At 72.7% G+C, this 56,851-nt stretch carries 51 protein-coding genes, 1 pseudogene and 1 riboswitch (1 of these 53 cut by a window edge); of the genes and pseudogenes, 32 read left to right on the top strand and 20 right to left on the bottom strand.

Annotated features, from left to right (window positions below):
• Positions 1-52: 52 nt before the first annotated feature.
• On the bottom strand, positions 53-2,317 hold the full coding sequence (locus tag ACFWNV_RS10990) for a helix-turn-helix domain-containing protein (protein WP_383943854.1): 2,265 nt from the start codon (positions 2,315-2,317) through the stop codon (positions 53-55).
• 119 nt (positions 2,318-2,436) lie between these two features.
• On the opposite strand from ACFWNV_RS10990, the gene ACFWNV_RS10995 reads away from it, so the two are divergent.
• The gene (locus ACFWNV_RS10995) at positions 2,437-4,194 is read left to right on the top strand and encodes a DUF6350 family protein (RefSeq protein ID WP_383943857.1); all 1,758 of its coding nucleotides are present in this window, start codon (positions 2,437-2,439) and stop codon (positions 4,192-4,194) included.
• A 9-nt stretch (positions 4,195-4,203) separates the two neighbouring features.
• Here the strand turns inward: ACFWNV_RS10995 and ACFWNV_RS11000 are convergent, their stop codons facing one another.
• The gene (locus tag ACFWNV_RS11000; RefSeq protein WP_383943860.1) at positions 4,204-4,899 is read right to left on the bottom strand and encodes a hypothetical protein; all 696 of its coding nucleotides are present in this window, start codon (positions 4,897-4,899) and stop codon (positions 4,204-4,206) included.
• 262 nt (positions 4,900-5,161) lie between these two features.
• On the opposite strand from ACFWNV_RS11000, the gene purN reads away from it, so the two are divergent.
• The 3 genes from purN to ACFWNV_RS11015 all read left to right on the top strand — a co-directional run bounded on the left by purN (position 5,162) and on the right by ACFWNV_RS11015 (position 8,479).
• Positions 5,162-5,785 carry a phosphoribosylglycinamide formyltransferase gene (purN, locus tag ACFWNV_RS11005; RefSeq protein ID WP_383943863.1) on the top strand — a complete coding sequence of 208 codons (624 nt, stop codon included), beginning with the start codon at positions 5,162-5,164 and terminating at the stop codon, positions 5,783-5,785.
• A gap of 32 nt (positions 5,786-5,817) precedes the next feature.
• Entirely contained in the window at positions 5,818-7,398 is a 1,581-nt protein-coding gene (purH, locus tag ACFWNV_RS11010) for a bifunctional phosphoribosylaminoimidazolecarboxamide formyltransferase/IMP cyclohydrolase (RefSeq protein ID WP_383943866.1), read from the top strand.
• Between the two features lie 190 nt (positions 7,399-7,588).
• On the top strand, positions 7,589-8,479 hold the full coding sequence (locus ACFWNV_RS11015) for a helix-turn-helix transcriptional regulator (protein ID WP_383943869.1): 891 nt from the start codon (positions 7,589-7,591) through the stop codon (positions 8,477-8,479).
• A 44-nt stretch (positions 8,480-8,523) separates the two neighbouring features.
• Here the strand turns inward: ACFWNV_RS11015 and ACFWNV_RS11020 are convergent, their stop codons facing one another.
• A complete protein-coding gene (locus tag ACFWNV_RS11020; protein ID WP_383943872.1) occupies positions 8,524-9,159 on the bottom strand; it encodes a hypothetical protein in 636 nt (211 codons plus the stop codon).
• Positions 9,160-9,520: 361 nt separating this feature from the next.
• Here ACFWNV_RS11020 and ACFWNV_RS11025 point away from each other — a divergent pair, with 361 nt between their 5' ends.
• From ACFWNV_RS11025 to ACFWNV_RS11055, 7 genes are all read left to right on the top strand, one after another.
• Positions 9,521-10,384: a bifunctional methylenetetrahydrofolate dehydrogenase/methenyltetrahydrofolate cyclohydrolase gene (locus ACFWNV_RS11025; RefSeq protein WP_383943875.1), complete on the top strand. Its 864-nt coding sequence runs from the start codon at positions 9,521-9,523 to the stop codon at positions 10,382-10,384.
• A complete protein-coding gene (locus ACFWNV_RS11030) occupies positions 10,374-10,964 on the top strand; it encodes a DUF3017 domain-containing protein (RefSeq protein WP_383943878.1) in 591 nt (196 codons plus the stop codon). The genes ACFWNV_RS11025 and ACFWNV_RS11030 overlap by 11 nt, the downstream gene beginning before the upstream one ends.
• 226 nt (positions 10,965-11,190) lie before the next feature.
• Positions 11,191-12,180 carry a malate dehydrogenase gene (locus ACFWNV_RS11035; RefSeq protein WP_383943881.1) on the top strand — a complete coding sequence of 330 codons (990 nt, stop codon included), beginning with the start codon at positions 11,191-11,193 and terminating at the stop codon, positions 12,178-12,180.
• Between the two features lie 135 nt (positions 12,181-12,315).
• Complete coding sequence (locus ACFWNV_RS11040) at positions 12,316-14,022, top strand: hypothetical protein (RefSeq protein WP_383943884.1); 1,707 nt, start codon at positions 12,316-12,318, stop codon at positions 14,020-14,022.
• A complete protein-coding gene (locus tag ACFWNV_RS11045; RefSeq protein ID WP_383943887.1) occupies positions 14,012-14,416 on the top strand; it encodes a hypothetical protein in 405 nt (134 codons plus the stop codon). Before ACFWNV_RS11040 ends, ACFWNV_RS11045 begins: the two co-directional genes overlap by 11 nt.
• Before the next feature lie 3 nt (positions 14,417-14,419).
• On the top strand, positions 14,420-15,613 hold the full coding sequence (locus ACFWNV_RS11050; protein ID WP_383943890.1) for a hypothetical protein: 1,194 nt from the start codon (positions 14,420-14,422) through the stop codon (positions 15,611-15,613).
• A 67-nt stretch (positions 15,614-15,680) separates the two neighbouring features.
• Positions 15,681-16,187 carry a hypothetical protein gene (locus ACFWNV_RS11055; RefSeq protein ID WP_383943893.1) on the top strand — a complete coding sequence of 169 codons (507 nt, stop codon included), beginning with the start codon at positions 15,681-15,683 and terminating at the stop codon, positions 16,185-16,187.
• Positions 16,188-16,218: 31 nt separating this feature from the next.
• Here ACFWNV_RS11055 and ACFWNV_RS11060 read toward each other — a convergent pair whose 3' ends face one another.
• Positions 16,219-16,707, bottom strand: coding sequence for a carboxymuconolactone decarboxylase family protein (locus ACFWNV_RS11060; protein ID WP_383943895.1), 489 nt, complete (start codon positions 16,705-16,707; stop codon positions 16,219-16,221).
• Positions 16,708-16,753: 46 nt separating this feature from the next.
• On the opposite strand from ACFWNV_RS11060, the gene ACFWNV_RS11065 reads away from it, so the two are divergent.
• The gene (locus ACFWNV_RS11065; protein ID WP_383943897.1) at positions 16,754-18,187 is read left to right on the top strand and encodes a PLP-dependent aminotransferase family protein; all 1,434 of its coding nucleotides are present in this window, start codon (positions 16,754-16,756) and stop codon (positions 18,185-18,187) included.
• 194 nt (positions 18,188-18,381) lie between these two features.
• Here ACFWNV_RS11065 and ACFWNV_RS11070 read toward each other — a convergent pair whose 3' ends face one another.
• Positions 18,382-19,221, bottom strand: a complete 840-nt coding sequence (locus tag ACFWNV_RS11070; RefSeq protein WP_383944038.1) for a hypothetical protein — start codon at positions 19,219-19,221, stop codon at positions 18,382-18,384.
• A 115-nt stretch (positions 19,222-19,336) separates the two neighbouring features.
• Here ACFWNV_RS11070 and ACFWNV_RS11075 point away from each other — a divergent pair, with 115 nt between their 5' ends.
• Positions 19,337-19,672 (top strand): hypothetical protein, encoded by a 336-nt coding sequence (locus ACFWNV_RS11075; protein WP_383943900.1) that lies wholly within the window; start codon positions 19,337-19,339, stop codon positions 19,670-19,672.
• Positions 19,673-19,678: 6 nt separating this feature from the next.
• Complete coding sequence (locus ACFWNV_RS11080) at positions 19,679-20,869, top strand: glutathionylspermidine synthase family protein (protein ID WP_383943903.1); 1,191 nt, start codon at positions 19,679-19,681, stop codon at positions 20,867-20,869.
• Positions 20,870-20,888: 19 nt separating this feature from the next.
• Here the strand turns inward: ACFWNV_RS11080 and rocD are convergent, their stop codons facing one another.
• A complete protein-coding gene (gene rocD / locus ACFWNV_RS11085; protein WP_383943906.1) occupies positions 20,889-22,094 on the bottom strand; it encodes an ornithine--oxo-acid transaminase in 1,206 nt (401 codons plus the stop codon).
• Between the two features lie 109 nt (positions 22,095-22,203).
• A riboswitch (ZMP/ZTP riboswitch) is annotated at positions 22,204-22,294 on the top strand.
• A 35-nt stretch (positions 22,295-22,329) separates the two neighbouring features.
• Between rocD and glyA the strand changes: the two genes are divergently transcribed.
• From glyA to ACFWNV_RS11105, 4 genes are all read left to right on the top strand, one after another.
• Entirely contained in the window at positions 22,330-23,610 is a 1,281-nt protein-coding gene (glyA, locus tag ACFWNV_RS11090; RefSeq protein WP_383943909.1) for a serine hydroxymethyltransferase, read from the top strand.
• Between the two features lie 619 nt (positions 23,611-24,229).
• On the top strand, positions 24,230-25,243 hold the full coding sequence (gene trpS / locus ACFWNV_RS11095) for a tryptophan--tRNA ligase (protein ID WP_383943912.1): 1,014 nt from the start codon (positions 24,230-24,232) through the stop codon (positions 25,241-25,243).
• Between the two features lie 140 nt (positions 25,244-25,383).
• Positions 25,384-26,007 carry a 2'-5' RNA ligase family protein gene (locus ACFWNV_RS11100; protein WP_383943915.1) on the top strand — a complete coding sequence of 208 codons (624 nt, stop codon included), beginning with the start codon at positions 25,384-25,386 and terminating at the stop codon, positions 26,005-26,007.
• A 145-nt stretch (positions 26,008-26,152) separates the two neighbouring features.
• Complete coding sequence (locus ACFWNV_RS11105) at positions 26,153-27,163, top strand: YhjD/YihY/BrkB family envelope integrity protein (protein ID WP_383943917.1); 1,011 nt, start codon at positions 26,153-26,155, stop codon at positions 27,161-27,163.
• On the opposite strand, the gene ACFWNV_RS11110 is transcribed toward ACFWNV_RS11105, so the two are convergent.
• A complete protein-coding gene (locus ACFWNV_RS11110) occupies positions 27,111-28,361 on the bottom strand; it encodes a D-alanyl-D-alanine carboxypeptidase family protein (protein ID WP_383943919.1) in 1,251 nt (416 codons plus the stop codon). The genes ACFWNV_RS11105 and ACFWNV_RS11110 overlap by 53 nt on opposite strands.
• Positions 28,362-28,482: 121 nt before the next feature.
• Here ACFWNV_RS11110 and ACFWNV_RS11115 point away from each other — a divergent pair, with 121 nt between their 5' ends.
• The 3 genes from ACFWNV_RS11115 (at position 28,483) to ACFWNV_RS11125 (ending at position 31,779) form a co-directional block, all read left to right on the top strand.
• Positions 28,483-28,743: an SCO4848 family membrane protein gene (locus tag ACFWNV_RS11115; RefSeq protein ID WP_383943922.1), complete on the top strand. Its 261-nt coding sequence runs from the start codon at positions 28,483-28,485 to the stop codon at positions 28,741-28,743.
• Entirely contained in the window at positions 28,740-30,089 is a 1,350-nt protein-coding gene (locus ACFWNV_RS11120) for a metallophosphoesterase (protein WP_383943926.1), read from the top strand. Before ACFWNV_RS11115 ends, ACFWNV_RS11120 begins: the two co-directional genes overlap by 4 nt.
• Before the next feature lie 133 nt (positions 30,090-30,222).
• Positions 30,223-31,779 carry an ABC transporter substrate-binding protein gene (locus ACFWNV_RS11125; protein WP_383944041.1) on the top strand — a complete coding sequence of 519 codons (1,557 nt, stop codon included), beginning with the start codon at positions 30,223-30,225 and terminating at the stop codon, positions 31,777-31,779.
• A gap of 33 nt (positions 31,780-31,812) precedes the next feature.
• On the opposite strand, the gene ACFWNV_RS11130 is transcribed toward ACFWNV_RS11125, so the two are convergent.
• From ACFWNV_RS11130 to ACFWNV_RS11175, 10 genes are all read right to left on the bottom strand, one after another.
• Positions 31,813-32,574, bottom strand: coding sequence for a TetR/AcrR family transcriptional regulator (locus ACFWNV_RS11130; RefSeq protein ID WP_383943930.1), 762 nt, complete (start codon positions 32,572-32,574; stop codon positions 31,813-31,815).
• A 10-nt stretch (positions 32,575-32,584) separates the two neighbouring features.
• Complete coding sequence (locus tag ACFWNV_RS11135) at positions 32,585-33,004, bottom strand: thiol-disulfide oxidoreductase DCC family protein (protein WP_383943933.1); 420 nt, start codon at positions 33,002-33,004, stop codon at positions 32,585-32,587.
• 5 nt (positions 33,005-33,009) lie between these two features.
• Positions 33,010-33,414 carry a hypothetical protein gene (locus ACFWNV_RS11140; protein WP_383943936.1) on the bottom strand — a complete coding sequence of 135 codons (405 nt, stop codon included), beginning with the start codon at positions 33,412-33,414 and terminating at the stop codon, positions 33,010-33,012.
• 114 nt (positions 33,415-33,528) lie between these two features.
• The gene (locus ACFWNV_RS11145) at positions 33,529-34,287 is read right to left on the bottom strand and encodes an alpha/beta fold hydrolase (protein WP_383943939.1); all 759 of its coding nucleotides are present in this window, start codon (positions 34,285-34,287) and stop codon (positions 33,529-33,531) included.
• A 72-nt stretch (positions 34,288-34,359) separates the two neighbouring features.
• Entirely contained in the window at positions 34,360-34,884 is a 525-nt protein-coding gene (locus ACFWNV_RS11150; RefSeq protein WP_383943943.1) for a hypothetical protein, read from the bottom strand.
• Between the two features lie 201 nt (positions 34,885-35,085).
• The gene (locus tag ACFWNV_RS11155) at positions 35,086-35,853 is read right to left on the bottom strand and encodes a succinate dehydrogenase iron-sulfur subunit (protein WP_266880718.1); all 768 of its coding nucleotides are present in this window, start codon (positions 35,851-35,853) and stop codon (positions 35,086-35,088) included.
• Complete coding sequence (sdhA, locus tag ACFWNV_RS11160; protein ID WP_383943947.1) at positions 35,853-37,607, bottom strand: succinate dehydrogenase flavoprotein subunit; 1,755 nt, start codon at positions 37,605-37,607, stop codon at positions 35,853-35,855. Before sdhA ends, ACFWNV_RS11155 begins: the two co-directional genes overlap by 1 nt.
• 23 nt (positions 37,608-37,630) lie before the next feature.
• On the bottom strand, positions 37,631-38,113 hold the full coding sequence (locus tag ACFWNV_RS11165; protein ID WP_250744034.1) for a succinate dehydrogenase hydrophobic membrane anchor subunit: 483 nt from the start codon (positions 38,111-38,113) through the stop codon (positions 37,631-37,633).
• Between the two features lie 5 nt (positions 38,114-38,118).
• Positions 38,119-38,499, bottom strand: a complete 381-nt coding sequence (gene sdhC / locus ACFWNV_RS11170; RefSeq protein ID WP_266880720.1) for a succinate dehydrogenase, cytochrome b556 subunit — start codon at positions 38,497-38,499, stop codon at positions 38,119-38,121.
• A 152-nt stretch (positions 38,500-38,651) separates the two neighbouring features.
• Positions 38,652-39,362, bottom strand: a complete 711-nt coding sequence (locus ACFWNV_RS11175) for a 2-oxo-4-hydroxy-4-carboxy-5-ureidoimidazoline decarboxylase (protein ID WP_383943951.1) — start codon at positions 39,360-39,362, stop codon at positions 38,652-38,654.
• Positions 39,363-39,747: 385 nt separating this feature from the next.
• Between ACFWNV_RS11175 and ACFWNV_RS11180 the strand changes: the two genes are divergently transcribed.
• The gene (locus tag ACFWNV_RS11180) at positions 39,748-40,536 is read left to right on the top strand and encodes an RNA polymerase sigma factor (RefSeq protein WP_383944044.1); all 789 of its coding nucleotides are present in this window, start codon (positions 39,748-39,750) and stop codon (positions 40,534-40,536) included.
• Complete coding sequence (locus tag ACFWNV_RS11185; RefSeq protein WP_383943955.1) at positions 40,536-41,579, top strand: hypothetical protein; 1,044 nt, start codon at positions 40,536-40,538, stop codon at positions 41,577-41,579. The genes ACFWNV_RS11180 and ACFWNV_RS11185 overlap by 1 nt, the downstream gene beginning before the upstream one ends.
• Positions 41,580-41,848: 269 nt before the next feature.
• On the opposite strand, the gene ACFWNV_RS11190 is transcribed toward ACFWNV_RS11185, so the two are convergent.
• Complete coding sequence (locus tag ACFWNV_RS11190; RefSeq protein ID WP_383943959.1) at positions 41,849-42,727, bottom strand: peptidoglycan-binding protein; 879 nt, start codon at positions 42,725-42,727, stop codon at positions 41,849-41,851.
• Between the two features lie 167 nt (positions 42,728-42,894).
• Here ACFWNV_RS11190 and ACFWNV_RS11195 point away from each other — a divergent pair, with 167 nt between their 5' ends.
• The gene (locus tag ACFWNV_RS11195; RefSeq protein ID WP_383943962.1) at positions 42,895-44,478 is read left to right on the top strand and encodes a methylmalonyl-CoA mutase; all 1,584 of its coding nucleotides are present in this window, start codon (positions 42,895-42,897) and stop codon (positions 44,476-44,478) included.
• 79 nt (positions 44,479-44,557) lie between these two features.
• On the top strand, positions 44,558-45,232 hold the full coding sequence (leuE, locus tag ACFWNV_RS11200; protein WP_383943964.1) for a leucine efflux protein LeuE: 675 nt from the start codon (positions 44,558-44,560) through the stop codon (positions 45,230-45,232).
• An 80-nt stretch (positions 45,233-45,312) separates the two neighbouring features.
• On the opposite strand, the gene ACFWNV_RS11205 is transcribed toward leuE, so the two are convergent.
• Positions 45,313-46,689, bottom strand: a complete 1,377-nt coding sequence (locus ACFWNV_RS11205; protein WP_383943967.1) for a polysialyltransferase family glycosyltransferase — start codon at positions 46,687-46,689, stop codon at positions 45,313-45,315.
• Positions 46,686-47,702: a glycosyltransferase family 2 protein gene (locus ACFWNV_RS11210; protein WP_383943970.1), complete on the bottom strand. Its 1,017-nt coding sequence runs from the start codon at positions 47,700-47,702 to the stop codon at positions 46,686-46,688. Before ACFWNV_RS11210 ends, ACFWNV_RS11205 begins: the two co-directional genes overlap by 4 nt.
• Before the next feature lie 176 nt (positions 47,703-47,878).
• Between ACFWNV_RS11210 and ACFWNV_RS11215 the strand changes: the two genes are divergently transcribed.
• The 7 genes and pseudogenes from ACFWNV_RS11215 to ACFWNV_RS11245 form a co-directional block, all read left to right on the top strand.
• Entirely contained in the window at positions 47,879-49,270 is a 1,392-nt protein-coding gene (locus tag ACFWNV_RS11215) for a DUF6716 putative glycosyltransferase (RefSeq protein WP_383943973.1), read from the top strand.
• A gap of 275 nt (positions 49,271-49,545) precedes the next feature.
• Positions 49,546-49,899 (top strand): annotated as a pseudogene (locus tag ACFWNV_RS11220) (cytidylyltransferase domain-containing protein); the annotation flags it as partial.
• Between the two features lie 474 nt (positions 49,900-50,373).
• Positions 50,374-51,282, top strand: coding sequence for an N-acetylneuraminate synthase family protein (locus ACFWNV_RS11225; protein WP_383944047.1), 909 nt, complete (start codon positions 50,374-50,376; stop codon positions 51,280-51,282).
• Between the two features lie 224 nt (positions 51,283-51,506).
• The gene (locus ACFWNV_RS11230) at positions 51,507-52,658 is read left to right on the top strand and encodes a hypothetical protein (protein ID WP_383943976.1); all 1,152 of its coding nucleotides are present in this window, start codon (positions 51,507-51,509) and stop codon (positions 52,656-52,658) included.
• A gap of 149 nt (positions 52,659-52,807) precedes the next feature.
• Complete coding sequence (locus ACFWNV_RS11235; RefSeq protein ID WP_383944050.1) at positions 52,808-54,076, top strand: amidohydrolase; 1,269 nt, start codon at positions 52,808-52,810, stop codon at positions 54,074-54,076.
• 218 nt (positions 54,077-54,294) lie between these two features.
• The gene (locus ACFWNV_RS11240) at positions 54,295-55,353 is read left to right on the top strand and encodes a BMP family protein (RefSeq protein WP_383943979.1); all 1,059 of its coding nucleotides are present in this window, start codon (positions 54,295-54,297) and stop codon (positions 55,351-55,353) included.
• A gap of 164 nt (positions 55,354-55,517) precedes the next feature.
• Positions 55,518-56,851 carry the 5' portion of an ABC transporter ATP-binding protein gene (locus ACFWNV_RS11245; protein WP_383944053.1) on the top strand. The gene runs 400 nt beyond the window's last position, so the window shows 1,334 of its 1,734 coding nt (coding positions 1-1,334); the start codon lies at positions 55,518-55,520; its stop codon lies beyond the right edge, outside the window.

Raw genomic sequence — 56,851 nt, forward strand, 5'->3', positions numbered from 1 at the left:
CACCCCTCACAGGGTGCGGGCCACGCCCGTTTCCGTACGCGGGGGACGCCCGCTATTCGAGGCTCGGCCCGATCCGGGAGGGGCCGGCCGACGGGTCGGACAGCAGCTTGTCGTGGAGCTGCCGGCCCTCGTCCGTGAGCTGCTGCGGGCCGCTGTGCGGGGGTACGCCCGACACGCTCGCGCCGGGGGCGCGCGGAGGCTCGTACTCGGTGGGGGCGGTCACCCAGGTGTAGGCCGTCGCCGCCGCGATGACGGCCGTCACCCCGACCACCGCACGCGTCCACAGCCGGTTGCGGTGCTCGCCGGCCACCCGTACGGCGGCTGCCACGCGCGGCTCCAGCGGGCCGGCGGGCCGCAGCGCGCCGAGCCGTTCGCGCAGCACCGCGGACTGCTTCGCGGGCGCTACGCCGTCCAGTTCGGGGAGCTGGTCGGCGAGGTCGGCGTGCGCGTTGACGAGCCGGCTGCCCGCGGTGGGCGTGGACGCCTCGGTCTCCGCGGCGGTGTCCGGGAGGTCGAGCCCGACGCCGTCGTAGAGCAGTACGGTGCGGCGGTGGGCCGGGGGCAGCGCGAGCATCGCGTCCAGGAGGACGCGGTCCGCGGGGTCGGCCGGGGGCTTGTCGGGGTGCCGGTGGGACCGGCGGAACCGGTGCCACGGGGAGAGCGCGTACTCGTAAGTCGCCGAGCGCACCCACCCGACCGGATCGGGGTCGGTGGCGACCTCGGGCCAGCGCTCCCACGCCTGCTGGAAGGCGCGCTCCACGGCCTCGCAGGAGAGGGTGCGGCGGCCGGTGAGGAGGTAGGCCTGGCGGGCCAGGGCGGGGGCGGTGCGCTCGTAGAGGGCGTCGAAGGCGGCCGACGGCGTGGCCGTCGTGGCCGGGGCGTCCTCGCCGACGTCCGGGCCGGGGGCGTCCTGGGGGGCGGTACCGGCCTGCGCCGGCGGGCTGCCCGGCGTGCCGGGGTCCGCCCCGGGTCCGGCCGGTGCGGTGGCCTGGCCGGCCGGCGCCGGGTCCGGTGCGGTGCCCGTCGCGCGGTCCGCTCCCGAGCCCGATGCGGTGTCCGATGCGGTGTCAGGCCCGGCGGCCTTCCCGGCCGCTGACGCGGGGTCCGGGCCGGAGCCCGGCCCGGTGCCGCTCGTCCGGGTGGCGGCTTCGGCGTCCGCTCCGGCGGGCTGCGGGTGCGCCGGGCCCGTGCCGGTGTTCCGCGCGGCGGCCTTCCCCGAGCGCGGCTCGGACTGCGCCCCGGTGCCCGAGCCGGTGTCAGCGGCTGCGTCCTTGGCGGCACCGGTGTCCGGGGGGAGGGGGCTGCCGGGGCGCAGGGCCGAGCGGCCCCCGCCGCCTCCGCCGTGGTTGCCGCTCGCGGCGGCTCCGGCTCTGGCGGGGGACTTGGCCTCGTGCCGGGGCATCCCGACGGGGGGCTTCGCGGCCCGCTTGACGGCTGCCTTGGGCCGGGTCTGCGCACCGACGGGCCGGGTGAGCCCGCGCATCATGCGCAGCCCGAAGCGGCCCTCGGGGGCTTCGGAGGTGTCGGAGGACTCGGCGCCTTCGGCGCCTTCGGCGGCCTCGGCGGCCTCGGCGGCTGACGCCGCGTCTGCATCCGCCGGAGCGCGTCCGGTTGCCACCCCAGCGTCCGGCGCATTGCCCGCAGCCGATGCCGCGTCGGTGTCGGAGTCCGCGTCCGCGTCCGCCCCGGCGGGTCCGGATGCGGTGGCCGCGCCGCCCTGCGGCGCAGCGGCGCCGTTGGCCCGGGCGGGCGAACCCGTGGCGGCGGCGGCGCTGCCGCCCCGGCTCTGCGCGGGGTCGGAGCCGGTGCGGGGCGTACCCGAGGCGGTGGCGGCGTTGTCTTCCCGGCCCCGGTCGGTGCCCGGGCCCGTCCCGTGCTGCCCGGTCCTGTCGGGCGTGCCCGAGGCGGTGCCGGGGCTGTCGCCCCGGTCCCGGTCGGTGCCCGGGCCCGTCCCGGCCCGCCCGGGCGCACCCGGGGCGTCCGCGGGGCTGTCGCCCCGGCCGCGGCCCCGGTCGGTGTCCGGGCCCGTCCCGTGCTGCCCCGGCCGGTCCGGGGAGGCCGAGCCGTCGGTTCGGGACGTGGGGCCCGAGGGGGTGGAGGCGGCGGACTCGTCTGCCGAGAGGCGGGTCAGGAGCTTGGAGTAGGCCTCCAGCTTGCGGCCCCGGGGGTGGGTGCGCCCGGTCTCCCAGGAGCGGACGGTGTTCGAGGTGACGCCCACTGCCGCCGCGACCTCTTCGTGCGTCAGGTCGGCCGCTTCGCGCAGGCGCCGGCGTTCCTTCGGGGTGGGGAGGCCCAGCTCCGTGACGCTTTGTGTCATGCCACACTCCCCGCGACCCGGACGCCCTGACCGAAAAAGTACATAAACGTATATTGAGCGACACCACGGTCATTCGCCTGTTACCCGCCCATAGCGCGTGTCGTTGGCACCATGGCGGGGTGACCCAAGTGACCGAACGCGGGACCTCGTTGCCCACGCCCCCAAGGGCCCCCGTACGGCGCCGTTCACCGGCGGCCGCCGCGTGTGTCGTGGGTGGCGCCGTCGCCGCAGTGCTGGGGCTCGGTTTTCTCGCCGTGCTCGTCATCGTGCTGTGGATCAGCTCCCCCTACCCCGACAGCGGCCCCGGGGGCGCCCTGCACCTCGCCGCGGGCCTCTGGCTGCTCGCCCACGGGACCGACCTCGTCCGCTACGAGACCCTCTCCGGGGTGCCCGCCCCCGTCGGCCTGACCCCGTTGCTGCTGGTGGCCCTGCCCGCCCTGCTCATCCGGCGGGCCGCCCGGCTGGGCAGCGCCGCGCAGGAGGACCGGGGCGCGGAGCCGCTGCCCGCGGGCGTGGTGTTCTCCGCCGTGCTCTGCGGCTACCTCGGGGTCGGCGCCCTGGCCGTGGTGTACGCCGCCGCCGGGCCGATGCCCGCCGACCCGCTCAGCGCCGCCTGGCACCTCCCGGTCGTCGCCGCCCTCGCCGCCGCCGGCGGGGTCTGGGAGTCCCGGGGGCGGCCGCTCGGGCAGCTGCCCGGCCGGCTCACCCGGCCCCGCTACGCCCTCGCGCTGCGGGCCGGCGCCGCCGGGGTGCTGGTGCTCCTCGGCGGCGGAGCCCTGCTGGTCGGTGCCTCGCTGGCCTGGCACGGGTCGCAGGTGCAGGGCTCGTTCGCGGCGCTGACCGGGGTCTGGTCGGGCCGCTTCGCGGTGCTGCTGCTGGCCCTCGCGCTGATCCCGAACGCCGTCGTCTGGGGTGCCTCCTACGCGCTCGGCCCCGGCTTCGCGCTGGGCACCGGAGCCGCCGCGACCCCGCTCGGCTTCGCCGGCTCGCCCGCGCTGCCGGGCTTCCCGCTGCTCGCGGCGCTGCCCGGGGCGGGGACCGGCACGCCGCTGACCTGGGCCGTCGGCGCGGTACCGGTGGTGGCCGGGCTGGCGGTGGGCTGGTTCGCGGTACGCCGGGCCCGTGAGGTCTCGTACGGGGAGACCGCGCTCACGGCGGCCCTGGGCGCCCTGGTGTGCGCCCTGGCGACGGCCGCGCTCGCCGCGGCCTCGGCGGGGCCCCTCGGCTCCCGGGAGCTGGCCGCCTTCGGCCCCGTGTGGTGGCAGGCGGGCGGGGCGGCCCTGGGCTGGACCCTGGTCCTGGCGGTCCCGCTGGCCGTCACCGTGCACGCCTGGCGGAACCGGCCCGCGAAGGGCCTGGCCGGTGGTGAGGGCTCCGGGGACGCCTGGCACGACAGCGGCGTACGCGAGGTCCGCTGGGCGGCCCTGCGCCGTGCGGCGGGCACGCTGATCCCGGACTTCTCCGGTACGCCGACGGGGCCGGAGGGTGACGTGCCGCCCCCGGCCCGGGAGGAAGGGGCCCGGCCGGTGTCCGCACCGCCGAAGCGCCCCGTGCTGGTCATGCCCGGCCTCAAGCTGGACCTGACCCCGATCCCGATCCCCGCGCTGCCCGCGGAGCCGCCCCCGGAGACGGCGCTCGCACCCGCGCTCGCGCCCGTACCCGGGGCGCTCGCGGAGGCCGGAGCGCCCCTTCCGGCGCCCCCTGCGCCGCTCGTGCCGCCGGTGGGCGGAGCCCGCGTACTGACGCGCCGGAAGCCCCCGACGGGCACGACGGCGGAGCCGCAGCCGCCGCAGCAGCAGTCGGAAGCGGACCCCGTACAGGCCCAACCGGCCGAACCGGCCGCACTCCCCGGCCCGGAGGCCGCCCGGACCGACTAGCCCGACCGGCTACCGCTGGACCTCGAGCATCTTCCCGATGAAGTTGTCCGGCAGCAGGTCGTTGCACTGCAGCTCGGCCGCCTTGGTGAGGGCGTCCTGCTTGCAGACGTAGAAGTCCTTGTACGTGAGCTGCACCGCGTACGAGGACACCGCGAGCAGGATCGCCAGCGAAGCGGTCACCAGGCCGCTCACCGCCGCCGTCCGCTGGGGCCGGGCGGCGGCGCCCAGCGCCGACAGTCCGCCCTTGGCCGCACCGGCAGCCGCGGCGGCACCGGCGTCCGGAGCCGTACCCGGCCCCCGGCCCGTAACCGTGCCCACGTCCGCCGCCGAGGCCCCCGCGGTGCGCGGAGCGGGCTGCTCCCCGTCCCCGGACGGCTTCACCGGGACCCCGCGCAGTGCGCTGATGCCCCAGTACAGGGCGAGCGCGCCCAGCAGCAGCCCCATCGAGGGGATGCCGAAGACCCCGAAGAAGAAGCCCCACATGCCGGCCAGCAGCGCGTACCGCGCCCGCCGCTGGATCGGGTCCGTGGGGTCCCAGCGCGCCGGTCCCGTCCCGGGGTCCGCACCCGGTCCCGACCCTGGCTTCTGCGGGTCGCCGTCGTCACCGCCGGCGCGCGGCTCCCAGAGCTGGTCGGGCCGGCCTTCCGGGGGCGCCGCGAAGGGGTTGTCGTCGGTGGGGCGGTCGGGCTGGGGGCGGTCCGGCATCGGGTGTGTTTCATCCCCTGTGTCGTGGACGCCGCTGGGACGTCCGAGGCCTGTTTACGGCGTGTACGCCAGACGCTACCGCCCACCCGTCCCCCCGTCCCTCGGGGGCCGTCCCGTGTGCCGGTATCGTTGCAGGCGGTCGGTGGCTTCGTAGGGTCCCCCGTATCTCGGGTACCCGAAGTTTCATGCGATCGCACAAGACGAACGACGCGCCCCCGCTTCACTCCGGGAGGCGCCCCCGCTCGACGAGAAAGGGCCTCCCATGGCCGCCTCCCGCCTGGTCGTGCTGGTCTCCGGATCCGGCACCAACCTCCAGGCCCTGCTCGACGCCATCGACGCCCACCCCGGCGGACCCGAGGGCTTCGGCGCCGAAGTCGTCGCCGTGGGAGCCGACCGCGAGAACATCGCCGGCCTGGAGCGCGCCGAGAAGGCCGGGATCCCCACCTTCGTGTGCCCGGTCAAGGCGTACCCGAGCCGCGCGGAGTGGGACGCCGCCCTGACGGAGGCCACCGACGCGCACGCGCCGGACCTCGTGGTCTCGGCGGGGTTCATGAAGATCGTCGGGCCGGAGTTCATCGGCCGCTTCGGCGGCCGGTTCGTCAACACGCACCCCGCCCTCCTCCCGGCCTTCCCGGGCGCCCACGGCGTACGGGACGCCCTCGCCTACGGCGCGAAGGTCACCGGCTGCACCGTCCACTTCGTGGACGCGGGCGTGGACACCGGTCCGATCATCGCCCAGGGTGTGGTCGAGGTCAGGGACGAAGAGGACGAAGCCGCTCTCCATGAGCGGATCAAGGAAGTCGAGCGCGAGCTGCTCGTCGACGTCGTGGGGCGCCTGGCCCGGCACGGCTACCGCATCGAGGGACGAAAGGTAACAATCCAGTGACCGCCGCAGAGGCCGCAGGGACCGTAGAGACCGTGACCGCAGAGGGCGAGGACCTCGCCGCGTCGAAGCGCCCGATCCGGCGCGCGCTCATCAGCGTGTACGACAAGACGGGACTGGAAGAGCTGGCCCGCGGTCTGCACGAGGCGGGTGTCGCGCTCGTCTCGACCGGCTCCACCGCCTCGAAGATCGCCGCCGCCGGGGTGCCCGTCACCAAGGTCGAGGAGCTGACCGGTTTCCCCGAGTGCCTGGACGGCCGGGTCAAGACCCTGCACCCGCGCGTGCACGCCGGCATCCTCGCCGACCTGCGCCTGGAGGACCACCGCAACCAGCTCGCCGAGCTGGGCGTCGAGCCCTTCGACCTGGTGATCGTCAACCTCTACCCGTTCCTCGCGACCGTCCGGTCGGGCGCGACCCCGGACGAGTGCGTGGAGCAGATCGACATCGGCGGCCCCTCGATGGTCCGCGCCGCCGCCAAGAACCACCCCTCGGTGGCCGTGGTCACCAGCCCGGCGCGCTACGACGCCGTGCTCGCCGCCGCCCAGGGCGGCGGTTTCGACCTCACCGCCCGCAAGCGGCTCGCGGCCGAGGCCTTCCAGCACACCGCCGCGTACGACGTGGCCGTGGCCTCCTGGTTCACGAACGCGTACGCCCCCGAGCCGGAGGCCGTACTGCCCGAGTTCCTGGCCGGCGCCTGGGAGCGCAAGTCCACCCTCCGCTACGGCGAGAACCCGCACCAGGCGGCCGCGCTGTACACGGACGGGCAGCCGGGCGGGCTCGCCAACGCCGAGCAGCTGCACGGCAAGGAGATGTCCTACAACAACTACGTGGACACCGACGCGGCCCGCCGCGCCGCCTACGACCACGAAGAGCCCTGCGTCGCGATCATCAAGCACGCCAACCCGTGCGGCATCGCGGTGGGCAAGGACGTAGCCGAGGCCCACCGCAAGGCGCACGCCTGCGACACGGCCTCAGCCTTCGGCGGGGTCATCGCCGTCAACCGCCCGGTGAGCGTCGAGCTCGCCGAGCAGGTCGCCGAGATCTTCACCGAGGTCATCGTCGCCCCCGACTTCGAGCCGGGCGCCGTCGAGGTCCTCGCGAAGAAGAAGAACATCCGCGTCCTGAAGGTGGCGGGCACCCCGCACCAGCCGGCCGAGCTGAAGCCGATCTCCGGCGGCGTGCTGCTCCAGCAGAGCGACCTCGTCCAGGCCGAGGGCGACGACCCGGCGAACTGGACGCTGGCCACCGGCGAGGCACTCTCCGCCGACGAGCTCGCCGACCTCGCCTTCGCGTGGAAGGCCTGCCGGGCCGTCAAGTCCAACGCGATCCTGCTCGCCAAGGATGGCGCCTCGGTCGGCGTCGGCATGGGCCAGGTCAACCGCGTGGACTCCGCGAAGCTGGCCGTCGAGCGGGCGGGCGCCGAGCGCGCGCAGGGCTCGTACGCCGCCTCCGACGCCTTCTTCCCCTTCGCGGACGGGCTGGAGATCCTGACGGCCGCCGGCATCAAGGCCGTGGTCCAGCCGGGCGGTTCGATGCGCGACGAGCTGGTCATCGAGGCCGCGAAGGCGGCGGGCGTGACGATGTACCTCACCGGGACCCGGCACTTCTTCCACTGAGCCTGACGGCTGACGCCTGACGCCTGACGCCTGACGCCTGACGTACACGGCGAAGGCCGCGCCCCGCACTCCTGCGGGTCGCGGCCTTCGCCGCGTGTGCGGCCGCGCCCGTCACGCCGCCCCCTCACGCAGGCCGTGGCACGGCCATTGGTCTAATGACCGCAGGGGCAGAACCAACGGGGGAGGGGCCGTGGCGCAGTCGGACCAGGGGAACGGCAAGAGCGAGCTGGGGGAGTTCCTGCGCTCCCGCAGGGCCCGGCTGCGGCCCGAGGACGTGGAGCTGCGGACCTTCGGCGAGCGCCGCCGGGTACCGGGCCTGCGCCGGGAGGAGCTCGCCCGGCTCGCGGGCGTGAGCGTCGACTACTACGTGCGCTTCGAGCAGGGCCGCGCCGCCAACGTCTCGGACGCCGTGGTGGGAGCCGTGGCCACCGCGCTGAGGCTGGACGAGACCGAGACGGGCCACCTCCACCGCCTCGTGCGCACGGCGTCCGGAGCCTCCCGCGCGACGGCCGCTCCGGCCGTGCAGCGGGTGCGGCCGGGCCTGCTCCAGCTGCTGGGGTCGATGCCCGGCACGCCCGCCTTCATCGTGGGCCGCCGCACCGACGTCCTGGCCTGGAACCCGCTGTTCGCCACGCTGATCACCGATTTCTCGGCGGTACCGGAGGAGCAGCGCAACAAGGCCTGGCTGGTGTTCCTGCACGAGGAGACGCGCGGCCGTTTCGTGAACTGGGAGACCAAGGCCCGCGATCTGGTCGGCTACCTCCGGCTGGACCGAGGCCGGCATCCGCAGGATCCGGTCTTCGCCCGGCTGGTGGCCGAACTCTCGGAACGCAGCGCCGAGTTCAGGCGCCTGTGGGAGCTCCAGGAGGTGCGGGAGAAGACGCACGGCGGCTACCACCTGCGCCATCCGGAGGCCGGGGAGTTCACCCTCGCCTACGAGAGCCTCAGCCTGCCCGACGACCCCGACCAGACCCTGATCATGTACACCGCCGAGCCCGGCTCCCCCTCGGAGGCGGCCCTGCGGATCCTCGCCGCGAAGACGCCGGATCCGGGCGCCGTGCTCACCGGTGCGCGGCCGTAGGGGCCCCTGAGGGCTGCGGCGCACACCGGTGACCCGGCCGTGGGTCAGTACTGCGGGCGGCGGAAGTACTCGCCGGCGGCCGAGTTGGCCAGGCCGATGAGGATCCACAGGCCCAGGCCGAGGGAGATCAGGCCGGGGACGACCGAGAGCAGCAGGGGGGCGCCGCCGGACTCGTGCATGCCGCTGAGCGTCACGAGGTTGATGATCAGGCCGGCCAGGGCGAAGAAGGTCTGGATCGAGCCGTAGATGATGCCGGAGACCCGGACGCCGCCGCGGCCCTTGCCCAGCTTGGCGGCGGTCAGGATCGGCCACAGCGCGAAGCCGAGGAGGACGATGCCGCCGAAGACGAAGCCGATGCCCAGGGCGGCGGCCGCGTCGCCCGACGAGGAGCTGCCGGAGTCGAACTCGGAGGCGAACACGCCGCCGATGACGGCGAGGGCCAGGCCACCGAGGGCCGTGAGGATGCCGAGGATGAAGAGGATGACCCGGGCCCCCTTGACCCCGCCCGGCATCGGCATCGGCGAGCCCGGGTAGCCGGGGACGCCGGGGTAGGCCTGCTGCGGGTAGGCGTAGCCGCCCTGGGCCGGGATGCCCTGGGGGGCCTGCGGGGGGTAGCCGTAGGCGGGCTGGCCGCCCTGCGGCTGCTGCCCGTACGGGTTGTTCGGGTCGCCGAAGCTCATCTGGGGTGTTCCTCCGTGGAAGTGCGGGGACGCACGGCACGCGCGGAGGAGTCGCTGCAAATCGTGCGGCCCGCCCCCCGGCACTGCCCGCGGCACTACTTTCCCCGCATCGTCGTCGGGCCGGACCGGGCTTGTCCAGCGGGGACGCCCTCCACCCGGCACTTGTTGTGCAAGTGCAACGAATGCGGGACGAATGCGGGACGAAGGAGGTGCGAGGGCGGGGCGAGGGCGGGCGGAGGCGGGACGAAGGCGGGGCGGAGGCGGGACGAGAGCGGGACGAAGGCGGGGCGGAGGCCGGACGAAGGCGGGGCGAAGGGGCCGCGACTGGATCCGCGGGCGCTCCATCCGGGAGGATGGGTCCATGACTGCCCAGATTCTCGACGGCAAGGCCACCGCAGCCGCGATCAAGTCCGAACTGACCGCCCGCGTGGCGGCGCTCAAGGCCCGGGGCATCACCCCCGGCCTCGGCACCCTGCTGGTCGGCGACGACCCGGGCAGCCGCTGGTACGTCAACGGCAAGCACAAGGACTGCGCCGAGGTCGGCATCGCCTCGATCCAGCGCGAACTGCCCGCGACCGCCTCCCAGGAGGACATCGAGGAGGTCGTGCGGGAGCTGAACGCCAACCCGGAGTGCACCGGCTACATCGTGCAACTCCCGCTCCCCAAGGGCATCGACACCAACCGCGTCCTGGAGCTCATGGACCCGGCGAAGGACGCCGACGGCCTGCACCCGATGTCGCTCGGCAGGCTGGTCCTGAACGAGCCGGGCCCGCTGCCGTGCACCCCGTACGGCATCGTCCAGCTGCTGCGCCACCACGAGGTCGAGATCAACGGCGCGCACGTGGTCGTCCTCGGCCGCGGGATCACCGTCGGCCGGTCCATCGGCCTGCTGCTCACCCGCAAGTCCGAGAACGCGACCGTGACCCTGTGCCACACCGGTACCCGCGACCTGTCCGGGCTGCTGCGCCAGGCGGACATCATCGTCGCGGCGGCCGGCGTGCCGCACCTGGTCAAGCCGGAGGACGTGAAGCCGGGCGCGGCCGTGCTCGACGTCGGCGTCAGCCGCGACGAGAACGGCAAGATCGTCGGGGACGTGCACCCCGGGGTCGCGGACGTGGCCGGCTGGATCTCCCCGAACCCGGGCGGTGTCGGCCCGATGACCCGGGCGCAGCTGCTCGTCAACGTGGTCGAGGCCGCCGAGCGGGCGGTTCCCCGTGCCGGCTGAGCGGGAGCGGGAGCGGGAGCCGGAGCCCGGCACCGTCCCCGGCACCGCCCCCGAACCAGTCCAGGCCCCCGCTCCCGCCGCAGCCGCCGCCTCCGCGGCCTCCCGCCCGGTGCCGAGCTGGGCCAGGAAGGGCGAAGCCGACGGCGGGCGGACCCCGGGGCCCGGGGCCGAGGACACCGAGGAGCAGGACGGGGCCAGGTCGCGCCGCTTCCCCTCCGTCACCCTGGACACCGCGCGTCCCGAGGGCGGCGGCCGGGCCGCACCCGGCGACGCTCCGGCTCCGGCCCGGCAGTGGCCGATGCTGGCCGTCCTCGCGGCGACGGCGGCCGGACTGCTGCTCACCGCGATGGGCCACCCGCGCGGCGGCTGCCTGCTGATCGGGATCGCGATGATCGCGGGTTCGGTGATGCGCCGGCTGCTGCCCTCCGTGGGCATGCTCGCGGTGCGGTCCCGCTTCACGGACATGGTCACGTACGGCCTGCTGGGCGTGGCGATCACGCTGCTCGCACTGGTCATGGAGCCCGGGCCGTGGCTGAACCTCCCCTTCCTGGAGACCGCGGTCCGTTTCACGGTCCGCTAGTTCCGGTAGTCCCGGTAGTTCCGGTCAGGGCACCAGGCCCTCGGGAGCCCCCGCCGGACGCCCCGTGTGCCCCGCGCCACACGGGGCGGGGGATTGGGGTGCTCCTGGGTCGGATAGCCTGACGGCGGATGTCTCTTCACGTCAAGATTTACTGGGCCACGGAGCGGCGTCCTCCCAGCACATGGGGCAGGGACGCCCCACCGCCAGCTGTCTAACGGAGAAGGCCATGACCCGCACTCCCGTGAATGTCACCGTCACCGGCGCCGCCGGCCAGATCGGCTACGCGCTGCTCTTCCGCATCGCCTCCGGCCACCTGCTCGGCGCGGACGTGCCGGTCAAGCTCCGTCTTCTGGAGATTCCCCAGGGCATGAAGGCCGCCCAGGGCACCGCCATGGAGCTCGACGACTGCGCCTTCCCGCTGCTCGCCGGCATCGACATCTTCGACGACCCGAACAAGGGCTTCGAGGGTGCCAACGTCGCGCTGCTGGTCGGCGCCCGCCCGCGCACCGCCGGTATGGAGCGCGGTGACCTGCTCTCCGCCAACGGCGGCATCTTCAAGCCGCAGGGCAAGGCCATCAACGACCACGCCGCGGACGACATCAAGGTCCTCGTCGTGGGCAACCCGGCCAACACCAACGCGCTCATCGCGCAGGCCGCCGCCCCGGACGTACCGGCCGAGCGCTTCACCGCGATGACCCGCCTGGACCACAACCGCGCGATCTCGCAGCTGGCCGCCAAGACCGGCGCCGCCGTCTCCGACATCAAGCGCCTGACCATCTGGGGCAACCACTCGGCGACCCAGTACCCGGACATCTTCCACGCGGAGATCGCCGGCAAGAACGCCGCCGAGCTGGTCAACGACCAGGCCTGGCTGTCGGACGCGTTCATCCCGACCGTCGCCAAGCGCGGCGCGGCGATCATCGAGGCCCGCGGCGCGTCCTCGGCCGCCTCGGCCGCCAACGCCGCCATCGACCACGTGCACACCTGGGTCAACGGCACCGCCGCGGGCGACTGGACCTCCATGGGCATCCCGTCGGACGGCTCCTACGGCGTCCCGGAGGGCATCATCTCCTCCTTCCCGGTCACCACCAAGGACGGCCGCTACGAGATCGTCCAGGGCCTGGACATCAACGAGTTCTCCCGTGCGCGCATCGACGCGTCCGTGCAGGAGCTCGTCGAGGAGCGCGACGCGGTGCGCGAGCTCGGCCTGATCTGATCGGTTCCGTACGGCCCGGCCGCGCAGGCCCCCGTACGAGCGGTACGAACACCGAAGCGCCCCGGCCAAACCTGGCCGGGGCGTTTGGCGTGAATCTTTCTGTCGCCGCTTGGAGGGGAACCCTAGGGTCGGTCGGTGACCGAGAACGCGATTCCCCAGCAGTCCGGCGGCAGTTGGGCCGGTCCCTCCGCGGGCCGCCCCCCGGTGCACCCCTCCCTCAGCGAGGCCGGCCGCTTCCTGTGTGCGGGGACGTACCTCGACGCCGGGTACCGCGACCGGGTCATCGACGAGCTGTACGTCCACGAGGAACGGATCGTCGCCCCCTCCTACGGCTACGACGCCTCCCGGGTCCTCGCCCACGCGCTGCGCGCCCGCCGCGCCGAACTCGGCTGGGCCGCCGGAGTGCTCGGAGCCTGGTTCGTCGGCTCCCTGCTCACGGGCGGCGTCCTCGCCGTGCTGATCGCGCCCTTCCTGCTGCTGAGCCTCGCCGACTGGCTGCGCGCCCGGAACGTCCCGGTGCTGCGCTTCCTGTCCGTGATCCTGCGGATCTACGTCTGGTGGGCGCTGGCCGTCCTCCTGCTCGTGCTCGGCGTCGGCGGGTTCGCACTGTTCGGCGTCATGGACGCGGTGGGCGGGAGCGGCGCCCTGCCGTTCGCCCCGACGGGCGGGGAGGTCGAGGGCACGGCCGTCCTGTGGTGGCTGCCGGTGGTCTTCGCCGGGGTGGTCACCGTCGTGGGGCTCCAGCGCGGACACGTCTTCCGCACCATCGCCACCGAACTCGCCGATCGCCGCTACGCCGACCACGCGAACGACCCGGCCGAAGCGGCCGACGGGGCCCGCTTCCAGCGGGTCCGCCAGCGCATCAGGGCCGAGCAGCACGCGCCGATGATCATGTACGACGTCAACGACCCGTTCTGCGGGGCGGGTGATCCCTTCCGGCCCTGGCAGCTGTCCGTGGAACTGCGCCCGCGCGAGGACCTCGGCCCCGACCGCAAGCCCGTCCCGGTCACCAACTCCCACATCCTGGCGCGGATCGTGCCGCTGCTGGAAGCCCTGCGGGTGCCCTCCCCGCACGGTTCCCCGGAGCAGGCCGCCGCGGTGGGCGACCGGCTGCGCGAACTGGTCCTGGACGAGTGCGTGTTCCTGCCCGCGGGCGGGCTGCCGCACCGGGACACCGCACAGGTGGTGCACGGCCAGTTCGGCGAGCAGCGGGCCGCCGCCATCGAGGAGGGCGGCGAGCGCCGCCGGCACTTCCTGCGCGTGCGGGTGGGCGGCTGGGACGAGAACCTCGTCGTCACCGTCTTCGTACGGGTCCACACGCAGGGCGGGATGATGATGCTGGAGGTGGCCCCGCACGTGCTGCTGCCCGTCCGGACCGACTTCCACAACGCGGACGCGGACGCCCAGCGCTACCGCAACAACAACGGGTTCGGCAAGGCCGTCTGGGCCCTGCGCAACACCCCCGGCTCCCTCGTGGCCTCCGCCGCCACGCTGGGCCGCGGCCTGGCGAGCTGGTGGCGGATCGTCACCGGCGGCCACGGAGGGGCCCGGCCCGAGGGGCCGCGGGTGTCGGTGCGCGACCTGGCCTCCGAGGACAACGGCTCGCTGTTCCACCTGATGGACCTCGACCGCTTCCTGAAGACCATCCAGGACCGGGTCGTCGGGGGCGTCGTCGTCGCGCTGCACGAAGCGGGCTGGCACACCGAGGAGTTCGCGCAGCGCGCGGTCAACGTCGCCGAGGGCGGGGTGTTCATCCAGTCGGTGAACCACAGCGCCTTCAGCGTCGGCGGCAGCAACAACACCAACAGCACCAAGATCAAGAGGAGTACCGGTGGCAGTTGAAGACGGCGTTACGGGTACGGGTACGGGCGCGGCCGGGCAGGAGCCCGCGGTCCGCATCGGCGAGGTGGCGGGCAGCGCGTTCAGCATCGGCGGCAGCAGCAACACCAACACCGTGCACCACGGGGGAGCGGGGGCGGACACCGTCGGGCCGCAGGCCCTCCTCGACGCCGTACTGGAGCTGCGCGCGGCCCTCGTACGGCTGCCGCGCGGTGCGGACAGGGCGGCGCTCGACGCCGAACTCGACGGGGTCGCGGAGGGACTGGAAGGGGCCGAGGAGATCCGGCCCGGCCTGGTCCCCCGGCTCCGCGGGGCCCTGGAGCGGTGGGCTCCGCTGGTGGACTCGGTCAGCGCAGCCACCGCGCTGGCCGGGCTCCTGACCTCCCTGGGAGGCTGACCCGTGCCCCCGCAGAACGCCCCCCGCTGGGACCCCGCCACCCAGCGCTGGGTCACGGACCCCGCGGCGCCGGTCCCCACCCCGCCGCCCGCGAACCCGGCCCCGACCCCGGGCCCGCCCGCGCAGCCGGCTCCGCCGCCGGGGTACGAACCGGCCCCGGGGCCGCCTCCGGCGCCCGCACCTGGCCCGGCGGCCCCGCCGTCGGGGTACGAACCCGTCCCGGGTCCGCCTCCGGCGCCCGGCTCTGCCCCGGGACACGATCCGGGCGCGGCATCCGGTTCCGATTCCGGTCCGGCTCCGGGCTACGACCCGGCCTCAGGCCCTGCTCCGGCCCCCGCCCCCGCCCCCGGCTACGAACCGGCCCCACAGCCTGGTCCTGGGGAGTACGGCCCGAGCGGGTACGGCCCGGCGGCGTCCGAGCAGGACGCGTACCGCTACCCGTACCCCACCTATCCGCACCCGCAGCCCGTACAGCCGGCGTACCCCGTACCGCCCCCGCCCCCGCCCCCGCGGGCCGCCGGACGGTGGCTGACGCCGACCACGGCGGCCGTCGCGGTGGCCGCGCTCGCGATCGGCGCCGCCGCCGTGTGGTTCGTGGCGCGGGACACCGGCGAGCAGCCCCCGCAGGCGGGGCCGACGGCCTCCGTCCCCGTATCGGGCGGCGAGGGGTCACCTACCCCCTCGGCCACCGACTCCCCGTCGCCGACGGGCAGCGGCAGCCCGACCCCCACGCCGAGCCCGAGCCCGAGCGCCGGCGATACCGCCCACGAGACCGTGCGCGACGCGAAGGGGTTCACCGTCGCCGTGCCCGCCGGGTGGCTCCGCGAGGAAGCCGCCTCGGGGGTCTTCTACCGCTCTCCCGACCGCACCGCCCTGATCCAGGTCTTCCAGGTGAGCGAGCCCGAACTGACCCCGCTCGCCGCGGTCCAGGGCGCCTCCACCTACCTGCGCGCCCAGACCACCGGCTACCAGGAGATCCGGGTCGGACCGGCGCCGGGCGCCCCCGAGGGCGGCGAGCTGGTCTACGAGTACGACAGCGCGGAATCGCACGGCCGGCGCCGCGGCGTGGAACGGGTCTTCGTCGCCGCGGACGACAAGAAGTGGGCCGTCCTGACGGCCGGCCCCGCGGCCGACTGGACACTCACCCAGGCCCACCACAAAGCCGCCCTGACCGCCTTCCGCCCCACGGGCGGCTGACGGGGGGACCACCGGGCCACCGGGACCGGCAGGGCGGCTCCCGGTGCACGGCTCGCATACTGGACCGATGAGTCCGATCTCCGCCGGCCATCGGTTCCGGGACCCGCGCAGCACGACGTACGACTTCCTCGCGTCGGTCCTCGTGCGCTGTCCCGGCTGTGACAAGGTCGCGCACGTCGTGGCGGGTCCGGAGCCGGTCGGAGGGCACGGCCGGGACCTCTTCGCGCCGAGGCGCCTCGTCTGCCGGAACTGCGGGACGGCGAAGGTCCGGAGCGGTGGAGGCCCGGCCCTGTACCGGGGCCGGGGCGGGCCGGCCACGGACCCGTACTTCGGTGCTCGGCTGTGGCTGCAGGCCGAGACCCGGCACGGCTGGGTATGGGCCTACGGTCCGGAACACCTGGAGCTGATCCGGCGGTTCGTGCGGGCGCCCCTGCGCGAGGGGATCCCCCGGCACGACCACGGTCGGAAGGCGACCGTGGTGGCCCGCCTGCCCGCGTGGATGCAGCGGGCCGGGAACCGGGACGAGGTGCTGCGGGCCATCGCCCGCATCCACGCCTCACTGCACCGCTCCTGACCGGGGAACACTCCTCAGGGGGCGGGAACCATCACTTGTACATTCCCGGGGTGTAGTGCCCCGGGGTCAGGCGGGTGGTGACGCCGATGCGGTTCCAGACGTTGATCGCGGCGATCAGAGCGATCACCTGGGCCAGCTCCTTCTCCTCGAACTGCTTCGCGGCCCGCTCGTAGACCTCGTCGGGAACGAAACCGTCGGTCAGGACGGTCACGGCCTCCGTCAGCTCGATCGCGGCGAGCTCCTTCTCCGTGTAGAAGTGCCGCGACTCCTCCCAGGCGCCGAGCAGCAGCAGCCGCTCCACGTCCTCGCCCGCAGCGAGGGCGTCCTTGGAGTGCATGTCGATGCAGAACGCGCAGTGGTTGATCTGCGAGGCGCGCAGTTTGACGAGCTCGACCAGCGCCGGGTCCAAGCCCTTGGCGGCGGCCGCGTCCAGGGCCACGGCGGCCTTGTAGAACTCCGGGGCGAGCTTCGCGAGCTGCATGCGGGGGGTGTGTTCGGGTGCCTTCTCCGTGTGGGTCATGGCATCAGCCTAGGAGTCGGGCGGCCCACGTATATGGTCCATATCCATGACGGAATCGTGGGCCACTTTCGGCGCCGACCTGCATCTGGAACCGGTCCCCGGACGCGGTGTCCGCGCCGGGCTGACCGAGGCGCTGCGCGAAGCCGCGCGCAGCGGGCGGCTGGCCCCGGGGACCCGGCTGCCCTCCTCGCGGTCCCTCGCGGCGGACCTCGGGATCGCCCGCAACACCGTCGCCGAGGCCTACGCCGAGCTCGTCGCCGAAGGCTGGCTGACCGCACGCCGGGGCTCCGGGACCCGGGTCGCGGAGCGGGCCCGGGTCGGCGGCGGCGGCGGTGGTGCCGGTGCCGGTGCCGGGGCGAGGCGTCCCGCGGCGGCCGTGCCCGTACGGCGCCCCGTGCGCGCGCAGCCCTCGTACAGCCTGCAGCCCGGTTCCCCCGACCTGGGCGGCTTCCCGCGCACCGCCTGGCTCGCGGCGGCCCGGCGGGCGCTGACGGCGGCCCCGAACGAGGCCTTCGGGTACGCGGACCCGCGCGGCCGGGTGGAGCTGCGCGAGGCGCTCGCCGGATACCTGGCGCGGGCCCGCGGGGTGTACGCGGACCCCGAGCGCATCGTGCTGTGCGCGGGCTTCGGCCAAGGCCTGCTGCTGCTCGCGCGGCTGCTGCGGGCACGGCGGATCAGGGAGATCGCGGTGGAGGGGTACGGGCTGGACGTGCACCGGGAGCTGCTGACCGGCTCCGGGCTGCGCACGCGGCCGCTGGCCGTGGACGGGGCCGGGGCCCGCACCACCGAGCTGGCCGGCTGCGGCGCGGGGGCGGTCCTGCTCACGCCGGCGCACCAGTTCCCGACGGGCGCCGCGCTGACGCCCGGGCGGCGGGCGGCGGCGGTGGACTGGGCCCGGTCCACGGGCGGGCTGATCCTGGAGGACGACTACGACGGGGAGTTCCGCTACGACCGCCAGCCCGTCGGCGCGCTCCAGGGACTGGACCCGGACCGGGTGGTGTACCTGGGCACGGCGAGCAAATCCCTGGCGCCGGGGCTGCGCATGGGCTGGATGGTGGTGCCCGGGCCGCTGATGGAGGAGGTGCTCGCGGTGAAGGGCCGGACCGACTGGAGCTCCAGCGCGCTGGACCAGCTGACGCTCGCGGAGTTCATCCGGTCGGGGGCGTACGACCGGCACGTGCGGGAGATGCGGCTGCGCTATCGGCGGCGCCGCGACGAGCTGGTGGCGGCAGTCGGGGAGCGGGCGGCGGTCTCCGGCATCGCGGCGGGGCTGCACGCCGTCCTGGATCTGCCGCCGGGCGGGGAGCGGGCCGCGCTGCGGTCGGCCGCCTGGCAGGATCTGGGGCTGCAGCCGCTGTCCTTCTTCCGGCATCCGGAGGCGGTGATGGCTCCGCGGGAGGCGCTGGTCGTGGGCTTCGGGACGCCGTCCCAGAGTGAGTGGGCGCCCACGCTGACGGCGCTGGTGGCATCCCTGCCGTGACGGGTGCCCTGCGGGGCTGTCCCCTACCCGCCCTTCCACCGTTCCCCGGGCTCCGCCCGGACCCGGTCCTCAAACGCCGGACGGGCTGGATTGTGCGACCGCCGGTGGTCTGGGAAATTCAGCCCCTCCGGCGTTTGAGGAGCGGGGCCTGGGGCGGAGCCCCAGGAGCGCCGGGCTGCGCCCGGGCCCCGCCCTCAAGTGGCGGGCGGCCGGATCGGTTCCGCCGGGGGTTCGCCGAAGCGGGCCAGGGCGATGGAGCCGGCCACGGCTACCGCGAAGCCCGCGACCGCCAGCCAGGTCAGGCCCTCGCGGGTGCGGTCGCCCAGCCAGGCCACGCCCACCGCCGCCGGGCCGATCGTCTCGCCCAGCACCATCCCGGCGGTCGCCGCCGTCACCGAGCCCCGCGACAGCGCCGAGGTGAGCAGCAGGAACGCGGAGCCGCCGCCGAGCAGCAGCGCGTAGAACGCCGGGTTCGACAGGGCGGAGAGGGAGATGTCGTCGATGAGCCGGACCGCCACCTCCACCACCCCGAAGCCCGTCCCGGCGGCCAGACCCAGCGTCATTGCCCGGCTGCGGTCCGGCAGTCCTCCCGCCACGGCCCCGACCACCAGCACCAGCCCGGCCACCGCCAGCAGCCCCAGTTTCAGCGCCAGCGTGCCCTGCCCCGAGCCCTCCTCCCCGGAGGCCAGCCCGAGCATCACCAGCCCCGCGCACACCACGGCGACCGCGCCCCACTCCGTCCCGCTCAGCCGCACCTTCAGCAGTCGCGCCGCGACCACCGCGGTCACCGCGAGGCTGGCGGCGAGGGCCGCGCCCACCGCGTAGATCGGGATGTGCCGCAGGGCGATGATCTGGAGGACGAAGCCGACCCCGTCCAGCCCCAGTCCGGCGAGATAGCGCCACTGGCGCAGTGCCCGCAGGAGGAGGGCGGTGTCGACGCCGGAGCCCGTTCCCGGCTCCGCGGCCCGGGCCGCCACGGCCTGCAGGACCGACGCCGTGCCGAAGCAGACCGCCGCACCGAGCGCGCAAATCATCCCAATGAGCACGAACCGACTCTAGGTCACGGATCCCGCGTCGGCCGGATTCCGTCGGCCGGGGCGGCCGTTCTAGTCTGTCCGCAGCCGGCCACCCAGGGGGAGCGAACAGTCCATGGACAGCAGCAGTAGCAGCAGCAAGAGCAGTAGCGGCACCGATGCCACCCGCGCCAAGCGCCGCATGCGCTCCGGCACCGTCGCCCTCGGCGGCATGGGCCTGCTCGCCGCGGCCCTGGTGGCCTGCGGGAGTAGCAACGAGCCCGACAAGCGCTGCGCGGACCGCGCCACCATGGAGAAGCTGAACTCCAAGGAGTGCAAGAGCGGCGGCCGCGGCGCGTACTACTACGGCGGCAGCGTCGCGAAGAACAAGGTCAGCGGCGGCAGCTTCGACAAGTCCGCCGTCACCCGCGGCGGCATCGGCGGCAGCCACAAGAGCTCCTCGGGCGGCTGATCCAGGGTGAAGCGCCACACCATCGAGCCCCGCCCCGACTGGCAGAAGACCGTCGAGGAGCAGGGGCTGATCTACCCCCTGACCCGCTACCCCGACGATTCGCTGCGCCCCTACTGGGACGAGAGCGCGTACTACTCCTTCACCCTCCCCGAGGTCGAGGCGCTGGAGAACGTCGTCGAGGAACTGCACGCCATGTGCCTGGCGGCGGCCCAGCACATCGTCGACGAGGACCGCTTCGCCGACCTCGGCATCACCGACCCGAAGCTCGCCGCGCTGATCGCCGAGTCCTGGCGGCGCCGCGCCGAACAGCCCTCGCTGTACGGCCGCTTCGACCTGCGCTACGACGGCGCCGGCGGCCCCGCCAAGATGCTGGAGTACAACGCCGACACCCCCACCTCCCTCGTGGAGGCGGCCAGCCCGCAGTGGTTCTGGATGGAGGAACGGTTCCCCGGCGCCGACCAGTGGAACTCCCTGCACGAGCGGCTCGTCGACGCCTGGCGCCGCCAGGCGGAGCTGCTGCCGGCCGGCCCGCTGCACTTCGCGCACTCCGAGACCGACGAGCTCGGCGAGGACCTGATGACGGTCGCCTACCTCCAGGAGACCGCCGAGCAGGCCGGCATCGAGACCCGTGAGCTGTCGGTGGAGCAGATCGGCTGGGACAGCCTGTCCGGCCGGTTCGTGGACGAGAAGCTCGGCTTCATCCGCGCGGTCTTCAAGCTGTACCCGTGGGAGTGGCTGGCCACCGACGAGTTCGCCCCGCAGGTCCTCGGCACGTACGACCACGGCGGCGGCTCCGGCACCACCGCCTGGATCGAGCCCCTGTGGAAGATGCTGCTCTCCAACAAGGCACTGCTGGCGGTCCTGTGGGAGCTCTTCCCGGAGCACCCGAACCTGCTGCCCGCCTACCTGGACGGCCCGCGCGAACTCGCCACGACCACCGGCTACGCGGCGAAGCCGCTGCTCGGCCGCGAGGGCGCGGGCGTCACCCTGCACCCGGTCGGTGGCGAGCCCTTCGCACCGGAGGAGGACGAGACCTACGTCTTCCAGGGCCTCGCCCCGCTGCCCGACTTCGACGGCAACCGGGTGGTGCTCGGCGCGTGGGTCGTCGAGGACGAGTCGGCGGGCCTCGGCATCCGCGAATCGGCGGGGCCGGTCACGGACGAGTACGCCCGCTTCCTGCCCCACGTCATCCTCTAGATCCTCCCGTGGTCGCCCGCTAGGCGCCGAGGACCGACCTGAGCTGGTCCAGCCCCCAGTCCAGGTCCTCCTTGGAGATCACCAGCGGCGGTGCGATCCGGATGGTCGACCCGTGGGTGTCCTTGACGAGCACCCCGAGCCCCATCAGCTTCTCGGAGATCTCCCGGCCGGTGCCGCGCGCCGGGTCGATGTCCACGCCCGCCCACAGCCCGCGGCCCCGTACGGCGGTCACCGCACCGCCGCCGACCAGCAGGTTCAGCTCCCGGTGCAGGTGGTCGCCGAGCTCGGTGGCGCGCTGCTGGTACTCGCCGGTGCGCAGCATCGCGATGACCTCCAGGGCCACGGCGCAGGCCAGCGGGTTGCCGCCGAAGGTGGAGCCGTGCTCGCCCGGCCTGAACACGCCGAGCACGTCGCGGTCGGCCACCACCGCCGACACGGGCACGACCCCGCCGCCCAGTGCCTTGCCGAGGATGTACACGTCGGGGACGACCCCCTCGTGCTCGCACGCGAAGGTCCGGCCGGTGCGGCCCAGGCCCGACTGGATCTCGTCGGCCATGAACAGGACGTTCCGCTCGCGCGTCAGTTCCCGTACGCCCTTCAGGTATCCGGCGGGCGGCACGAGCACCCCGGCCTCGCCCTGGATCGGCTCCAGGAGCACGGCGACGGTGTTGGAGGTGACGGCGGCGGCGAGCGCGGTGAGGTCCCCGTACGGGACGATCTCGAAGCCCGGGGTGTACGGGCCGAAGTGGTCGCGGGCCTCGTGGTCGGTGGAGAACGACACGATGGTCGTCGTCCGGCCGTGGAAGTTGTCGGCCGCCACCACGATCTTGGCGTGCCCGTCCGGTACGCCCTTGACCTCGTACCCCCACTTGCGGGCGGTCTTCACCGCCGTCTCCACGGCCTCCGCCCCGGTGTTCATGGGCAGGACGGCCTCCTTCCCGCACAGCGCCGCGAGCTCGGTACAGAAGTCCGCGAAGCGGTCGTGGTGGAAGGCGCGGGAGGTCAGCGTGACCCGCTCCAGCTGGGCGCGGGCGGCGTCGAGCAGGCGGCGGTTGCCGTGGCCGAAGTTCAGGGCGGAGTAACCCGCGAGCATGTCGAGGTAGCGGCGCCCCTCCACGTCGGTCATCCACGCGCCCTCCGCGGTGGCCACGACGACGGGCAGGGGGTGGTAGTTGTGCGCGCTGTGCGCGTCGGCGGAGCGGATGGCATCAGCAGTTGTCGACACGGGGTCTCCGATCGTCCGTCAAGCCGGTGACGAGGGTGGCGTCATTGTCCATCCTCGCTCGAATACCGGACGGAGAAACCTCATCCGCGGCGCGCCCGCTAAGGTGTCGGACACGCACGGCGACTGGCGCACGGAGAACCAACTCCGGGGGAGCCGTGCGCGCACGACCGCACACAGGGCCGCTCGCCTGGGCCTCGCGGGGACGAGATCCGACATCGACCCCGGAGGAACCGCCATGAGCGCGAACCACCACCCGTACCGCCACCCCGCCCTGCTCGCGACCGACCCCGAGCTGGCTTCCTTCGTCGCCGCCGAGGAAACCCTCCAGGCGCAGACCCTGCGCCTCATCCCGAGCGAGAACTACGTGTCCTCGGCCGTGCTGGAGGCCTCCGGCACCGTGCTGCAGAACAAGTACAGCGAGGGCTACCCGGGCCGCCGGTACTACGAGGGCCAGCAGAACATCGACCGCATCGAGGCGCTGGCCGTCGAGCGGGCCAAGGGCCTCTTCGGCGTCGACCACGCCAACGTCCAGCCGTACTCCGGCTCGCCCGCCAACCTCGCCGTCTACCTCGCCTTCGCCAAGCCCGGCGACACGGTGATGGGCATGGCACTGCCGATGGGCGGGCACCTGACGCACGGCTGGGGAGTCTCGGCGACGGGCTCCTGGTTCCGCGGCGTGCAGTACGGGGTCCGGGCGGAGACGGGTCTCATCGACTACGACGCCGTACGGGACCTCGCGCTCGCGGAGCGGCCCAAGCTGATCTTCTGCGGCGGTACCGCGCTCCCGCGCACGATCGACTTCGAGGCCTTCGCGTCGATCGCCAAGGAGGCGGGCTCGGTGCTCGTCGCCGACGTGGCGCACATCGCCGGCCTCATCGCGGGCGGCGCCCACCCCTCCCCGGCGGGCCACGTGGACGTGATCTCCACGACCACCCACAAGACCCTGCGCGGACCGCGCGGCGCGATGCTGATGTGCCGCGAGGAGCACGCGAAGGCCATCGACAAGGCGGTCTTCCCGGGCCTCCAGGGCGGCCCGCACAACCAGACGACGGCCGGTATCGCCGTGGCCCTCCACGAGGCGGCGCAGCCCTCCTTCGTGTCGTACGCGCACGCGGTCGTGGCCAACGCGAAGGCGCTGGCCGCGGCGCTGCTGGAGCGGGGCTTCGACCTCGTCTCGGGCGGTACCGACAACCACCTGATCCTGATCGACCTCACCGGGAAGTCGGTGTCCGGCAAGATCGCGGCGAAGGCGCTGGACCGGGCCGGGATCGTCGTGAACTACAACACGGTGCCGTTCGACCCGCGCAAGCCGTTCGACCCGTCGGGGATCCGCATCGGTACGCCGTCGCTGACGTCGCGGGGCCTTGGGGTCGAGCACATGCCGGTGGTCGCCGACTGGATCTCGGATGCGGTGTCCGCGGCTGCCGTCGGCGATGAGGCGGCCCTCGGCAAGATCCGCTCCGCGGTGGCCGACCTCATGTCCGCCTTCCCGGCCCCGGGCCTCCCCGTAGCCTGACCCGCCCGGGCGGGGGCCGCTCCGTGCGGGGCAGCCCCGGCTCCGACCCTTACCGCTGCGCGGGCGAGGCCCCAGCGGCACCCTTTGCCGCTGCGCGGGGCGGAGTTCCCCTACCCGCCCTTCGCCCGTTCCCCGGGCTGCGCCCGGACCCCCTGGGGCTCCGCCCCAGACCCCGCGCCTCAAACGCCGGCGAGGCTGGATATGGCCGGCCTCCGGCGTGCACGTACAGGCTGACGCCGGCGGAAAATCAGCCCCTCCGGCGTTTGAGGAGCGGGGGTCCGGGGGCTGGCCCCCGTGCAGCGGCGCCGCAGGGGCTCGACCACGTCCGGTGAATCCAGCCCCGCCGGCGTTTGAGGCGCGGGTGTGGGCGGCGCCCACGAAGCCCCGCGCAGCGGTGTTCCGCTCCGGCCCCGGGCTCCGCGCCGCCCGCTCCGCGCGTCCTGAGCTGCGCAGCGGCCTCCGGGTCCGAGGACGGAAAGCGGTCGCTCGGCCGAGGCAAGATCCGGACGGGGCGCTACCGGGCGGTACGCGGGCGGGGGCCGGGCGAGGGGGGTGCGACCCGCCGGGTTCCGGCCAGTGGCGGGGCCGAGCCCGGTGTCACACCTGAGAGAATGGAGCCATGGCTTCTGATCGTCCTCGCGCGCTCTCCGGCATCCAGCCCACCTCCGGTTCGTTCCACCTCGGGAACTATCTCGGAGCCATCCGGCAGTACGTCGCCCTGCAGGAGACGCACGACGCCTTCTACATGGTCGTCGACCTGCACGCGATCACCATGCCGCAGGATCCGAAGGATCTGCGCGCCAATACCCGGCTCTCCGCGGCGCAGCTCCTCGCCGCCGGTCTCGACCCCGAGCGCTGCACGCTCTTCATCCAGAGCCACGTGCCCGAGCACGCGCAGCTCGGCTGGGTCATGAACTGCATCACCGGTTTCGGCGAGGCCAGCCGGATGACGCAGTTCAAGGACAAGTCCGCGAAGAACGGCGCCAACAACGCCACCGTCGGCCTGTTCACGTACCCGATCCTCCAGGTCGCCGACATCCTGCTCTACCAGGCGAACTCCGTCCCCGTCGGCGAGGACCAGCGTCAGCACATCGAGCTGACCCGGGACCTGGCCGAGCGCTTCAACCAGCGCTTCGGGAAGACCTTCACCCTGCCGGCCGCGCACATCGTCAAGGAGGTCGCGAAGATCTACGACCTCCAGGACCCGGCGATCAAGATGTCGAAGTCGGCGTCTTCGCCCAAGGGCCTGATCAACCTCCTCGACGAGCCCAAGGCCACCGAGAAGAAGATCAAGAGCGCCGTGACCGACACCGAGGCCGTGGTCCGGTTCGACCCGGTCGAGAAGCCCGGCGTCAGCAATCTGCTCACGATCTACTCCACTCTCACGGGCGAGTCCGTCCCCGCGCTGGAGGCCGCGTACGAGGGCAAGGGCTACGGCGCGCTGAAGACCGACCTGGCCGGCGTGATGGTCGATTTCGTCACACCGTTCAAGCAGCGCACCCAGGAGTACCTGGACGATCCGGAGACCCTGGATTCCCTGCTGGCCAAGGGCGCGGAGAAGGCCAGGGCGGTCGCCGCCGAGACCCTGGCGCAGGCGTACGACCACCTCGGTTTCCTGCCCGCGAAGCACTGACGGGCACGCAAGAGAAAGAGGGCCCTGGCGATCTGGGGGGTGCTGCCGCCACACTGGGGCGGCAGCACTCGTGCGACGCACATGCGGAGCACATGCGAAGCACAGACCACGCACAGGGACTACAGGCGGAGGAGAGCTACGTGGGGACCGTAACGCTCGGCGTTTCGATCGCGGTCCCGGAGCCGTACGGCAGCAGCCTTCAGGAGCTGCGAGCCGGCTTCGGGGACGTCGCCGCGCACGGCATTCCCACGCACGTCACCCTCGTACCGCCGACGGAGGTGGCCGCGGAGCGGCTGCCCGGGATCCGCGCCCACCTGGCGGAGGTCGCGGCCGCGGGCCGTTCCTTCGTGATGCGGCTGGCCGGCACGGGCACCTTCCGTCCGCTCTCGCCGGTCGTCTTCGTCCAGGTCGTCGAGGGCGGCTCCGGCTGCACCCGGCTCCAGGGCCAGGTCCGCGACCCGCAGGGGCCGCTGAGCCGGGAGCTGTCCTTCCCGTACCACCCGCACGTCACGGTCGCCCACGGGATCTCCGAGGAGGCGATGGACCTGGCGTTCAGCACCCTCGCCGACTATGCGGCGGAGTGGGTCTGCAACGGGTTCGCCCTCTACGAGCAGGGCTCGGACGGAGTCTGGCGCAAGCTGCGTGAATATCCGTTCGGCAACGGGGCAAGCGGTGGGACGAGCGGCGTCCCGGCGCAGCTCGGCTCGGCCACGGACAGCAGTGCGGCGGCGGCCGCGGGCGAGGCGACCGTACGCCGTTCCTGACGCAGGAACCGGAACCGGAAACCGATCCTTCGCAGGACCAGGGCATGGAACGGCCGAGCCGTCGGGCGAAAAGTCACAATCGACGACCGTAGTCCCCAAAAGCGGCAATCCCGGCTATTTACGACAGCTCATTTACGGTGACCGTATGGACTGGCTGACGAAACTCCCGCTGATCGGGCCCCTGGTGTCCGCGCTGATGCGGACCCACCTGTGGCGTTCGTACCAGCGGCTCGACCGCGTGCACTGGAGCCGGCTCGCCGCCGCCATCACCTTCATCAGCTTCCTGGCCCTCTTCCCGCTGATCACGGTGGCCGCCGCGATCGGCGCCGGACTGCTCACCCAGGACCAGCTCGACAGGCTCCAGAAGAACCTCGCCGAGCAGGTCCCCGGCATCTCCGACCAGCTCGACATCAACGCCCTCGTGGCGAACGCGGGCACGGTCGGCCTGATCGCCGCCGCCGTGCTGCTCTTCACCGGCATCGGCTGGATCGGTTCCATGCGGGACTGCCTGCGCGCCGTGTGGGAGAAGGACGACGAAGACCAGGGCAACCCCTTCGTCCGCAAGGGCAAGGACGCCCTCGTCCTCATCGGCCTCGGCGGCGTCGGCCTGGCCTCGGCCGCCGCCTCGATCTTCGGCTCCAGCGCGGTCGGCAAGGCCGGCGACTGGCTGGGCGTACCGCGCGACGGCGCGGGCGGCGGCCTGCTGCGGGGCGGGGCCTTCCTCGTCGGCGTGGTGGCCGCCTTCCTGCTCCTGCTCTACGTCCTGACCCTGCTCCCGGGCGTCGAACCGCCCCGCCGCCGGCTGATCGAGGCGGCCCTCCTCGGCGCGGCCGGCTTCGAACTGCTGAAACTGCTGCTCAGCGGCTACATGCGGGAGGTCGCCACGAAGAGCATGTACGGGGCCTTCGGCGTGCCCATCGCGCTGTTGATCTGGATCAACCTCACGGCGAAGCTGCTGCTGTTCTGCGCGGCGTGGACCGCGAGCCGGGACGACGCGGACGGGGACGGCGTGGAGGACCCGGAGCCCGGCCGGGAGCCGGAGCCGGGCCGGGAGCCCGACCCGGAGCCGGGCCGGGAGCCGGACGCCGAGCCCGCCGGCTCCGCTACCCCTGGCCGCGAGCCCGGCGGCTGCGCCCCCGCGGCCAGCGCCGGTTGACGGCGTAGGCCCCGCCGGCCACCACGGCCAGCACCCCGCCCGCCACGCCGAACGCGGTGCCGATCCCGCCGCCGGAGTCCCCGCCGGACGCCGACGGGTTGTTCTCGTGGGACTGGGCCGGGGAGCCGTGGGAGGTGGTGTCCGCGCTCTTCGGCGGCACCAGCTCGCCCACCGGCTTGACCTTCCCGGCCGCCGCGAAGCCCCAGTCGAGCAGGTCGGCGGTCTCCTCGTACACCGAGTTGGCGCCGCCGGTGCCCGGGTTCATCACCGTGACCAGCAGCTTCTTGTTCCCCTGCTGGGCCGCGCCGGTGAAGGTGGAGCCGGCCATCGTGGTGTTGCCGTTCTTCACCCCGGCGATCCCCTTGTACGGGGAGAGGCCGCCGGCCCCGGTCATCAGCCGGTTGGTGTTCTGGATCTCGAAGGTCTCCCGCGGCTTCCCCGCCTCCTGGCGGCCGGGGAACTTCGCGCTGGCCGTGCCGCAGTACTCCCGGAAGTCCTGCTTCTGCAGACCGGAGCGGGCGATGAGGGTGAGGTCGTAGGCGCTGGAGACCTGGCCCGGAGCGTCGTAGCCGTCCGGGGACACCACGTGCGTGTCCAGGGCCTGGAGCTCCTCGGCATGCGCCTGCATGTCCTTGACGGTCTTCTCGACGCCGCCGTTCATGGCCGAAAGTACGTGCACGGCGTCGTTCCCGGAGCGCAGGAACACCCCGAGCCACAGGTCGTGGACGCTGTACTCGGCGTCCTCCTTGATGCCCACGAGGCTGGAGCCGGCCCCGACCCCGTCCAGCTCCTGGTCGGTGACCTTGTGGAGCTGGTCCTTGGGCAGACCCGGCAGCACCGTGTCGGCGAAGAGCATCTTCATGGTCGAGGCCGGGGGGAGCCGCCAGTGCGCGTTGTGCGCGGCGAGGATCTCGCCGGTCTCGGCGTCGGCCACGATCCACGAACGGCCCGTCAGGCTCGTGGGCAGCGCGGGCGCGCCGGGCAGCAGGTTGACCTGCGTACCGGGCTGCCCGAGCGCCGAGCCGCCGACCGTGGACATCGAGGCGGGCGGCGCGGGCGCCTTGGGCGGCTGCCCCTTCCCGTCCACCGGTGGCGTCGGCGTCGGCGCGGCGTACGCGGGCGAGGCCAGCAGGGCCGGGACCAGCAGGGCGGGGAGCGCGGCGGAAAGGACCGTCAACGCGGTCTTCTTGGCAGACACGCAGGTGAAAGTACATCCCGATGCTGTGCTTAGCGGCCCGGACCGGCCAACCCGCCGCAACCACCGCCGGGACAGCCCACCCCGGCGCGTCCGTCCTGGGGAGGAAACCGATACTTGGCTCATGAGACTCAGCCGCGCCGCTTCCTGGTTCCTGCTCGCCTTCGGAGTGTGGAGCTGGTTCATCTGGGTGTCTTTCGTCCGGAACCTGTGGAAGGACGGCAGCGGTCTGGCCTTCGACGCCGCGGGGGACCCGACCGCGTACTTCTGGGTCCACCTTCTCCTGGCAGTGGCGTCCTTTCTCCTGGGGACGGCCGTCGGAGTGATCGGGTTGCTCGGGGTGCGGGCACTGCGGCGTGAATCACGTACGGAGGCGGGCGCGTGACGATCCTTCTCATCGCGGCCGTGGCCCTGCTGGTCCTGGCCCTCCTGGTCCTGGTCCACCGCTGGCTCTGGATCCGCCTGGTCCGCGACACCACCACCCCCGGCGGCGCGGTCCGCCGCACGGGCACCGCCCTGGCCTTCGCCCTGCCGCTCCTGTCCGTGGCCGCCCTCGTCGGGGGCCGCGCGGGAGCCCCCTTCTGGCTGGAGCGCACGGTCGCCTGGCCGGGCTACCTCTGGCTGGCCGTCCTCCTGTACCTCTCCCTGGCCATGCTGGTCGCCGAGCCGATCCGAGCGGTATGGCTCCGCCGGTCGAACGCGCCCACACCCCCGGCCGCCACCGCAGGCCCGGGGGCGGAGCCCCACGGCGTCCCCGCCGCCGAGGGCGCGGCCCCAACGGGGTCCGGGGCGGAGCCCCAGTTTCGGGAAGGGGCGGGGAGGGGAACTGCGCCGCAGGCCACGCTCGCAGCCACCGCCGACCCCACGGCCCCGGCCGACCCGGCGCCGGCCGCCCCCACGGAGGCCGGCGTCAGCCGCCGCCGCTTCGCGCGGATCGTCGCCGGCACGGCCGCCGCCGCCACGGCCGGCACCGTCGGCTACGGCACGTACGGCGTCCTGCGCGGCCCCCGCGTCAAGCGGGTCCAGGTCCCCCTGGCGAAGCTCCCCCGCGCGGCCCACGGCTTCCGCATCGCCGTCGTCAGCGACATCCACCTCGGCCCGATCCTGGGCCGCGCCCACACCACCCGCATCGTCGACACGATCAACCGCACGCAGCCCGACCTCATCGCCGTCGTGGGCGACCTCGTCGACGGCAGCGTCGAGGACCTCGGCCCCGCCGCCGAACCGCTGCGCGGCCTCCGCTCGCGCCACGGCTCGTACTTCGTCACCGGCAACCACGAGTACTTCTCGGGCGCCCAGCAATGGGTCGACCACGTCCGCGAGCTGGGCCTCACCCCGCTGGAGAACGCCCGCCGCGAGCTCCCGTACTTCGATCTCGCCGGGGTCAACGACGTCGCGGGCGAGAGCGAGGGCCACGGCCCGGACTTCCAGGCCGCGCTCGGCGACCGGGACCGTACCCGCACCGCCGTGCTCCTGGCCCACCAGCCGATCGTGATCGACGACGCCGTCCGGTACGGGGCCGACCTGCAGCTCTCCGGCCACACCCACGGCGGGCAGCTCTGGCCCGGCGAGTACGTCGCCGAGCTCGCCAACCCCACCGTCGCCGGGCTGGAGCGCTACGGCGACACCCAGCTGTACGTCTCGCGCGGCGCGGGCGCCTGGGGCCCGCCGGTCCGGGTCGGCGCACCGTCGGACATCACAGTCGTCGAACTCGCCTCATATCAGGCCTGAACCTCCCGAACCTCCAACGCCACGCGACAAATCGGCCTTCCCGAGGCTGAAATTCCATGATGGGATGTGACCGATAATCGGATAGCTGGTCGCACACTTCGGCGTGCGCCCGTGTGGGGTGGAGTCAAGGATGCTGCGGTCTGTCCGCTCGAAAGTCATCGCGGCCGGGCTGGCCCTCGGCGTGGCCGGCGTCGCCACCTGGCAGTTGCTGCCCCAGGCCGCCGGCGGCGGGGCGGCGATCCGCGTCGGCACGAGCGACGTGGTCTCCTCCCTCGACCCCGCGGGCGCGTACGACGCCGGCTCCTGGGCCCTGTTCAGCAACGTCTACCAGTCGCTGCTGACCATCAAGCCCGGCTCGGACACCCCGGTGCCCGACGCGGCCTCCGCCTGCAACTTCGTCGGTGACAAGCTCACCACGTACCAGTGCGAGCTGCGCCCGGACGTGAAGTTCTCCTCCGGCCGGGCGATCACCGCCGAGGACGTCAAGTACTCCTTCGACCGGATCAAGACGATCAACTCCGACCAGGGTCCGGCGCCGCTGTTCAACACCCTGGAGTCGATCAAGGCCGAGGGCCGCACCGTCACCTTCAGCCTCTCCGCCGGTGACGCCACCTTCCCGTTCAAGATCGCGACGGGCGCCGCCTCGATCGTGGACAAGGAGAAGTACCCGGCCAAGGCCCTGCGCGAGGAGGAGAAGGTCGACGGCTCCGGTCCCTTCACCCTCGACGGCTACACGGCCGGCGCGAGCGCCGAGCTGAAGCCCAACACCTCGTACAAGGGCCAGGGCAAGGTCTCCAAGACCGCGGTCACCGTGAAGTACTTCAAGGACTCCGCGCAGCTGGAGCAGGCCTGGACCGACCACGGGATCGAGGTCGCCCACCGCGACATGCCCCCGGCGGTCCTGGCCGCCCTGAACCCGGGCCTGGAGGACACCCGCTACCAGGCCTCGGGCGGTACGGAGATCCGCAGCATGGTCTTCAACCTCCGCCCCGGCTCCCCGGTGGCCCAGCCCGCCGTCCGCCAGGCCGTGGCCGCGGTCGTGGACCGGGCCAAGGTCGCGACCGAGGTCTACAAGGGCACCGTCACCCCGCTCTACTCGCTCGTCCCGGCGGGCATCGCCGCCCACAGCACGCCGTTCTTCGACGCCTGGCCCTCGCCGAACGGGCTCACCGCGAAGAAGCTCCTCAAGGACGCCGGCATCGCCACCCCGGTCGCGATCACCCTCGGGGTCAACGTGCGCGGCGCGAGCGTGCCCGAGGCCGAGGAGCTGAAGGCCCAGCTGGAGTCCACCGGCCTCTTCCGCCTCACCATCAAGCCGGTCGAGAAGTGGAGCGACTTCCAGAAGGCCTACGCGGCGGGCGAGTTCGATGCCTACACCATCGGCTGGATCGCCGACTTCCCGGACGCGGACAACTTCCTCGCCCCGCTGGTCGGCGCCGACAACTCGATGAACAGCGGCTACTCCGACAAGGCCGTCGACGACCTCATCACCCGCACCCAGTCCTTCTCGGACCGCGGCGCCGCCGCCAACGACTTCCGCGACCTGCAGAAGCTGGTGGCCCAGCAGGTCCCGATGCTGCCGATCTGGCAGAAGAAGGACTACGTGATGTCGCGCGAGGCCGTCGCGGGCGCCCAGTACCTCTCGGACGGCACCGGCGTGTGGCGGCTGTGGGAGCTCAGCTGGCTGTAGGCCGCGGTCCGCGGCCGGGCCCTGCGCCGTTTGCTACGCAGGGCCCTCTTCCGGGCCTTCTTCCGGGCCCGCATCCGGGTCGGAGGCCCGCTTGCGGCCCGGACGGGACACGGCCGACTGGGCCATGCCCGGCAGGAAGTCCGTGAACAGCTCGTGCACTTCGCGCACCAGCGGGCGCAGCACCCGGAACCGGGCCAGGATGATGCCCCGCGTCGTGAGCTGCGCGCCGCGCTGGGCGAGCTTGCGGGTCTTCTCGCTGTCCGGGGAGCGGTCGAAGACCCAGTAGAGGACCAGGCCCATCTGCGAGAGCCACATCAGCTCCGGCAGTACGTCCGCCAGCTCGTCCGGCACCTTGGTCTTGGCGCCCGCCAGCACCTCGCGGTGCATGTCGATCGCCAGCTTGCGGGCCGGCTCCGACTCCGGGGAGAACGGGCTGAGCGGGCTCTCCGGGTCGGCGGCGTTCTTGAAGAACTGCGAGGCGAACTCGTGGTACGGCGCCGCGATGTCCAGCCAGCTGGTCAGGACGCCGGCGAGCCGCTTCTGCAGATCGGTCTCCTTGTCCAGGATGGGCCGGACCGCCGCCAGGTGGGCGGCGCCGATCCGGTCGTAGAAGCCCTGGACCAGGTGTTCCTTGGACTCGAAGTAGTAGTAGGCGTTGCCGACCGAGACTCCGGCCTCCTTGGCGATGCCCCGCATCGTCGTCTTGTCGAAGCCGCGCTCCTGGAAGAGACGGAGCGCGGTTTCGAGGATGAGCGTGCGGGTCTGCTCGCTCTTGGGAGCCTTCTGATCAGTCACGGCACCGAGCCTATCGGGGCGCGGAACAGTGGTCGTCACAGGCCGGTTCCCCGTCGTTCGCCGAGGAGCCGTCCCGCAGCACCTCGCGCCAGGTGGAGGCGGTGTACATGGCCGCCTTGGCGAAGGGCCGGCCGGCCGGGGTGGCCAGCCAGTTGGCCTTCGGCCGGTGCTCGGCCAGCGCCCACAGGCAGACGATGAAGGCGTCGGTCCCCTTCCACACCTGTCCGGAGTCGCCGATGACGGTGATCTCCTTCAGCGTCGAGGCGTGGTCGAGCTGCGGGTAGCGCCGCTGCGCCTCGAAGGAGGCCGCGGGGATGAGCCGGAGCGGTACCAGCCAGCGCTGGCCGAGCAGCCAGTGCCGGATGTGTACGCAGAGCGGGCAGTTCGCGTCGTAGAGCACCGTCAGGTGCCGGGTGACGGCGGTGGCCACGGTGATCAGGCTCCGGCGGGCGCGGTCCACCCCTGGGGGGCGACCGGCGGGGTCTGCTGGCGCTCCATGATGCCCCGGCGGCGCATCTTGTTCAGCACCCAGACGTTGCCGAGGTGCATGACGCCGAGGACCAGGAGCACGACTCCGAGCTTGACCGACAGGGCTTCGAAGAGTCCGCGGGCCGCCACGATCTCGTCGGCCGACCGCAGGTAGAGGGTCACGAAGCCGATGTTGACGAGGTAGAAGCCGACCACCAGGAGCTGGTTGACGGCGTCCGCGAGCTTCTCGTTGCCCTGGAGGACGTCGCCGATGAAGACGCGCCCGTTGCGGCTGAGCGTGCGGGCCACCCAGACGGTGAGTCCGATGCTGATGAGCAGGTAGATGACGTACGCGACCACGGTGAGGTCCATTGCCCTCAGCCCCCTTGAACGTGCTTGAACGTGTTCAACTGCTGACAGCACTGACTGTAGACCCATTTTTGAACAGGTTCAAGCGAATGTCGTGCGCGGGTTTCCGGGCCCCGGTCAGCTTCCCGGGAGGAACTCCAGCAGCAGCCGGTTGATCTCCTCCGGGCGTTCCAGGGAAGGGAGATGGCCGGCCCAGGGCAGCTCGACGCGGACGGCGCCGGACACGACCGAGGCCAGCTCCGCGGGGACCTCGCGGAAGTCGGGGATGTCGTGCGCGCCGCCGACGGCGAGGACCGGGGCGGTGACGGCGGCGGGATCGAAGACGGGCTCGGGGAGCTCATGGTCCCAGTCGGCGCCCTGGGCACCCTTCAGGTTCCCGAGCTGCATGGCCCGTACGAGGGCGTGCGCGGCCCCGTCGGCCTCCGGGCCGAGCCACTGGCGGGCGTTGAGCCCGGCCGCGCCCTCCAGGTCGCCCGCGTCCAGCAGGGCGGCCTCGGCGGCGTTGAAGGCGAGCAGCGCGGGTCCGCGCCGCTGTGCGGGCATGGCGGGGCAGAGCAGCGCCAGCGCGCTCACCAGCTCCGGCCGCTGCGCGGCCAGCGTCAGCGCGACCCGCCCGCCGTACGAGCTCCCGACGAACGCGGCCCGCCGGATGCCGAGGTGCTCCAGCAGCTCCCGTACGTCCTCGTGGTCGCTGTACGGGGCTTCGGCGGCGGGGGAGTCGCCGCAGGTCCGGAAGTCCGGCCGGACCACGCGGAAGCCGGCGGCGAGCAGCGGCTGCCACTGCGGCTCCCACATCCGCCGGTCGCACACGGAGGAATGCAGCAGGACGACGGCCGGGGCCTCGGCGGGACCGTCCACATCATGGATGAGAGTCATCCGGTGATCTTCGTCAGACCGGTCCCCGACCCGCCACCGGATTCCCGCCCGGCCGGACCCGGCTGACCGGACTCACATGCTCAGCGCGCGCGCCTGGTTGAGCTGGCTCATGACCCACATGTAGGTGCCCGGGTCCACCGCGGGGATCATCGTGGAGTGGTGGCGGCCGGCGCTGTTCACGGTGATCTGGATGTAGCCCGTGGTGCGGCGCTCCTTCATCAGGAGGAAGAACAGGCCGAGCAGGCAGAAGAGGAAGAAGATGACGGCCAGCACGATCGCGTGCGCCGGGATCTTCTCCTCGGTCCGCGAGAAGTCCGTCGCGTTCCAGATGGCGCCGCGCAGCGGCATGGCGCCCGACGGGGTGATGATCTGGTCGCCGGCGATGGTGATGTCGCCCAGGGAGAGCCCGGCGGCCGGGTAGCCCATGGGCGGCGTCTGCGGCATCTGGGCCGGGATGCCCGCGCCGGCGATGGTCGGCTGGTAGGCCGGGGGCTGCGGGTAGGGCTGCGGGTAGCCGTAACTCGGATTGCTCGGACCCCACTTGTACTCTTCGCCCTGGCCGTCGCTCGCGTAAGGGTTCGGCTGCTGCTCACTCATGTGCCCGATGATTCCACAGCCTCCGGCGGGCCAGTAGGGCGATCGCCGGTACGCGCAGGGCCCCGCCCCCGGTGCGAACACCGGGGGCGGGGCCCTCGTACGGTCAACGGCCTCGGCCGCCGACGGACGGAGTCCGTCGCGGCGCCCCGAAGCGCGGGAGGCCCGCCAGGGCCGAGCGCTGCGAGGGGCGCGTCAAGAAGGTCAGAAGCGGCGGGTGATGAGGGCCCGCTTCACTTCCTGGATCGCCTTCGTGACCTCGATGCCGCGCGGGCACGCGTCGGTGCAGTTGAAGGTCGTGCGGCAGCGCCACACGCCGTCCTTGTCGTTCAGGATCTCCAGCCGCTGCTCGCCGGCCTCGTCGCGCGAGTCGAAGATGAAGCGGTGCGCGTTGACGATCGCCGCCGGGCCGAAGTACTGGCCGTCGTTCCAGAACACCGGGCACGAGGACGTGCAGGCGGCGCACAGGATGCACTTGGTGGTGTCGTCGAAGCGCTCGCGGTCCTCGGCGGACTGCAGGCGCTCGCGCGTCGGCTCGTTGCCCTTGGTGACCAGGAACGGCATGACGTCCCGGTACGCCTGGAAGAAGGGCTCCATGTCGACGACGAGGTCCTTCATCACCGTCAGGCCCTTGATGGCCTCGACCGTGATCGGCTTCTCCGGGTTGATGTCCTTGATCAGCGTCTTGCAGGCGAGCCTGTTCTTGCCGTTGATCCGCATCGCGTCGGAGCCGCAGATGCCGTGCGCGCACGAGCGGCGGAAGGTCAGCGTGCCGTCGAGGTCCCACTTGATCTTGTGGAGACCGTCGAGCACGCGCTCCTTCGGGTCGATCTCGATCTGGAAGTCCTGCCAGGTCGACTCGTCCGAGATCTCCGGGTTGAACCGGCGGATCCGGAACGTGACCGTGATGAAGGGCGATGCCGCGGCCGCGGCCTCCATCGCGTCCGTCTTGCTCAGGGTCGGGGTGGCCATCAGTACTTACGCTCCATCGGCTGGTAGCGGGTGACGACGACCGGCTTGTAGTCCAGGCGGACGGAATCCTTGCCGTCGTCGCCGACCTCGCGGTACGCCATGGTGTGGCGCATGAAGTTGACGTCGTCGCGGTTCGGGTAGTCCTCGCGGTAGTGACCGCCGCGGGACTCCTTGCGCGCCAGCGCGGACACGGCCATGACCTCGGCCAGGTCGAGCAGGTTGCCCAGCTCGATGGCTTCCAGCAGGTCCGTGTTGAAGCGCTTGCCCTTGTCCTGGACGGACACGTTCAGGTAGCGCTCGCGCAGCTCCGCGATCTTCTCGACCGCGGTCTTGATCGTCTGCTCGGTGCGGAACACCATCACGCAGGCGTCCATCGTCTCCTGGAGCTCCAGGCGCAGGTCCGCGACCCGCTCGTTGCCCGTGGAGTTGCGCAGCCGCTCGACCTGGTCGATGACCTGCTGCGCCGGGTTCTCGGGCAGCTCGACGTAGTCGTGGGAGTGGGCGTACGCGGCGGCCGCGATGCCCGAGCGCTTGCCGAAGACGTTGATGTCCAGCAGCGAGTTGGTGCCCAGGCGGTTCGCACCGTGCACCGACACGCACGCGACCTCGCCGGCCGCGTACAGGCCCGGGACGACGGTGGTGTTGTCCCGCAGGACCTCACCCTCGACGTTCGTCGGGATGCCGCCCATGGCGTAGTGCGCGGTGGGCTGGATCGGGATCGGGTCCGTGTACGGCTCGATGCCCAGGTAGGTGCGCGCGAACTCGGTGATGTCCGGGAGCTTCGCGTCGAGCTGCTCCGGCGGCAGGTGCGTCAGGTCCAGGTACACGTGGTCACCGGCGGGACCGCAGCCGCGGCCCTCACGGATCTCGGTGTAGATGGAGCGCGAGACGACGTCACGGGACGCGAGGTCCTTCATGACCGGCGCGTACTTCTCCATGAAGCGCTCGCCGTCCTTGTTGCGGAGGATGCCGCCCTCACCGCGGGCGCCCTCCGTCAGCAGGATGCCCATGCGCCAGATGCCCGTCGGGTGGAACTGGAAGAACTCCATGTCCTCCAGCGGCAGGCCGCGGCGGTAGCAGGCCGCCTGGCCGTCACCCGTGAGGGTGTGCGCGTTGGAGGTCACCTTGAAGAACTTGCCGGTGCCGCCGGAGGCGTAGATGACGGACTTCGCCTGGAACACGTGGATCTCGCCGGTGGCGAGCTCGTACGCGACCACGCCGGCCGACTTCTGGACGCCGTCCTCCTCGACCAGGAGCTGGTCCAGGACGTAGAACTCGTTGAAGAACTCCACGCCCTCCTTGACGCAGTTCTGGTAAAGCGTCTGGAGGATCATGTGGCCGGTGCGGTCCGCGGCGTAGCAGGACCGGCGGACCGGCGCCTCGCCGTGGTTGCGGGAGTGCCCGCCGAAGCGGCGCTGGTCGATGGTGCCGTCCGGGGTGCGGTTGAACGGCAGGCCCATCTTCTCCAGGTCGAGGACCGCGTCGATGGCCTCCTTCGCCAGGATCTCGGCGGCGTCCTGGTCGACCAGGTAGTCACCGCCCTTGACCGTGTCGAAGGTGTGCCACTCCCAGTTGTCGTCCTCCACGTTGGCGAGCGCGGCGGCCATGCCGCCCTGCGCGGCGCCCGTGTGGGAGCGGGTGGGGTAGAGCTTGGTCAGCACGGCGGTGCGGCTGCGCTTCGTCGACTCGATGGCGGCGCGCATGCCCGCGCCGCCCGCGCCGACGATGACGGTGTCGTACTTGTGGATCTTCATTGGTTACGCCTCAGCCCCGTTGCCTAGCGGATGTTCGGGTCGAAGGTGAAGATCACCAGCGTGCCCAGAAGAATGGTGAACACCGTGGCGGTGTAGAGCAGGCCCTTGAGCCACAGACGCGTGTTGGCGCGCTCCGCGTAGTCGTTGATGACGGTACGCAGACCGTTCGCGCCGTGCAGCATCGCGAGCCACAGCATCAGCAGGTCCCAGCCCTGCCAGAACGGGGAGGCCCAGCGGCCGGCCACGAAGGCGAAGCCGATCTTGGACACCCCGCCGTCCAGCACGAGCTGGATCAGCAGGTGGCCGAGGACCAGGACGACGAGCACGATGCCCGAGAGGCGCATGAAGAGCCACGCGACCATCTCGAAGTTGCCGCGGGTCGAGCGCGGGGTCTTGCTGGTGCGCTTGCGCGGGGCCTCGATGTACGGCGCCGGGTTGTCGACGTCGTAGAGGGACACGCCCTCCACGTCACCGATGCCCTTTTCGAAAGAAGTGTCAGAAGACATGCGTGTCACTTCCCGAAGAGTTCGAGGTAAGCGTGTCCGAGGACGGGGTACAGGGCCCCGACCATCAGCACGACCCAGATGCCCACCACGGTCCAGAGCATCTGCTTCTGGTAGCGGGGGCCCTTGGACCAGAAGTCCACGGCGATGACACGGAGACCGTTGAGCGCGTGGAACAGGATTGCGGCGACGAGGCCGTACTCCAGTAGCGCGACGATCGGAGTCTTGTAGGTAGCCACGACATCGTCGTACGCCTCAGGGGAGACGCGGACGAGAGCGGTGTCGAGGACGTGTACGAACAGGAAGAAGAAAATGAGGACGCCGGTGACTCGATGAGCCACCCAGGACCACATTCCTTCCCGGCCGCGGTACAACGTTCCAGCCGGCACGGAAAACCCTCCGGAAGCGGGGCGGGGGCCAGCCGGCTTCTTTGTCGGTCGGGCCCGGCCGGGTACGGTCCTCCGGCCCCGGACATCGTAGCGACGCTTTGTCGGTTCCCTCGCGCGGGGGCCATCGGTGTGATCAAACAGGCACGGACGGACTATCCCACAGGGGCGAATAGCCCGAATTCGGCAGCAGATACCCCATCTGCCGAGGTCAGCCAGTGTGTCAGGTCGGCGAGCCGGACCTGCGCGACGCGACGGAGCTCGTCCGCGGAGATCGCGCGCTCCTCGTCCACCTCCAGCTCCATCCGCCGCCGGATCGCGGCCAGCAGCTGGTCCGCCTGCTCCTCCGGAGTGGTCCCGTCGAGGCAGATCACGAAGGCGTGGCCGAAGGTCCGCTCGTACTCCCCGTGCGCCGCGTCGAGCGCGAGGAGCGCGGCGTACGCCGCCCCGTGCTCCAGCTCCGGCGGGAACTCGCAGGCCAGCGCCTCGGACAGGTCGGCTTGAGAGAGGTCGTACGAAGCTTCGTCCGCGGCCGCGAGTAGCGCGCCGAAGTCGGGGTAAGGGCGATGGGCGGCCACCCGCTGGGCCCAGCGCCGGCTGCCGCAACAGTGCAGCAGGGCGGAGTGGGCGGCCTCGGGGGACAGCGCGTTGAACCGCGCGAGCCCGGCGTCGTTGAAGGGACCGGTGTCGTCGAAAGGACCGGTGTCGCCGAACGGACCGCCGTCGAAAGGACCGGTGTCCCCGAACGGGTCGGCGTCGTGGAGGGAGGGGGAGCCGTGGGAAGGGTCGGAGCCTCCGCGGGCCTGTGCCGGAAGGTGGCTGGACAGCGGGGGGCTCCTCGTGGCGTGGCGCGGGTGTCCCGCCACGCTATCGACGTGGAGCCGGGTGTGTCGTACCCATTCCGGGTTTTCACTCGGAAGTGAGCCGAAAGGATGACGGGAGCGCTTGCCGGGCCAGGTGCGGGGCCGCTCGGGGGCCCCGCGGGGGACCCGGGCATGATGGCCGTGGAGACGGCGGGGAAGGGGAGGGCGACCGAGGCCGCCACCCCCCACAGGAGAGGCCCCGGCCGCCATCCGTCGCGGACTCGTGCGACAAGCCCGCACCCCTCTCAGCGTCTTCGGTGCGTTTTGTGTCACACCCCGCTCCGCGCAGGGATGGTTGCACGTTGTACAACTCGTGGACGAAGGTGCTTGAAAGCCGTAACGTGCTGATTTGCGCCACACATACGGGACTGTGAACGGGTTGGGGATTTTGCTGGGGGACGACGCGGAGCTGACCACCGCGGTGCTCGCGGCACAAGACGGCGACGAGCTCGCGTTCCGTTCTGTGTACCGCGCCGTGCACCCGCGCCTGCTCGGATACGTCCGCACGCTCGTCGGGGACGGCGACGCCGAGGACGTCACCTCCGAAGCCTGGCTGCAGATCGCCCGCGACCTCGACTCCTTCACCGGCGACGCCGACCGCTTCCGCGGCTGGGCCGCCCGCATAGCCCGCAACCGGGCCCTCGACCACATACGGATGCGCGGGCGCAGACCCGCCGTCGGCGGGGACGAGACCGAGCTGACGGGCCACGCCGCCGAGTCCGACACCGCCGGCGAGGCCATGGAGTCCCTCTCCACCTGCCGCACGATGGAACTCATAGCCCAGCTCCCGCAGGACCAGGCCGAGGCCGTCGTCCTGCGCGTGGTCGTCGGCCTGGACGCCAAGAGCGCGGCCGAGACCCTGGGCAAGCGCCCCGGTGCGGTCCGCACCGCCGCGCACCGGGGCCTGAAGAAACTGGCCGAGCTGCTCGGCCAGGACGAGGACTTCGACCCCGGAGCCGACCCCGATTCCGGCATAGGCTCCGGCATCGGCCCGGCCGCCGGCGCCGGCGCCGGACGGCTGCGCGCCCGCCTCGGCGATAATGACGGGAGTCGCGCACGGGGCGCCGGGGGCGGACGGGACCTCGACGCCGTACCGGCGCAGCGGGCCCGCGCCGCGGGCCTCGTAGAACAAACCGGTGTGACGGATTCACGTTGGCGGACGCAGAAGGACATGTGATGGCCGACGAGCGCGACAGGTGGCTGGACAAAGCCGCGGCGGACAGACTGCTGCGCGGAGAACCGGTCGCACCTGGCGCCGAGCAGCACGCCCACGCCCGGGCCGAGCGGCTGCGCGCCGCCCTCGACGCACTCACCGAGCAGCCGGCCCCGGCCGCCGGAGGGCTCCCCGGGGAACTGCGCGGAGAGGCCGCCGCGGTGGCCGCGTTCCGCGCACGCGGCTCCGTACTCCGGGCCGAACCGCAGACGGCGGCTCCGGACGGGGGCCTGTTCGGCTCCGCGGACACCGTGGTCGAGCTCGGCCCGCCCGCCGGCCCGGCCAGACCGGGACCCCGGCGCGGGCGGCCGGTCCGCTTCGCCCTCGCCGCCGCCGTGGCGAGCGTCGCCGTGGGCGGACTGGCCGCCGCCGCGGGCACCGGACTGCTGGACCGCGCACCCGGGGACACCGCCGGCGCGCTGCCCGCCGCCTCGGTGACGGTCGGATCCTCCCCGGCGGCCCCGCCCGACGGCCGCTTCGCGGCGCCCGTCGCGCCGCCCCGCAGCACCGCGCCGAGCGACGGCGGGGGCCAGAGCGGCACCCCGTCCCCGGGGAACACCCCGGGCGCGGAAGGCCGTACGACCGGACCCGGCGGCGTCGCCGGGATCAGCGGCACCACCGGCACGGAACCCACCGCGAGCGGCTCCACCGGAGGCAAGGACGGCCGGGACCGGAACCGCCAGGGCGGCACCGACAGCATGACCACGGATCCCCCCGACGGTTCGGGCCGGGACCGGGACGGCCGCACCGGAGCGGCGGAGCTGTGCCGGGACTACCGGTCGGGGCGGCTCGACGAGGCCCGCCGCGAGAAGCTCGCACGCCTGGCCAAGGGGCTGCTGCGGATCCCGCGCTACTGCCAGGTGGTGCTCGACGTGGCCACCGGCGGGGGAGCCGGCGCAGACACGCCGGGCTCGCCCACGGGCCCGCAGTTCCCCTCGCGTTCGCTGGGGCTGGTCCCGGCCGGGACGGCTTCGCCGAAGCCCCCGCAGACGGCCCCGCGCCGCTGAGGACCGGGTACCGGACACTGGCCTGAAACGGCTCGCGCCACGCCTGTAACACTTTTCGAACCGGTGACGCAGTACATAACGAGCCGACTGGTCATCGGCCGCGCATGAGCCGGGGTTCCCCCCGTACCCCTGGGCTCTGCGCAACCGGCGCGGGCGGGATTCGTTCCCCCGATCCCGCCCGCGCCCTCAACTTCCGACCTTCCGCGCCCGGACAGGGCGCCCCCCGCCCGGCCCGCCGCAGGTCGCCGCCCGCGGGTCACCAGCAGACGTCACCAGTAGACGACGACCTTGTCGCCGACCTTCACCGCGTCGAACAGCGTCGCCAGCTTGGCCTTGTCCCGGACGTTCACGCAGCCGTGCGAGGCGCCGGCGTAGCCGCGGGCGGCGAAGTCCGCCGAGTAGTGCACGGCCTGGCCCTTGCTGAAGAACATCGAATACGGCATGGGCGTGTGGTAGAGCGTCGAAACCCAGTCCTTGGCCTTCCACTCCACCGCGAACTCGCCCTCGCGGGTCGGGGTGTTCTCCGAACCGAAGCGCACGTCCAGCGTGGTGACCACCTTGCCGTCGATCATCCAGGCGAGGGTGCGGCTCTCCTTGCTGATGCACATCACCCGGCCCGTCATGCAGCGCGGGTCCGGGGCGTCCGGCTCGTTGACGGTCGGCGGGCGCAGCTCGTCGGCGGTCGGCTTCTTCGTGGAGCCCTGGATCTTCTTCCAGGTGGGCTCGTCCACGCCGCCGGTGGCGGGCAGGCCGTTCTTCGACTGGAAGGACTTGACGGCCGCGGTCGTCTTGGAACCGTAGAAACCGGTCGGAGCGACCGACATCAGCTTGAGCTGGCGCAGCCGGGCCTGCAGTTCGCGGACCTGCTCACTGTCGTCGCCGTTCGCCATGACCTGCTTCACGGTCGGCGAGGGCGAGGCGGAGGGCGAGGGCGAGGCCGAGGCGGACGGGGACGCCGACGGCGAGGCGTCGCCCGGCTTTCCGTCCGTGGACGGCGAGGCGTCAGGGGTGGCGACCGCCGTGGGCGATGCGGGAGCGGAAGAACCGGAGCCCGCGGCCTCCGGCTTCTGCGGTCCGCATGCGGTCGCGGCAAGTGCGACGGCGGTGGCCAGGCCGAGTGCGCGGATTATTACCTTCTGGCGGTGCATTGCAGTCCCCCGATTTCTACGTGTGTATCTAGGTGATGCCACGCGGGCGTGGTCAGTTGCAGGGACGGCCGCGATGTTGCGCCATTGTGACCAGCGGCCGCCGCGCGGTCGCCGCGGGGACGTTTTATCAGCCCCGGGCACCTCGTAGCCACGAAGGAGCGCGCCACATGGAGCGGCACACCGAGAGCGGGATCCCGATCGCGCCCGTCTACCGCCCGGACGACCTCGCCGGCTGGGACCCCGCGACCGAACTGGGGGAGCCGGGGGAGTACCCGTACACCCGGGGCGTCCACCCGACGATGTACACCGGACGGCCCTGGACCATGCGCCAGTACGCCGGCTTCGGGACCGCCGCCGAGTCCAACGCCCGCTACCGCCAGCTCATCGGGGGCGGCGCCGCAGGACTGTCCGTGGCCTTCGACCTGCCCACCCAGATGGGTCACGACTCCGACGCCCCGCTCGCGCACGGCGAGGTCGGCAAGGTGGGCGTCGCGATCGACTCGGTCGAGGACATGCGGGTGCTGTTCGACGGGATCCCCCTCGACCGGGTGTCCACCTCGATGACGATCAACGCACCGGCCGCCGTACTGCTCCTGCTCTACCAACTGGTCGCCGAGGAGCAGGGGGTCGCCGCCGCCGAGCTGACCGGAACCATCCAGAACGACGTGCTGAAGGAGTACATCGCACGGGGGACGTACATCTTTCCGCCCGGCCCCTCCCTGAGGTTGACGGCCGACGTCTTCCGCTACTGCCGCACCGAGCTCCCCCAGTGGAACACCATCTCCATCTCCGGCTACCACATGGCCGAGGCGGGGGCCTCGCCCGCGCAGGAGATCGCCTTCACGCTGGCCGACGCGATCGCGTACGTACGCACCGCGCTGGCCGCCGGGATGGAGGTCGACGCCTTCGCGCCCCGGCTGTCGTTCTTCTTCGTCGCCCGCACCACCCTCCTGGAGGAGGTGGCGAAGTTCCGCGCGGCCCGGCGGATCTGGGCCCGCGTCATGCGCGAGGAGTTCGGTGCCCGGGACCCGAAGTCGCTGATGCTGCGCTTCCACACCCAGACCGCCGGGGTGCAGCTGACGGCGCAGCAGCCGGAGCTCAACCTGGTGCGCGTCGCCGTGCAGGGCCTGGCCGCCGTGCTGGGCGGCACCCAGTCGCTGCACACCAATTCCTTCGACGAGGCGATCGCACTGCCCACCGAGAAGTCGGCCCGCCTCGCGCTGCGGACCCAGCAGGTGCTGGCGTACGAGACGGACGTGCCGCACACCGTCGACCCCTTCGCCGGGTCCTACGCGGTGGAGCGGATGACGGACGAGGTGGAGGCGGCGGCGCTCGACCTGATGGCCCGGGTCGAGGCGATGGGCGGGGCGGTGGCCGCGATCGAGGCGGGCTTCCAGAAGGAGGAGATCGAGCGGAACGCGTACCGGATCGCCCGGGAGACCGAGAGCGGCGAGCGCGTGGTGGTCGGGGTCAACCGCTTCGCGCTCGACGAGGAGGAGCCGTACGAGCCGCTGCGCGTGGATCCGGCGATCGAGGACCGGCAGCGGGCGGCCCTGGCCGCGCTGCGGGCGGGGCGCGACGGGGCGGCCGTGGAGGAGGCGCTGGCGGCCCTGCGGGAGGCGGCGGCGGGCACGGAGAACGTGCTCCATCCGATGAAGGAGGCGCTGCGGGCCAGGGCCACGGTGGGGGAGGTGTGCGGGGCGCTGCGGGAGGTGTGGGGGACGTACGTGCCGGCTGATTCCGGCTGGTGAACCGGGCTGATTGCGATGTGGTCCCAGTCCGTGAAATCCACTGGCGCGACAGGTGCGTCCCCATGGGACACTCCTGCACATGCTGGGTGTCACAGATCTTCCGACGTATCTCGCCGGCCTGGTGCTGATCATTTTGCTGCCGGGGCCGAACTCGCTCTACGTGCTCTCCGTCGCCGCGCGCGGCGGAGTCCGCCAGGGGTACCGGGCCGCCGCCGGCGTGTTCACCGGGGACGCCCTGCTCATGACCCTGGCCGCGGTCGGCGCCGGGGCGCTGCTGCAGACCAGCCCGATCGTGTTCGGCGTGGTCAAACTGCTCGGCGCCGGGTACCTGACCTGGCTCGCCATCGGCATGCTGCGGGGCGCGTGGACCATGTGGCGCGCCCGCCGCGAGCGCGCCGCGGCCGACGAGGGCGCCCCGGAGGTGGCCCTGGCCGCCGCCGGGGTGAAGGCCGGCGAGACGGAGCGGCCCTACCGGCGGGCCCTGCTGATCAGCGTGTTCAACCCGAAGGCCATCCTCTTCCTGATGTCCTTCTTCGTGCAGTTCGTGGACACGGCCTACGCCTACCCGGCGCTGTCCTTCCTGCTGCTCGGCACCCTGATGCAGATCGGCAGCTTCCTCTACCTGACCACGCTGATCTTCGGCGGGAACCGCCTGGCGGCCGCCTTCCGGCGCCGCAAGCGGCTCGCCGCCGGGGCCAGCTCGGCGGCCGGCGTGCTGTTCCTGGGCTTCGCGGCGAAGCTCGCCGTGAGCTGACGCGGCGGAGCCGGCCCCGGACCCCCGGCCCCGGCCCCGGCCCCGGCGAGCCGACCCCGACCCCCGCCGCGACCGCCGAGCTAGCCGACGGCCCTGCGCAGCAGCCGGGCCAGCCGCCGTGCGGCGCGGCTGCGGGGCAGGAAGGACAGCTGCGCCGGGATGCCGCCCGGCAGGCCCAGGGTGGTCAGCCGGCGGCGGGTGAAGTAGCGCCAGGTGTCCGGGGTCAGGTGTGCGGTCAGCCAGCGCTCGGCCTCCGCGCGGTGCTCGGTGAGGATCCTGGGCTGCATGGTGAAGCCCACCGCCGTGAGCAGGCCCGCCAGCTCGGCCGCGACCCGTTCGGGTCCCGGCGGGGTCCAGGCGCGTACGGCCGCCGGGTCCGCGAGGTCGGGCAGCAGGGCGTCGGCCAGGACGAGCGGGATCCGGTTGCTGTTCGGGTACGGGGACAGCCGCGCCAGGACGGCCCCCGTGCCGGTCCGGGCCACCGGGAGCCCGTACAGGGTGGCGGCGGTCAGCAGTCCGGTGGAGAAGCAGCCGACGACCAGGGCCGGGCGCAGCCGCTCGTAGAGGGTCTCGGCGAGCACCGGGGTGCTCAGCACGGTGAGCCGGATCCCGAGCCGTTCGGCCTCCTCCTCCGCCCGGCGGGAGTAGGCGGCGGGGGCGCTGGGGTGCGGTTTGAAGACCAGCTCGCGGTGGCCCAGCGCGTGCGCGCCGCGGACCATCTCCACGTGCAGTTGCTCCTCCTCGGCGGCCGGCACCAGGTCCAGGGCGGAGAGGTACTGGCCCAGCAGGAGCGCGGGCGCCCCTGCCGTGGACAGCTCTGCCGTGGACAGCCCTGCCGTGGGCAGTTCCGCGTCGGGCAGTTCCACCGCCGCGTCGAGTTCGCCGATGACCTTGAGGAAGGCGGCCGCCGGGACGGCCTCGGCGCGCACGCCGAACTCGGTCAGCAGCAGCGGCTCCAGGCCCGGTACGAGGTCCAGGTGCAGCACCCGCCGTACGCGCATCCCGAGTCCGGGGTCGAGGCGGAAGCGGGTGGGGCCGTAGCTCATCAGCCCGTCGGCGTAGACCTCTATGGCCGCCCCGGGGAAGAGCCGGCACAGGCTCTGGGCGGGCGGCACCTGGAGCGATTCCACGATCAGCTCGACGCGGTCGGTGCCCAGCCCCCAGGAGGAGCGCAACTGGCGTTCCCACAGCGGGACGTCGTCGGCGCGCGGGCTCCAGGTGCTGGGGTGCTGCGGGGCGATGACGGCGTTCCAGTCGAGGACCGTGTCGAAGCGGGTGCTCAGGGAGTCGAAGCCGGGGGCGGCGGTCAGGCCGGGGGTGATCTCGGCGGTGACGGAGTGGTTGCTGGTCAGCAGGATCCGGCGGCCGGCGGGCGGGAAGAGCCCCGCGTCGAGGGCGGCGGCGAGAGTGGCCGTGCCGTAGAGGGTGGAGGCCAGGAAGATCTGGGTGACGTTCACGCCGTCACCCCGGCGGACGCGGCGGACGCGGCGGGGGTGGCAGGGGCGGATCCGGCGGTGGCGCGTCGGCGGAGCCGGCGGAGCAGGGCGGCGCGGTCGGCGTCCATCGCGTCCAGGGTCTGGTCCAGGACCTGCTGCGGCATTCTGCCGAGTGCGGCCGCGCTCATCGAGCGGAGTTTTCTGGCCACGGGGGGTTCGAACCTTTCGATGGACCCGACATGGTGCGCGATAATTGCGCAATACGTTCGAACGGCTTTCGGGAGCAGGAGATCGGATTCCCGGTCCGCGGCCGTTTCCGACAGAACCTGATCGAATGCCCGAATGAAATCGAGCTGACGCTCGTCGCCGATTTGTGTCAGCGAGGTGGAAACCCCGCGACGGTAGAAGATTCCGGGCAGACCGACCGGGGCGAAGGACTCCGCCTCCCGGTGCAGCCGCCAGATCCACGGCCGGTCCTCCGCCGTCCGCAGCCCGTCCGTGAAGTGCAGCAGCCCGCGGTCCAGCAGTCGCCGGTGGTACATCCCCGCCCAGGCGTACGGATAGTCCACCGAGGTCGCCCGGGCCACGGGCAGGATCGCGGTGCGCGGATCGGCCACCACCGACTCCGGCCCGTAGGGGACCCGCTGGACACTGCGGGTCCTGCCCGTGCACTGGACATGGTCGGTACGGACGAAATCGCAGCTCAGGGCCTCGATGGCGGCCAGGGTCCGGGCCAGGTGGCCCGGCGCCAGCCAGTCGTCCCCGTCCAGGAAGGCGATGTACTGCCCGCGGGCCGCGTCCAGACCGGTGTTGCGCGCCGTCGCCAGGCCGCCGTTGCGCTCGTGTCTGAGGTGCACGGCGCCGGGCAGCTCGCGGGCCGCCCGTTCCAGGAGCGCGGGCGTCCCGTCCGTCGAGCGGTCGTCCACGAGCAGGAACTCGAAATCGTCCCGAGCGTTGACTTCGAGGCTTTTCAGGGCATCCGGCGCATACGTCTGCACGTTGAAGAACGGCACGACAACAGAGAGCTTGAGCACTCGCGAGACATTAGGGCGCCGTTCGTCATTCACTGTGGCCCGGACGCGGATTCCACGTGAACGACGAACGGCAGGCACGTTAACCCGGACGCTTTCGCACGGAGTCGACGGGTTGTTAACCCGCTGTTGTGCGCTCGTTGGGCCGATCACCGAAAAGCCGGAATAACTTCTGCCGGGTGCCAGCAAGCAACCGCGCGGCCCATCGGGCCGCCCTCCGTGTGGCCGTACTCGCCGATTCCGACACCCGCTGGAAATGGGGAGCGCTCACCGCGCGCCGCCTTTCCGCGGAGCCGGACGCCGTCCACCTGACCGGATACCTGCTCCGCGGCCGGGCCACGCCCACCGCGCGCCAGCTCGGCGAGGTCGGGGCCCGGGCGGACCGGCTCACCGAAGTCACCTGCGCGGGGTTCCTCGCCGAGCTGTCGGCGCCGGAGCGGGAGTCGTACGACGTGGTCGTCCTCGCCCTGGTCGGCGGCGCCGTCCAGGCCGTCCTGCACGGGGCCCGGGCCCTGTGGCCGGAGCCGGCCGCCCGGCCGGTGTTCGTCACCGGGTACGTCGGAGTCGTCTACGAGAAGCTCGCCGACGGCCTGCTGCTGCGCCACGGGGCCGACCTGGTCCTCGCCAACTCCCGCCACGACGCGGGCCGCTTCCGCGCGGTCTACGAGGGCGTCGGCGCCGGCGCCGGGGCCGTCGTGGAGACCGCCCTGCCCTTCCTGGCACCGGCCGAGGCGCACGCCTACGCGCCGCTGGGCAGTACCGCCCACCGGGTGGTCTTCGCGGTCCAGCCGTCCGTACCGGACGCCCGCGCGGACCGTACGTACCTGCTGCGCCGCGCCGCCGAACACGCCCGGCTGCACCCCGGGCGCGAGGTGCTGATCAAGCTGCGCAGCCGCCCGGGCGAGCACACCACGCACCTGGAGGAGCTCCCGTACCAGCGCCTCGCGGAGCAGCTCCCCGGCGGCCTCCCCTCCAACTGCCGCCTGGTCTACGGGAACATGGGCGAGGTCCTGGACACCACGGACCTGCTGGTCACCGTCTCCTCCACGGCGGCCCTGGAATCCCTCCACCGGGGCATCCCGACGGCCGTCCTCACCGACCTCGGCGTCCGCGAAGCCCTCGGCAACCACCACTTCCTGGGCTCGGGCTGCCTCGCCTCCTGGACCCAGCTCGACGCGGGCCTGCTCCCGAAGGCCGACCCGGACTGGCTGGCGGCCCAGGGCGTGGGCGCGCCGGCGGCGCCGGACTCCGGCGCTGTCGGCGCCCAGGACCCCTGCGACCCCTACGCCGCCGCCCGGGCCCGCCTCGCGGAGCTGCTGGACGGGGCCCCGCTCCCGCCCGTGGCGCCCTACTACACGCAGGACACCGCGCCCGGGTACCTGCCCGGGATCCTGGCCCGGCACCACCTCGGCGCCGACGGGCACCCGCTGCCCGGTGCGGCCCGGACCGGCGCCGGGGAGTCCCGGCTGCGCCGCCGGCTCCGCGCCCACCTGCGCGAAGCCGCCCGGGGCGCCTACCGCCACGGGGTCCAGCGCGTCGCACCGGTGATCCGCCGCCTGGGGGAGCTGTGAGCCCCCGCCCGGCCGGAGCCGTGACGCGCGCCGCCGTCGCCCGCGCCGCCGCCACGCGCGCTGCGGCCACGCGCGCCGCTGCCGTACCCGCCACCGCCACGGCTGCTGCCGCCGTACCCGCCGCCGGTGCCGCTGCCGCTGCCGTACCCGGCGCCACGGCTGCTGCCGCAGCACCCCGCGCCGCCACGGCTGCTGCCGCGGTACCCGCCGCCGGCGCCGCCCCGGCCACTGCGGGATCCCCGCGCGAGGCCCGCGCCGTGCCCAGGGTGCTCGCCGTGATCCCCGCACGCGGGGGGTCCAAGGGCGTGCCCGGGAAGAACCTGGCCGACGTCGGCGGCATGCCGCTCGTGGTCCGGGCCGTCCGGGCCTGCCTGGGGGCCGCGACCGTCACCGACGTCCTGGTGTCCACCGACTCCGAGGCCATCGGCGAAGCCGCCCGCGGGGCCGGGGCCGTGACGCTGCGGCGGCCCGCCGGGATCTCCGGGGACACCGCCACCAGCGAGGCCGCCGTACTGCACGCGCTCGACGCCTTCGAGGAACTGCATTCCGTCACCGTCGACGTGGTGCTCCTCGTCCAGTGCACCAGCCCCTTCGTCACCGCCTCCGACGTGGAGTCGGTCGCCGCCGCCGTCGCCTCGGGCGCCGCCGACTCCGCGCTGACCGCGGCCCCCTTCCACGGCTTCCTCTGGCGGGCGGCGCCCGACGGCTCCGGGACCGGGGTCAACCACGACACCTCGTACCGCCCCCGCCGTCAGGACCGCCCCCAGGACCTCCTGGAGACCGGCGCCGCCTACGCCATGGACGCCACCGGCTTCCGCACCGCCCGCCACCGCTTCTTCGGGCGGACCGTACCGGTCGCCACCGACCCGGCACGGGTGCTGGAGATCGACGACCCCCACGACCTGGCCCGCGCCCGCGCCCTCGTACCCGTACTCGCCCCCGCGGCCGCACCTGCCCCTGCTCCCGCTCCTGCTCCCGCTCCTCCCTCCACCCCGGTCCACACCCCAGGGGTCCCCACCCCGCCCGTCCCCACCCCGGTGCCGGCACTCGCGCCCGCACCTCCTCGTGCCCGCACACCCCACGCTCCGAAGGACAGTCCTGCCATGACGGTCACCCCCGCCCCCCGCCTCCGCACCTTCGGCTCCCGCACCGCCGGCCCGGGCCGCCCCGTCTACGTCGTCGGCGAGATCGGCATCAACCACAACGGCGACCTCGGCAACGCACTCGCCCTCATCGACGCCGCCGCCGAAGCCGGCTGCGACGCCGTGAAGTTCCAGAAGCGCACCCCCGAGATCTGCACCCCCCGCGACCAGTGGGACATCGAGCGCGACACCCCCTGGGGCCGGATGACCTACATCGACTACCGCCACCGCGTGGAGTTCGGCGAGAGCGAGTACCGCGCCATCGACGAGCACTGCGCCAAGCGCGGCATCGACTGGTTCGCCTCTCCGTGGGACACCGAGGCCGTCGCCTTCCTGGAGAAGTTCGACGTCCCCGCCCACAAGGTGGCCTCCGCCTCGCTCACCGACGACGAGCTGCTGCGCGCCCTGCGCGCCACCGGCCGCACCGTCGTCCTCTCCACCGGGATGTCCACCCCGAAGCAGATCCGGCACGCGGTGGAGGTGCTCGGCAGCGACAACATCCTGCTCTGCCACGCCACTTCGACGTACCCGGCCAAGGCCGAGGAGCTCAACCTGCGGGTCATCAACACCCTGCGGGAGGAGTACCCGAACGTCCCGATCGGCTACTCCGGCCACGAGACGGGCCTGCAGACCACCCTGGCCGCCGTCGCCCTCGGCGCCGCCTTCGTCGAGCGGCACATCACCCTCGACCGCGCGATGTGGGGCTCCGACCAGGCCGCCTCCGTGGAGCCGGGCGGCCTGACCCGCCTGGTCCGCGACATCCGCACCATCGAGACGGCGCTGGGCGACGGCATCAAGCGGGTCTACGAGTCCGAGCTCGGCCCCATGAAGAAGCTCCGCCGCGTCCAGGGCGAGCTCGCCACCGTATAAGCGCCCCCCGGCCCCTCGGCTCCCGGCTCCCCGCCCCCCGGCTCCCGGCCTCCCGGGTGTCCGCTGCGCGGGGCGGAGCCCCCTACCCGCCGTTCCCCGGGCTGCGCCCTGACCCGTAGGCCCGGGCTGCGCCCGGCCCCCTGGGGCTCCGCCCCGGACCCCGCGCCTCACACGCCGGCGGGGCTGGATTTCCGGCCCCGCCGCCCTCTCCCGAGGAGTACGTGGTGACCCCCTCAGCCCCCGCCTCGACCCTGGCCTTCGTCGAAAGCCCGGTCCAGCTGCTCAACGTCCTGGAATGGGCGCACGCCCAGAGCGCCGGACGGCTCCTCGGAGTAGTCCCGCGCCAGCCGGCCCGCGGCGGCGGGAACGGACCCGGGCCGGTCGCTTCCGCCGCCGGAGGCCTGCGGATCGTGGTGCTGCCGCCCACCGACCCCATGTCCCGGGGGCAGCTGCGCCGGATGGCGGGGCTGGCCCGGGACGAGGGGCACGAGGTGCGGTGGCAGGAGGCCCGCGGCGGCCGGTTCGCCCCGGTCAAGGCCTTCGCCGCGCTCGCCCGGGAGGTACGGGCGGCCGAGCGGGTGGTGATAGGGGACCCGTTCTCCCGCTACGTGCAGCTCCTGCTCACGCTCGTCCGGGCCGAGGAGCTCGTCGTGGTCGACGACGGGACCGCGACCATGGAGTTCGTCGCCCAGACGGCCCGCGGCGAGCGCCTCGTGCGCTGGCACCGGGTCGGCGGCGGAGGCCTCGCGGGCCGGCTGCGCGAGCTGGCGTACGCGCCGGTCTCCTCGACGGCCCGGCGGCGGTTCACCCCGGGCGCGGACGGCAGCCGCCGCGTCGAGGTGTTCAGCTCGATGCCGGTCACCGCGCACGGCGGGATGACCGTCCGGCTCAACGACTTCGCCTGGACCCGGGCCCGCTTCGGCCCGCCCCTCCTGACCAGGGGCACCGACCTGGTCGGGACCTCGCTGGTGGAGACCGGCGTCGTCGACCCGGCCCGCTACCTGGAGGCGGTGCGCGCCCTGACCCTGGAACACGGGGCGACCCGCTACTTCGCCCACCGCCGGGAGTCCCCGGAGAAGCTGCGCACCCTGAGCGAGGCGACGGGGCTGGAGATCGTACGCCCGGACCTGCCGCTGGAGCTGATCGCGAGGCGGGGCCCGGTCGGCCGGACGATCGTCAGCTTCCCCTCCACGGTCGTCCACACCCTGCCCTACGCACTGATCGGCACCGGCGTGACCGTGGCCGTATGCGATGTCGATCCGAGCTGGCTCACCCCGTCGGCCTCGGACCGGGCCCGCGGTTTCCTCGCCGGGGTCACCGACACCGCCCGTGATGTGCACAGACTTCCTGCTCAGACGGCTCCGGCGGCCGGATGAGTGCATGAGTGAGGGCGCGAGTTTACCCGCGCGTCCATCCGGTCATGCGTCCAGAGGCCGGGATTCTTTCCCCTAACGGCATGAACTTTTCGTGATCTCCAGCCAGTTGACCCATGGGTGGGCCTACCCTTGAACGGGTGAACCAGTTGATGTCCCGCGAGTCCCAGACCGCCCTGCCCGGCACGCCCGACCGGCCCGAGCTGCCCGGCAAGCTTCCGGACCACCTGCGTGCCGAACTGATCGCCTTCCGTCGGGACTTGCACATGCATCCCGAGCTAGGACACCAGGAGTTCCGCACCACGGCGGCGATCAAGGCCCGGCTGGAGAAAGCGGGCCTGCGCCCGAGGGTGCTGAAGTCGGGCACCGGGCTCATCTGTGACGTCGGCACCTGGGACGGAGTACGTCCCATGCTGGCCCTGCGCGCGGACATCGACGCCCTGCCCATCCCGGATGCCAAGACGCACGTCTCGTACCGCTCCACCGTCCCGGACCGCGCCCACGCCTGCGGCCACGACGTGCACACCGCCGTGGTCCTCGGCGCCGGCCTCGTCCTCGCCGAGCTCGACCGCCGGGGCGAGCTGCCCCGGCCGGTGCGGCTGCTGTTCCAGCCCGCCGAGGAGGTGCTGCCAGGCGGCGCCACCGAGGCCATCGACTCCGGGGTGCTGGACGGAGTGGGCAAGATCATCGCCCTGCACTGCGACCCCCGGGTCGACGCGGGCCGCATCGGGCTGCGCACCGGGCCCATCACCTCGGCCTGCGACCGGCTGGAGGTCACCCTCGACGGTCCTGGCGGGCACACCGCCCGTCCGCACCTGACCACCGACCTGGTGACGGCGGCCGCCCGGCTCGCCCTGGACCTGCCGGCCCTGCTGACCAAGCGGATGGACGCCCGCTCGGGCATGTCGGTCACCTGGGGCCGGATCGAGGCCGGGCACGCCTGCAACGTCATCCCGATGCACGCGGAGCTGTCCGGAACCGTTCGCTGCCTGGACCTGGCCTCCTGGCACGAGGCCCCGGACCAGATCCACGCGATCATCGACGAGATCGCCGCGATGCACCGGGCCAAGTCGGAGATCACCTACGTGCGCGGAGTGCCTCCGGTCGTCAACGATCCGGTGGTCACCGAGCTGCTGCGCGAGGCGATGAGCGCCCGGCGCGGGGCCGACTCGGTGGAGGACACCGAGCAGAGCCTGGGCGGCGAGGACTTCTCCTGGTACCTGGAGCACGTCCCCGGAGCCATGGCGCGCCTGGGCGTCCGCAAGCCCGGGGACACGGCGAAGCGGGATCTGCACCGGGGTGACTTCGACGTGGACGAGGCCGCGATCGGGGTCGGCGTGGAGTTCTTCACGGCCGCGGTCCTCCTCGACGGCGCGTCCCTGGACGGGCGGCGCGCCAGGCTCGCAGGGCCGACGGGATAGAAGTTCTTACACAATCTGCGATTGATCCGGCGGACGCGTCCGGCCCTTGGTACACATGGGTCGGACGCGTCGGCTGTTACTGATCGGTCACTGTCTGGTTCACGACGATCCGATAACGACTCATGAACGGGCCTTTAACTGACATCTACGCGCGTTACGATCTCGGCGAAACCAGCGCCGGTCGTGGCGCTTCGGTCAGGTTTTGAAGGAGCCTCCCCTTGCGCCGGATCACCAGGATCGCCACCGTGGGCATCGCGTCCGCTGCGCTGGCCCTCTCGGCCACCGCCTGTGGCGGTAAGAAGTCCTCGGACTCCTCGTCCGATTCCTCCTCCTCCGCGGAGAAGTCCGCCGCCATCGCGTACGACATCGGTGGCCGCGGCGACCAGTCGTTCAACGACGCCGCCTACGAGGGCCTGCACAAGGCCGAGACGGACCTCAAGATCAAGGGCGCCCAGGCGGAGCCCACCGACGGCGAGGGCGAGGCCGACAAGGTCCAGCGCCTCACCGAGCTGGCCCGCAAGGGCAACAACCCGGTCATCGGCGTCGGCTTCGCCTACGCGCCGGCCATCAAGAAGGTCGCCGAGAAGTTCCCGAACACCACGTTCGGCATCATCGACGACACCTCGGTGCAGGCGAAGAACATCGCCAACCTCGTCTTCAACGAGGAGCAGGGCTCCTACCTGGCCGGCGTCGCCGCCGCCAAGGCGTCCAAGACCGGCACGGTCGGCTTCATCGGCGGTGTCGAGGTTCCGCTGATCAAGAAGTTCGAGGCGGGCTTCACCCAGGGCGTCAAGGACACCAACCCGAACGCCAAGGTGCTCACCCAGTACCTGACCCAGCCGCCGAACTTCGACGGCTTCGCCAAGCCCGACCTGGGCAAGGCCGCGGCCGAGGGCCAGCTCGACAAGGGCGCCGACGTGATCTACTCGGCCGCCGGTCTGGCCGGCTCGGGTGCCATCGAGGCCGCCTCCGCCAAGGGCAAGTGGTCCATCGGCGTCGACTCGGACCAGTACAACCAGGCCGGTCTGGCGAAGTACAAGGACTTCATCCTGACCTCGGTCACGAAGGACGTCTCCGACTCGGTCTACAACCTGATCAAGTCGGTCCAGGACGGCAAGCCCGAGTCGGGCGAGGTCCGCTACGGCCTGGACAAGGACGGCGTCGGCCTGGCCGACTCCAACCCGAAGTACAAGGAGATGACCGACCTCGTCGCCGCGGTCGACAAGGCGAAGGCCGACATCATCGCCAAGAAGATCGAGGTCAAGACCGCGCCGTAAGGCCTGGTCCGACCTGCTGCACACGTGATACCCGGGGTCCGGGAAGCGGTCTCATCGCTCCCGGGCCCCGGCCCGTGTCCCGTGGTTTCATGTGATCTTGTGGCCGGTTGGCCGCAAGTTTTCACTTTCGACAGTGCTACGCGCGTAGAAGCATCGTGGACGCGATACTTTCTCCCCCCGCCCTGTCCCCTCCCTGCCTTCAGCTCCTTCCGCGCCAAGGAGAGTGCGTCATCAACGCGTCCAGCCCGCCCCCCGCCGTAGAACTGCACGGCATCACCAAGCGCTTCCCCGGCGTCGTCGCCAACAAGGACATCGCGATCACCGTCCGCAAGGGCACGGTCCACGCCCTCGTCGGCGAGAACGGCGCCGGCAAGTCGACGCTGATGAAGATCCTCTACGGCATGCAGAAGCCGGACGAGGGCACCATCGCCATCGACGGGGAGCAGATCTCCTTCAGCAGCCCCGGCGACGCCATCGCCCGCGGCATCGGCATGGTGCACCAGCACTTCATGCTCGCCGACAACCTCACCGTCCTGGAGAACGTGGTCCTCGGCGGCGAGAAGCTCTACGGCATCGGCGCGAAGGCCCGTAAGAAGATCAACGAGATCTCGGACGCGTACGGCCTCGGCGTGCGCCCCGACGCCCTGGTCGAGGACCTCGGTGTCGCCGACCGCCAGCGCGTGGAGATCCTCAAGGTCCTCTACCGCGGCGCGAAGATCCTCATCCTCGACGAGCCGACCGCGGTCCTCGTGCCCCAGGAGGTCGACGCGCTCTTCGACAACCTGCGCGAGCTCAAGTCCGAGGGCCTGACCGTCATCTTCATCTCGCACAAGCTGGGCGAGGTCCTGAAGGTCGCCGACGACATCACCGTCATCCGGCGCGGCACCACGGTCGGCACCGCCGACCCGCGGACCACCACGACCAAGCAGCTCGCCGAGCTGATGGTCGGCTCCGAGCTGCCCTCGCCGGAGACCCGCGAGTCCACGGTGACCACCGTCCCGATGCTCCAGGTCGAGCGGCTGACCGTGGCCGAGGGCGGCGTACCCGTCGTCACGGAGGACACCGCGCGCACGCCGGGCCTGCCGGACGCCAACCTGCGCGAGAGCGCGGTCGCCGGACGCCTGCTGCTCGACGGGATCACCTTCACGATCCACAAGGGCGAGATCCTCGGCATCGCGGGCGTCGAGGGCAACGGCCAGACCGAGCTCATCGAGGCCCTGATGGGCATGCTGTCCCCCGACGCGGGCGTCATCACCCTCGACGGCAAGGACATCACCAAGTCCCCGGTGCGCAAGCGCCGCGAGGGCGGCATCGGCTACATCCCCGAGGACCGCCACCGGCACGGTCTGCTGCTGGAGTCCTCCCTCTGGGAGAACCGCATCCTCGGCCACGTCACCGAAGCCCCCAACTCCAAGCGCGGCATCATCGACCCGAAGGCCGCCCGCAAGGACACCGAGCGGATCGTGCGCGAGTACGACGTCCGCACGCCCGGCATCGA

The sequence above is a fragment of the Streptomyces sp. NPDC058401 genome (assembly GCF_042722885.1).
Classification (GTDB): Bacteria; Actinomycetota; Actinomycetes; order Streptomycetales; family Streptomycetaceae; genus Streptomyces.

Excerpts from the sequence above, each read along its gene's own strand:
- ACFWNV_RS11195 (WP_383943962.1), top strand. The coding sequence starts at position 42,895 with ATGGAGCGGCACACCGAGAGCGGGATCCCGATCGCGCCCGTCTACCGC.
- purN (WP_383943863.1), top strand. The coding sequence starts at position 5,162 with ATGGCCGCCTCCCGCCTGGTCGTGCTGGTCTCCGGATCCGGCACCAAC.
- ACFWNV_RS11185 (WP_383943955.1), top strand. The coding sequence starts at position 40,536 with ATGGCCGACGAGCGCGACAGGTGGCTGGACAAAGCCGCGGCGGACAGA.
- ACFWNV_RS11065 (WP_383943897.1), top strand. The coding sequence starts at position 16,754 with ATGACGGAATCGTGGGCCACTTTCGGCGCCGACCTGCATCTGGAACCG.
- ACFWNV_RS11235 (WP_383944050.1), top strand. The coding sequence starts at position 52,808 with ATGTCCCGCGAGTCCCAGACCGCCCTGCCCGGCACGCCCGACCGGCCC.
- ACFWNV_RS11060 (WP_383943895.1), bottom strand. The coding sequence starts at position 16,707 with ATGACCCACACGGAGAAGGCACCCGAACACACCCCCCGCATGCAGCTC.
- ACFWNV_RS11145 (WP_383943939.1), bottom strand. The coding sequence starts at position 34,287 with ATGACTCTCATCCATGATGTGGACGGTCCCGCCGAGGCCCCGGCCGTC.
- ACFWNV_RS11035 (WP_383943881.1), top strand. The coding sequence starts at position 11,191 with ATGACCCGCACTCCCGTGAATGTCACCGTCACCGGCGCCGCCGGCCAG.
- ACFWNV_RS11140 (WP_383943936.1), bottom strand. The coding sequence starts at position 33,414 with ATGGACCTCACCGTGGTCGCGTACGTCATCTACCTGCTCATCAGCATC.
- glyA (WP_383943909.1), top strand. The coding sequence starts at position 22,330 with ATGAGCGCGAACCACCACCCGTACCGCCACCCCGCCCTGCTCGCGACC.
- ACFWNV_RS11105 (WP_383943917.1), top strand. The coding sequence starts at position 26,153 with ATGGACTGGCTGACGAAACTCCCGCTGATCGGGCCCCTGGTGTCCGCG.
- ACFWNV_RS11190 (WP_383943959.1), bottom strand. The coding sequence starts at position 42,727 with ATGCACCGCCAGAAGGTAATAATCCGCGCACTCGGCCTGGCCACCGCC.
- ACFWNV_RS11020 (WP_383943872.1), bottom strand. The coding sequence starts at position 9,159 with ATGAGCTTCGGCGACCCGAACAACCCGTACGGGCAGCAGCCGCAGGGC.
- leuE (WP_383943964.1), top strand. The coding sequence starts at position 44,558 with ATGCTGGGTGTCACAGATCTTCCGACGTATCTCGCCGGCCTGGTGCTG.
- ACFWNV_RS11165 (WP_250744034.1), bottom strand. The coding sequence starts at position 38,113 with ATGTCTTCTGACACTTCTTTCGAAAAGGGCATCGGTGACGTGGAGGGC.
- ACFWNV_RS11000 (WP_383943860.1), bottom strand. The coding sequence starts at position 4,899 with ATGCCGGACCGCCCCCAGCCCGACCGCCCCACCGACGACAACCCCTTC.
- ACFWNV_RS11070 (WP_383944038.1), bottom strand. The coding sequence starts at position 19,221 with ATGATTTGCGCGCTCGGTGCGGCGGTCTGCTTCGGCACGGCGTCGGTC.
- ACFWNV_RS11155 (WP_266880718.1), bottom strand. The coding sequence starts at position 35,853 with ATGGCCACCCCGACCCTGAGCAAGACGGACGCGATGGAGGCCGCGGCC.
- trpS (WP_383943912.1), top strand. The coding sequence starts at position 24,230 with ATGGCTTCTGATCGTCCTCGCGCGCTCTCCGGCATCCAGCCCACCTCC.
- ACFWNV_RS10990 (WP_383943854.1), bottom strand. The coding sequence starts at position 2,317 with ATGACACAAAGCGTCACGGAGCTGGGCCTCCCCACCCCGAAGGAACGC.
- ACFWNV_RS11115 (WP_383943922.1), top strand. The coding sequence starts at position 28,483 with ATGAGACTCAGCCGCGCCGCTTCCTGGTTCCTGCTCGCCTTCGGAGTG.
- ACFWNV_RS11055 (WP_383943893.1), top strand. The coding sequence starts at position 15,681 with ATGAGTCCGATCTCCGCCGGCCATCGGTTCCGGGACCCGCGCAGCACG.
- ACFWNV_RS11075 (WP_383943900.1), top strand. The coding sequence starts at position 19,337 with ATGGACAGCAGCAGTAGCAGCAGCAAGAGCAGTAGCGGCACCGATGCC.
- ACFWNV_RS11225 (WP_383944047.1), top strand. The coding sequence starts at position 50,374 with ATGACGGTCACCCCCGCCCCCCGCCTCCGCACCTTCGGCTCCCGCACC.
- ACFWNV_RS11150 (WP_383943943.1), bottom strand. The coding sequence starts at position 34,884 with ATGAGTGAGCAGCAGCCGAACCCTTACGCGAGCGACGGCCAGGGCGAA.
- ACFWNV_RS11025 (WP_383943875.1), top strand. The coding sequence starts at position 9,521 with ATGACTGCCCAGATTCTCGACGGCAAGGCCACCGCAGCCGCGATCAAG.
- sdhA (WP_383943947.1), bottom strand. The coding sequence starts at position 37,607 with ATGAAGATCCACAAGTACGACACCGTCATCGTCGGCGCGGGCGGCGCG.